The 56,614-nt window shown below is 58.3% G+C and carries 52 protein-coding genes, 1 other RNA gene and 1 riboswitch; of the genes, 34 read left to right on the forward strand and 19 right to left on the reverse strand.

Annotated elements, in window-relative coordinates; translation table 11 throughout:
- Positions 1-209: 209 nt before the first annotated feature.
- On the reverse strand, positions 210-1,670 hold the full coding sequence (pdxR, locus tag ACR0LI_RS19960) for a MocR-like pyridoxine biosynthesis transcription factor PdxR (RefSeq protein ID WP_171638305.1): 1,461 nt from the start codon (positions 1,668-1,670) through the stop codon (positions 210-212).
- 133 nt (positions 1,671-1,803) lie between these two features.
- Between pdxR and ACR0LI_RS19965 the strand changes: the two genes are divergently transcribed.
- Entirely contained in the window at positions 1,804-2,112 is a 309-nt protein-coding gene (locus tag ACR0LI_RS19965; protein WP_480719115.1) for an ArsR/SmtB family transcription factor, read from the forward strand.
- Positions 2,105-3,136: a permease gene (locus ACR0LI_RS19970; protein ID WP_480719116.1), complete on the forward strand. Its 1,032-nt coding sequence runs from the start codon at positions 2,105-2,107 to the stop codon at positions 3,134-3,136. Before ACR0LI_RS19965 ends, ACR0LI_RS19970 begins: the two co-directional genes overlap by 8 nt.
- A gap of 56 nt (positions 3,137-3,192) precedes the next feature.
- Here ACR0LI_RS19970 and ACR0LI_RS19975 read toward each other — a convergent pair whose 3' ends face one another.
- Together ACR0LI_RS19975 and ACR0LI_RS19980 are read right to left on the reverse strand one after the other, a co-directional pair.
- Positions 3,193-3,582, reverse strand: coding sequence for a hypothetical protein (locus ACR0LI_RS19975; protein WP_480719117.1), 390 nt, complete (start codon positions 3,580-3,582; stop codon positions 3,193-3,195).
- Between the two features lie 51 nt (positions 3,583-3,633).
- Positions 3,634-4,395, reverse strand: a complete 762-nt coding sequence (locus tag ACR0LI_RS19980; RefSeq protein ID WP_171638297.1) for a DUF1013 domain-containing protein — start codon at positions 4,393-4,395, stop codon at positions 3,634-3,636.
- 130 nt (positions 4,396-4,525) lie between these two features.
- Between ACR0LI_RS19980 and ACR0LI_RS19985 the strand changes: the two genes are divergently transcribed.
- Positions 4,526-5,167 carry a ribonuclease T2 family protein gene (locus ACR0LI_RS19985; RefSeq protein WP_209835526.1) on the forward strand — a complete coding sequence of 214 codons (642 nt, stop codon included), beginning with the start codon at positions 4,526-4,528 and terminating at the stop codon, positions 5,165-5,167.
- Here the strand turns inward: ACR0LI_RS19985 and ACR0LI_RS19990 are convergent.
- The 5 genes from ACR0LI_RS19990 to ACR0LI_RS20010 form a co-directional block, all read right to left on the reverse strand.
- Positions 5,164-5,652: a hypothetical protein gene (locus ACR0LI_RS19990; protein ID WP_171638293.1), complete on the reverse strand. Its 489-nt coding sequence runs from the start codon at positions 5,650-5,652 to the stop codon at positions 5,164-5,166. The two genes, ACR0LI_RS19985 and ACR0LI_RS19990, sit on opposite strands and share 4 nt — an antisense overlap.
- A gap of 86 nt (positions 5,653-5,738) precedes the next feature.
- Positions 5,739-6,125, reverse strand: coding sequence for a hypothetical protein (locus tag ACR0LI_RS19995; RefSeq protein ID WP_171725102.1), 387 nt, complete (start codon positions 6,123-6,125; stop codon positions 5,739-5,741).
- 114 nt (positions 6,126-6,239) lie between these two features.
- Positions 6,240-6,833 (reverse strand): recombination mediator RecR, encoded by a 594-nt coding sequence (gene recR / locus ACR0LI_RS20000; RefSeq protein ID WP_480486540.1) that lies wholly within the window; start codon positions 6,831-6,833, stop codon positions 6,240-6,242.
- Positions 6,834-6,894: 61 nt separating this feature from the next.
- On the reverse strand, positions 6,895-7,248 hold the full coding sequence (locus tag ACR0LI_RS20005) for a YbaB/EbfC family nucleoid-associated protein (RefSeq protein WP_480719118.1): 354 nt from the start codon (positions 7,246-7,248) through the stop codon (positions 6,895-6,897).
- Between the two features lie 400 nt (positions 7,249-7,648).
- Positions 7,649-9,445 carry a DNA polymerase III subunit gamma/tau gene (locus ACR0LI_RS20010; RefSeq protein WP_256420307.1) on the reverse strand — a complete coding sequence of 599 codons (1,797 nt, stop codon included), beginning with the start codon at positions 9,443-9,445 and terminating at the stop codon, positions 7,649-7,651.
- 138 nt (positions 9,446-9,583) lie between these two features.
- Here ACR0LI_RS20010 and ACR0LI_RS20015 point away from each other — a divergent pair, with 138 nt between their 5' ends.
- Positions 9,584-10,096 carry a protein-tyrosine phosphatase family protein gene (locus tag ACR0LI_RS20015; protein WP_171638284.1) on the forward strand — a complete coding sequence of 171 codons (513 nt, stop codon included), beginning with the start codon at positions 9,584-9,586 and terminating at the stop codon, positions 10,094-10,096.
- On the opposite strand, the gene ACR0LI_RS20020 is transcribed toward ACR0LI_RS20015, so the two are convergent.
- Positions 10,088-10,495 carry a hypothetical protein gene (locus ACR0LI_RS20020; protein ID WP_210093882.1) on the reverse strand — a complete coding sequence of 136 codons (408 nt, stop codon included), beginning with the start codon at positions 10,493-10,495 and terminating at the stop codon, positions 10,088-10,090. The two genes, ACR0LI_RS20015 and ACR0LI_RS20020, sit on opposite strands and share 9 nt — an antisense overlap.
- 91 nt (positions 10,496-10,586) lie before the next feature.
- A riboswitch (cobalamin riboswitch) is annotated at positions 10,587-10,807 on the reverse strand.
- Positions 10,808-10,964: 157 nt separating this feature from the next.
- On the opposite strand from ACR0LI_RS20020, the gene ACR0LI_RS20025 reads away from it, so the two are divergent.
- Positions 10,965-11,798 (forward strand): alpha/beta hydrolase family protein, encoded by an 834-nt coding sequence (locus ACR0LI_RS20025; RefSeq protein ID WP_480719119.1) that lies wholly within the window; start codon positions 10,965-10,967, stop codon positions 11,796-11,798.
- A 39-nt stretch (positions 11,799-11,837) separates the two neighbouring features.
- Here ACR0LI_RS20025 and rsgA read toward each other — a convergent pair whose 3' ends face one another.
- The 3 genes from rsgA to ACR0LI_RS20040 form a co-directional block, all read right to left on the reverse strand.
- Positions 11,838-12,914: a ribosome small subunit-dependent GTPase A gene (gene rsgA, locus ACR0LI_RS20030; RefSeq protein ID WP_480719120.1), complete on the reverse strand. Its 1,077-nt coding sequence runs from the start codon at positions 12,912-12,914 to the stop codon at positions 11,838-11,840.
- Between the two features lie 107 nt (positions 12,915-13,021).
- Positions 13,022-13,120: signal recognition particle sRNA small type (gene ffs / locus ACR0LI_RS20035), an RNA gene on the reverse strand.
- Between the two features lie 39 nt (positions 13,121-13,159).
- Positions 13,160-15,028, reverse strand: a complete 1,869-nt coding sequence (locus ACR0LI_RS20040) for a bifunctional 2',3'-cyclic-nucleotide 2'-phosphodiesterase/3'-nucleotidase (protein ID WP_480719121.1) — start codon at positions 15,026-15,028, stop codon at positions 13,160-13,162.
- A gap of 182 nt (positions 15,029-15,210) precedes the next feature.
- Here ACR0LI_RS20040 and nudC point away from each other — a divergent pair, with 182 nt between their 5' ends.
- The 3 genes from nudC to ACR0LI_RS20055 are packed head-to-tail and all read left to right on the forward strand — an operon-like array spanning position 15,211 to position 17,291.
- A complete protein-coding gene (gene nudC, locus ACR0LI_RS20045) occupies positions 15,211-16,194 on the forward strand; it encodes an NAD(+) diphosphatase (protein WP_480719122.1) in 984 nt (327 codons plus the stop codon).
- A 37-nt stretch (positions 16,195-16,231) separates the two neighbouring features.
- Positions 16,232-16,699 carry an SRPBCC family protein gene (locus tag ACR0LI_RS20050; protein ID WP_171638278.1) on the forward strand — a complete coding sequence of 156 codons (468 nt, stop codon included), beginning with the start codon at positions 16,232-16,234 and terminating at the stop codon, positions 16,697-16,699.
- Positions 16,700-16,748: 49 nt separating this feature from the next.
- Positions 16,749-17,291, forward strand: coding sequence for a chloramphenicol phosphotransferase CPT family protein (locus tag ACR0LI_RS20055; RefSeq protein ID WP_480719123.1), 543 nt, complete (start codon positions 16,749-16,751; stop codon positions 17,289-17,291).
- 4 nt (positions 17,292-17,295) lie between these two features.
- Here ACR0LI_RS20055 and ACR0LI_RS20060 read toward each other — a convergent pair whose 3' ends face one another.
- On the reverse strand, positions 17,296-18,129 hold the full coding sequence (locus tag ACR0LI_RS20060; protein WP_171638275.1) for a prephenate dehydratase: 834 nt from the start codon (positions 18,127-18,129) through the stop codon (positions 17,296-17,298).
- A gap of 120 nt (positions 18,130-18,249) precedes the next feature.
- On the opposite strand from ACR0LI_RS20060, the gene ACR0LI_RS20065 reads away from it, so the two are divergent.
- The 5 genes from ACR0LI_RS20065 to ACR0LI_RS20085 all read left to right on the forward strand — a co-directional run bounded on the left by ACR0LI_RS20065 (position 18,250) and on the right by ACR0LI_RS20085 (position 24,614).
- The gene (locus tag ACR0LI_RS20065) at positions 18,250-18,762 is read left to right on the forward strand and encodes a c-type cytochrome (RefSeq protein WP_152459925.1); all 513 of its coding nucleotides are present in this window, start codon (positions 18,250-18,252) and stop codon (positions 18,760-18,762) included.
- 170 nt (positions 18,763-18,932) lie between these two features.
- Positions 18,933-20,837 (forward strand): extracellular solute-binding protein, encoded by a 1,905-nt coding sequence (locus ACR0LI_RS20070; protein ID WP_171725108.1) that lies wholly within the window; start codon positions 18,933-18,935, stop codon positions 20,835-20,837.
- A 1-nt stretch (position 20,838) separates the two neighbouring features.
- On the forward strand, positions 20,839-21,933 hold the full coding sequence (locus tag ACR0LI_RS20075) for a microcin C ABC transporter permease YejB (protein WP_152459198.1): 1,095 nt from the start codon (positions 20,839-20,841) through the stop codon (positions 21,931-21,933).
- A complete protein-coding gene (locus ACR0LI_RS20080) occupies positions 21,934-23,040 on the forward strand; it encodes an ABC transporter permease (protein ID WP_171725110.1) in 1,107 nt (368 codons plus the stop codon).
- Positions 23,037-24,614 (forward strand): ABC transporter ATP-binding protein, encoded by a 1,578-nt coding sequence (locus ACR0LI_RS20085; protein WP_480719124.1) that lies wholly within the window; start codon positions 23,037-23,039, stop codon positions 24,612-24,614. Before ACR0LI_RS20080 ends, ACR0LI_RS20085 begins: the two co-directional genes overlap by 4 nt.
- 24 nt (positions 24,615-24,638) lie before the next feature.
- On the opposite strand, the gene ACR0LI_RS20090 is transcribed toward ACR0LI_RS20085, so the two are convergent.
- Complete coding sequence (locus ACR0LI_RS20090; protein ID WP_480719125.1) at positions 24,639-26,567, reverse strand: elongation factor G; 1,929 nt, start codon at positions 26,565-26,567, stop codon at positions 24,639-24,641.
- A 212-nt stretch (positions 26,568-26,779) separates the two neighbouring features.
- Positions 26,780-28,135 (reverse strand): oxygen-independent coproporphyrinogen III oxidase, encoded by a 1,356-nt coding sequence (gene hemN / locus ACR0LI_RS20095; RefSeq protein ID WP_480492558.1) that lies wholly within the window; start codon positions 28,133-28,135, stop codon positions 26,780-26,782.
- Positions 28,136-28,196: 61 nt separating this feature from the next.
- Between hemN and fnrL the strand changes: the two genes are divergently transcribed.
- Entirely contained in the window at positions 28,197-28,940 is a 744-nt protein-coding gene (gene fnrL / locus ACR0LI_RS20100; protein ID WP_171638263.1) for a transcriptional regulator FnrL, read from the forward strand.
- A 70-nt stretch (positions 28,941-29,010) separates the two neighbouring features.
- Positions 29,011-29,265 (forward strand): GlsB/YeaQ/YmgE family stress response membrane protein, encoded by a 255-nt coding sequence (locus ACR0LI_RS20105; protein WP_480719126.1) that lies wholly within the window; start codon positions 29,011-29,013, stop codon positions 29,263-29,265.
- Positions 29,266-29,317: 52 nt separating this feature from the next.
- Here ACR0LI_RS20105 and ACR0LI_RS20110 read toward each other — a convergent pair whose 3' ends face one another.
- The gene (locus ACR0LI_RS20110) at positions 29,318-30,157 is read right to left on the reverse strand and encodes a universal stress protein (RefSeq protein WP_171638259.1); all 840 of its coding nucleotides are present in this window, start codon (positions 30,155-30,157) and stop codon (positions 29,318-29,320) included.
- Between the two features lie 200 nt (positions 30,158-30,357).
- Between ACR0LI_RS20110 and ccoN the strand changes: the two genes are divergently transcribed.
- The 10 genes from ccoN (at position 30,358) to nusG (ending at position 39,448) form a co-directional block, all read left to right on the forward strand.
- Positions 30,358-31,965 carry a cytochrome-c oxidase, cbb3-type subunit I gene (ccoN, locus tag ACR0LI_RS20115; protein ID WP_171638257.1) on the forward strand — a complete coding sequence of 536 codons (1,608 nt, stop codon included), beginning with the start codon at positions 30,358-30,360 and terminating at the stop codon, positions 31,963-31,965.
- Positions 31,966-31,979: 14 nt separating this feature from the next.
- Positions 31,980-32,708, forward strand: a complete 729-nt coding sequence (ccoO, locus tag ACR0LI_RS20120) for a cytochrome-c oxidase, cbb3-type subunit II (RefSeq protein ID WP_152459189.1) — start codon at positions 31,980-31,982, stop codon at positions 32,706-32,708.
- A 12-nt stretch (positions 32,709-32,720) separates the two neighbouring features.
- Complete coding sequence (locus ACR0LI_RS20125) at positions 32,721-32,906, forward strand: CcoQ/FixQ family Cbb3-type cytochrome c oxidase assembly chaperone (RefSeq protein ID WP_050605006.1); 186 nt, start codon at positions 32,721-32,723, stop codon at positions 32,904-32,906.
- The gene (gene ccoP, locus ACR0LI_RS20130) at positions 32,903-33,766 is read left to right on the forward strand and encodes a cytochrome-c oxidase, cbb3-type subunit III (RefSeq protein ID WP_171638254.1); all 864 of its coding nucleotides are present in this window, start codon (positions 32,903-32,905) and stop codon (positions 33,764-33,766) included. Before ACR0LI_RS20125 ends, ccoP begins: the two co-directional genes overlap by 4 nt.
- Before the next feature lie 419 nt (positions 33,767-34,185).
- Positions 34,186-35,613 carry a cytochrome c oxidase accessory protein CcoG gene (gene ccoG, locus ACR0LI_RS20135; RefSeq protein ID WP_171638252.1) on the forward strand — a complete coding sequence of 476 codons (1,428 nt, stop codon included), beginning with the start codon at positions 34,186-34,188 and terminating at the stop codon, positions 35,611-35,613.
- Positions 35,614-35,615: 2 nt separating this feature from the next.
- Positions 35,616-36,074, forward strand: a complete 459-nt coding sequence (locus tag ACR0LI_RS20140) for a FixH family protein (protein ID WP_171638250.1) — start codon at positions 35,616-35,618, stop codon at positions 36,072-36,074.
- A gap of 2 nt (positions 36,075-36,076) precedes the next feature.
- Positions 36,077-38,254, forward strand: a complete 2,178-nt coding sequence (locus ACR0LI_RS20145; RefSeq protein ID WP_480492559.1) for a heavy metal translocating P-type ATPase — start codon at positions 36,077-36,079, stop codon at positions 38,252-38,254.
- 5 nt (positions 38,255-38,259) lie between these two features.
- Positions 38,260-38,418 (forward strand): cbb3-type cytochrome oxidase assembly protein CcoS, encoded by a 159-nt coding sequence (gene ccoS, locus ACR0LI_RS20150; RefSeq protein WP_152459183.1) that lies wholly within the window; start codon positions 38,260-38,262, stop codon positions 38,416-38,418.
- Positions 38,419-38,517: 99 nt separating this feature from the next.
- Positions 38,518-38,715, forward strand: a complete 198-nt coding sequence (gene secE / locus ACR0LI_RS20155; protein WP_050605011.1) for a preprotein translocase subunit SecE — start codon at positions 38,518-38,520, stop codon at positions 38,713-38,715.
- Positions 38,716-38,914: 199 nt separating this feature from the next.
- A complete protein-coding gene (gene nusG, locus ACR0LI_RS20160; RefSeq protein WP_152459924.1) occupies positions 38,915-39,448 on the forward strand; it encodes a transcription termination/antitermination protein NusG in 534 nt (177 codons plus the stop codon).
- Positions 39,449-39,534: 86 nt separating this feature from the next.
- Here the strand turns inward: nusG and ACR0LI_RS20165 are convergent, their stop codons facing one another.
- Positions 39,535-40,764 (reverse strand): peptidoglycan-binding domain-containing protein, encoded by a 1,230-nt coding sequence (locus ACR0LI_RS20165; protein WP_171638246.1) that lies wholly within the window; start codon positions 40,762-40,764, stop codon positions 39,535-39,537.
- Between the two features lie 382 nt (positions 40,765-41,146).
- Between ACR0LI_RS20165 and rplK the strand changes: the two genes are divergently transcribed.
- The 9 genes from rplK to ACR0LI_RS20210 all read left to right on the forward strand — a co-directional run bounded on the left by rplK (position 41,147) and on the right by ACR0LI_RS20210 (position 54,788).
- A complete protein-coding gene (rplK, locus tag ACR0LI_RS20170) occupies positions 41,147-41,596 on the forward strand; it encodes a 50S ribosomal protein L11 (protein ID WP_037314971.1) in 450 nt (149 codons plus the stop codon).
- 1 nt (position 41,597) lies between these two features.
- Entirely contained in the window at positions 41,598-42,296 is a 699-nt protein-coding gene (rplA, locus tag ACR0LI_RS20175; RefSeq protein ID WP_171638244.1) for a 50S ribosomal protein L1, read from the forward strand.
- Positions 42,297-42,424: 128 nt separating this feature from the next.
- Positions 42,425-43,183: a nuclear transport factor 2 family protein gene (locus ACR0LI_RS20180; RefSeq protein WP_480492560.1), complete on the forward strand. Its 759-nt coding sequence runs from the start codon at positions 42,425-42,427 to the stop codon at positions 43,181-43,183.
- 321 nt (positions 43,184-43,504) lie between these two features.
- Entirely contained in the window at positions 43,505-44,023 is a 519-nt protein-coding gene (rplJ, locus tag ACR0LI_RS20185) for a 50S ribosomal protein L10 (RefSeq protein ID WP_171638240.1), read from the forward strand.
- Positions 44,024-44,102: 79 nt separating this feature from the next.
- Positions 44,103-44,480 (forward strand): 50S ribosomal protein L7/L12, encoded by a 378-nt coding sequence (rplL, locus tag ACR0LI_RS20190; protein WP_152459178.1) that lies wholly within the window; start codon positions 44,103-44,105, stop codon positions 44,478-44,480.
- Positions 44,481-44,730: 250 nt separating this feature from the next.
- The gene (rpoB, locus tag ACR0LI_RS20195) at positions 44,731-48,867 is read left to right on the forward strand and encodes a DNA-directed RNA polymerase subunit beta (RefSeq protein ID WP_480719127.1); all 4,137 of its coding nucleotides are present in this window, start codon (positions 44,731-44,733) and stop codon (positions 48,865-48,867) included.
- A gap of 50 nt (positions 48,868-48,917) precedes the next feature.
- A complete protein-coding gene (gene rpoC / locus ACR0LI_RS20200; RefSeq protein WP_171638236.1) occupies positions 48,918-53,159 on the forward strand; it encodes a DNA-directed RNA polymerase subunit beta' in 4,242 nt (1,413 codons plus the stop codon).
- A 219-nt stretch (positions 53,160-53,378) separates the two neighbouring features.
- Complete coding sequence (locus tag ACR0LI_RS20205) at positions 53,379-53,828, forward strand: hypothetical protein (protein ID WP_171725117.1); 450 nt, start codon at positions 53,379-53,381, stop codon at positions 53,826-53,828.
- 90 nt (positions 53,829-53,918) lie between these two features.
- The gene (locus ACR0LI_RS20210; RefSeq protein ID WP_171725118.1) at positions 53,919-54,788 is read left to right on the forward strand and encodes a DMT family transporter; all 870 of its coding nucleotides are present in this window, start codon (positions 53,919-53,921) and stop codon (positions 54,786-54,788) included.
- Here the strand turns inward: ACR0LI_RS20210 and ACR0LI_RS20215 are convergent.
- Both ACR0LI_RS20215 and ACR0LI_RS20220 read right to left on the reverse strand, forming a co-directional pair.
- On the reverse strand, positions 54,773-55,579 hold the full coding sequence (locus ACR0LI_RS20215) for a glycosyltransferase (RefSeq protein WP_171725122.1): 807 nt from the start codon (positions 55,577-55,579) through the stop codon (positions 54,773-54,775). The genes ACR0LI_RS20210 and ACR0LI_RS20215 overlap by 16 nt on opposite strands.
- A 4-nt stretch (positions 55,580-55,583) precedes the next feature.
- Positions 55,584-56,390: a putative rhamnosyl transferase gene (locus ACR0LI_RS20220; RefSeq protein ID WP_171725119.1), complete on the reverse strand. Its 807-nt coding sequence runs from the start codon at positions 56,388-56,390 to the stop codon at positions 55,584-55,586.
- Positions 56,391-56,614: the final 224 nt, after the last annotated feature.

The raw sequence follows: 56,614 nt of genomic DNA on the forward strand, positions 1-56,614 counted from the left end.
CGCAGATCCAATGATCCCGAACGCATGCTCAATCCCGTGCATCTGCAAAACCTTAACAAAGGCCTCTTCCGTCGTCATTTTCATAAGGGTGCTCTCCAACCAAGAGTGAGTGAAACCGGGCACTGCACCCGGCGTTTGATATGGTTTTGGCGCAAGGGTGCGACCTGCGTTAGGGCCAAAACGAAAGCCGGATTAGGTCCAGATAAGGCTCAAACGGCCCGAATTGCGTCTGCGATCAGTTTCACGCCGGTCGCGATGCGGTTAGTTGGAATTGAGGAATAGCCCAGGCGATAGAAATTCTGTGGTCTGTCCGGCCCCGAGAAGAACGGTGCGCCGGGTTCGATGTGAACACCCTGGTTTTGCAGTCTTAATGCCAGTTGAGTTGTGTCGACATGCTCAGGGGCTGACATCCACAGTGAAGAGCCGCCAATCACACCCCGTCCAGCCACGGTCAGCCCACTTTCCGCGATGGCTTTGTCCATCGCGTCGCGCCGCTCTTGCAAGGCCTTTGACATACGCCGAATTTGCGCGTCGTAGTGGCCCAGCGACAGGAAATACGCCGCCGTGCGCTGAATGTGGCCTGGTGGGTGACGCAGAACCAATGAACGCAGTGCGCGTGCCTCGCGGATAAAGGGCTCTGAGCCGACCATGTATCCAAGTCGCAATCCTGGAAACAGCGACTTGGAAAAACTGCCGACGTAGATCACGCGCCCATCCCGATCCATGGATTTCAGCGCCGGCGAAGGGGCGCCTCGGAAGGCCATTTCAAACTCATAGTCATCCTCGACGACCATCGCGTCGAGTTCGCGTGCTCGGTCCAGCAACTGGTTGCGGCGGTCGATCGGCATAGTCGCGGTTGTCGGGCTTTGATGGCTGGGGGTGGTAAAGATGACGTCTGCTTCGTCGGGAATCGCCTCGGGCGGCAGACCGTCCCGGTCCACACTCAAGGGCGTGACCGCACAGTCCCAATGGTTCAGAAGGCTTCGCAGCGCATAGTAACATGGGTCTTCTATGACGGCCGTGCGATTGTGGGTCAGCAAGATACGCGATGCCAGCCAGAGCGCGTTCTGCGCGCCAAGAGTGATCAGGATCTCTTCGGGGCGGGCCGCGATGCCTCGGCGTGGTAGAGTGTGACGGGCAATAAACTCGATCAACAACGGATCATCCTGATCCACGTAATCGCCGGTCAGCGAATCGAAGTCCTTATGTCCCAACGCGCGGACGGCGCATAACCTCCAGTTGGCGTGGTCAAACAAGGTTCGGTCAGCCTGCCCGTAGATGAACGGATAACGGTATTCTCGCCAGTCGCTGGGTTTTGGCAGCACGTCGCTGTCCAGAAAGCGACGCGCCAGTGCCTTGTCCCAGTCAACGGATTCTGTGCCGCGCTGGACAGGCGAATACTTGGGGGGGACAGGTGCGTTTTGCGAAACGTAATACCCGGACCGTCCCTTGGCGGTCAGGTAGTCATTGGCCAACAGTTCGGTGTAGGCCAATGTCACCGTTATTCGGCTGACCCCCAGATGCGCGGCCAGTTTGCGTGACGAAGGGAGTTTTTCTCCGACGTGAAAGCGACCGGACAAGATGCCTTCGGCAATCATCTGCTGGATCTGGGCCTGCAATGTGCCCTGACCATTGAGCTCAAGAAAGAATGTATCGACCGAAATCCCCATGCCTGCTTATAGGGTGGACTTAAGGCCGGGGCAATCTGGACTTACATCGCAGTCACGAAATTTTGTCGGCGGGGTTGACCGGAGAGTTCCTTCGGACTAAATAACTAGAAAACTAGTTTAATGGTGATAGTGGATGTGGGAAGCTGCTGCTGCCGGATTTTCTGCCATGGGCTCTGAAGCTCGGCTGAAAGTCCTCAAGACGCTGGTCCGGGCTGGCAAAGCCGGATTGACCGTTGGCGAGATACAGGACCGGACCGGGATTGCCCCGTCGACCCTGGCCCATCACCTGCGGTTTCTCGCGGCCGGTGGAGTGGTCGAACAGGAAAAGGTCTGTCGAACCACGATCAACCGCGCCAATTACGACGAATTGAGAAATCTGGCGCAATTCATTCTCAGCGAGTGCTGCGCTGACGAAGTTGGAAAGGCTGCGAACGATGGCTGAATTGACACAGAACCCGCGCATGACTGCCAAAATGGCGCTGGACCTGATCAAGACACCCTGGACGCTGATCGTCGTCATTCTGGCGGCGGTGGCAATCCTGGATCCCGGAAACTTGCCCGAGGTGGTGACATTTGCAGCCAAGGCTCTGGCGCATACAGGGCAATATATTCTGTTTGCAGTGCTTCTGCTGTCTTACCTCAAGGCGACCGGCGCCGAGGTGATGGTGGCGCGTGCCTTTGAGGGGCGCGAGACCCGGATGATCTTTCTGGCTGCCTTGTTCGGTGGTCTTGCCCCCTTCTGTTCTTGCGAGGTTATTCCCTTCATTGCGGGTCTTCTGGCCCTTGGTGCGCCGTTGTCCGCGGTCATGGCGTTCTGGCTCAGCTCACCCTTGATCGATCCGCCTACGCTTTTGATTACCGCCGGTGCGCTGGGATGGCCCTTTGCCATCGGCAAGGCTGTTGCGGCGGTTGCGCTTGGCCTGTTCGGCGGGTTCGCGGTTCGGTTGCTTATGCGCAATGGCGCGTTTGCCCAGCCTTTGCGCGAATACAAGCCCTCCGGGTGCTGCGGATGTGGTCCGAAAACGGATACCAAGCCGGTCTGGACATTCTGGCAGGAGCCCGAGCGTCGCGCCCGGTTCCGTTCGGAATTCGTGCACAACGGTCTGTTCCTGTTGAAATGGCTTGCGCTGGCTTATGTCCTCGAGGCGCTTTTGGTCAATTATATCCCCGCCTACCTGATCGCCGGCGTGGTTGGCGGAGAAGGCGTGCTGCCGATCGTCGTTGCTGCGCTGGTGGGTATGCCGGCATACCTGAACTCGTACGTGGCGCCGCCTTTGCTGGCAGGGTTGATGGAGCAAGGTATGACAGCGGGTGCGGCCATGTCGTTCATGGTTGCCGGTGCTGTCAGTTCCATCCCGGCGATGGCTGCGGTCTGGTCATTGGTCAAACCACGTGTCTTTGCAACCTATCTGACCCTGGGGGTCGGTGGCGCAATCGTGGCTGGTATCATCTTTCAATTGGTATGAACGCAAAAACCGCCCGGTGTCACATCGGGCGGCTTCTATCCGTTCGGTGCCGTCGATCAACTACCGTCGCACAGACGTGGCAGTTTGAGCCGGTACCGGGCTTCTTCGCTTTCGAGGTAAACGCGTTTTTCGATACAGGCCGTCGTGCCCACTGTCTGCGAAATCTGCGCATCTGTAGACGTAATCGATGTGGCGGACCCATCCGGCAAGCGGACAGATGCCACGACGCCGTTCTTCAGATCTCCGTTCACCGGAGTTGCAGACAGAACCGGGACGGTCAGAAACGCCTCATGCTCGTGTTCGCCTTCATCCCCCAGCAGAAACAATGTCGTGACGATGGCAATCATGACAACGCCGCCGGCCAGACCAAGCCCCCACGTTTTCAGAAAGGCATAAATCGTGACGGCGCGATGCGGGCCAAATACCGCAGATAGAACGTTCAGCATGGCAAGTCCGTGAAAAAAGCCCCAGCCGTCATGGCCGAGGCTGTTTGCGCGTTACGGGCGAAGATCGTCTTCGTCTTCGTCATCCGCCCCACCCTTGGGCAGGTTGAAAAAGCTGTCTGCGTCGATGATCGGCTCGTCGTCTTTCTCTTCCGACGGTTCGTCGGACAGCGAGAAGGTTTCCAGACCTTCAATTGCGGTCGGGATTTTCGGCGCTGCGTCCATTTCCAGCGACTGCTCGGTCGAGACCAGCTTGCGACGTTCGTCATCGCTCATCACGCCGCCTTCAGCCGCTTTCTTGGCCGCCGCTTTCTGCACGGCGGTGTCCAGTTCGGACTGTTTGCACAGACCCAGAGCAACCGGATCAATCGGCTGCATGTTGGCGATGTTCCAGTGCGTGCGTTCGCGGATCGACTGGATGGTGGGTTTGGTGGTGCCCACCAACTTAGCAATCTGGCCGTCGCTGAGTTCCGGGTGGAACTTGACCAGCCACAGGATCGAGTTCGGACGGTCCTGACGTTTCGAAAGCGGCGTGTAGCGCGGACCACGGCGCTTTTCCTCGCCGGCGGCCGATGGGTTGAACTTGAGCTTCAGCTTGTGAAGCGGGTTGTTCTGTGCCGCGTCGATTTCTTCCTGGGTCAGCTGGTTGTTGGCGATCGGGTCAAAGCCCTTGACGCCGGCGGCGACGTCGCCATCAGCGATACCCTGCACTTCCAACTCGTGCATTCCTACGAAATCCGCGATCTGCTTGAAGCTGATCGTGGTGTTGTCCACCAGCCATACGGCGGTTGCCTTGGCCATAAGCGGTTTTGCCATCAGCCCGTCTCCTATACATACATCTGTCCCGTCGCCGGAATTCGGCGGCCCCTTGGTTTTGGGGCAGGTTTCCGTTGTCGGGGAACTTGGCCCGTATATAGTCGCGCAAAGGCAAGAAGGGAAGAGGCGAATGCGCCAAGGGATTACGGGGCTGGTTTTGTGGGTCTTGAGCGCGGTCGCTGCGCCGGCCGAGGGCGAAAAGGCGGGCGAGTTCGATTACTACGTGCTGTCGCTCAGTTGGTCGCCCAACTGGTGCGCCCGCGAAGGTGACGCGCGCGGCTCGGATCAATGTGACGATCGGCATGATCACGGCTGGATACTGCACGGGCTATGGCCACAGTTCCATCAGGGCTGGCCGTCCTACTGCCGTACCCCGGAAGGCCCACCTTCGCGACGCACGACGCGGGAAATGGAGGACATACAAGGCAGTTCCGGTCTTGCTTGGCATCAATGGAAGAAACACGGCACATGCTCGGGATTGTCGGCATCCGACTACTTTGCCTTGTCCCGGCGGGCTTACGAAGCCGTCAAGCGCCCTGAGGTGTTCCGCAAGCTGGATTCATCCGTCAAACTGCCGGCTTCGGTGGTCGAGGAGGCATTCCTGAAGGCCAACCCTGAGTTGGAGCGCGACATGATCACGATCACCTGCAAACAGGGCTATATCGAAGAAGTCCGCCTGTGTCTGTCCCGCGATCTTGATTCCGTACCCTGTGGCCGCGACGTGATCCGCGACTGCACGGCCAAGGACGCGCTGTTCGATCCGATTCGTTAAAGCTTTTTGTTCTGGCAATCCCGCGCATAGTCCAGCGCCTTGGCGGTGCCTTTCAGATCGATGGCCATCACCACCTCACCTGCCGGGTTATAGACGGTCATCGTTTTGTTCTGAGCGATGGCGTTCACAAAGCTCCGGTCAGTGAAAAACACGGTTGCGCCCGGCACGTCGCGTTCGTTGAACCCGATGGCCGTCGCATCATAGCTTTTGCCGTCCAGATCAAAGCGGATCGGATAACTCTCACCCTGTTTAATGTCGCCCCATGCCTTGTTGTACACGGCGAAATACCCACGATTGCCCAAGGCATCATAGCCCAGCCGCACCACCGAGAGATCCTGATACACCGTCTGGATCAGGCACCCGTTGCCAAGCGCGGGGTCCATCATGATGTTCCAGCCGTCGACAAAGCCCTTGTCGATGAGGTCTTGGGCTAGGGCGGAGGTGGCTGTCAAAGCGGCGAAGGCGAGGGCGAGAAGGCGGGTCATAGCATATCCACAAATCAGACAATCTATTCATGTCATTGTAAATTGTTGTAGAAGTTAGACAATCCATTAATTTCCCGCGCGCCGTGTCAGGTCTCCTCGCCGTTGGAACAGATCTCAAGTCTCAGGTTAACAATTGCCTGGTTTGGAACGTCTTCTGAATTCAGCGATCCTCCGACAGCAAACCATTCGGAGTATTCAGGGTTAATGCAATCAACGTATAGAACGCCGAAAAAATCGCCATACTTACCTTCACCGCGAACATAGACGTGCCTGTGTGTTTGTTCATCATACCTTTTGTCTTCTGGAATGGCGCTCCACCATTGTTTGTATGGCGGCGGTAAATCGTGCGTGTCTTCGAATAAGTAGAGAGTTTCAGCGGCAATAGGCGAGGCGAAAGCACCAACAATTGCAAAAAAAACGCTAAGTGTTTCATCGTGTTTGATAATCCGTGGAATTAACAGAAAGAAACTCATCCAATAACTGTACAGCTGTCAAGCTAGTTACCGCGATACTTGAGCGTGTATCGTGCGTTGCGCTGGCGCCGCCTAGCGCAAAGGCCTCGCGAAAAAAGAACCGGTAAGTTAGAGCTACAGTTCCTTCCGCGCCCGCAGCGCGGCCGTGATCGTCCCGTCGTCCAGATAATCCAGTTCGCCGCCAATCGGCACACCCTGCGCCAGCGAAGTCAGGCGGACCTGTCCCTCAAGCTGATCGGCGATGTAGTGGGCGGTGGTCTGGCCATCGACGGTGGCGTTCAGCGCCAGGATGACTTCGGAAATTCCTTCGGCCACAACCCGGTCCTTGAGGCGGGGAATGCGCAGCTCGTCGGGGCCGACACCGTCCAGCGCCGACAGCGTGCCGCCCAGAACGTGATAGCGCCCTTTGAACACTCCGGCACGCTCCATCGCCCAGAGGTCGGCGACGTCTTCGACCACGCACAGCTCGCCGGTCGCTCGGGCCTCGCTATTGCAGATGTCGCAGATATCGGTGGTGCCGACATTGCCGCAGTTCAGGCATTCGCGGGCGGTGGCGGCCACTTGTTGCATCGCGTCCGAGAGGGGCGTCAGCAGCAGGGCGCGTTTGCGGATCAGGTGCAGAACCGCGCGGCGGGCCGAGCGCGGGCCCAGGCCCGGCAGTTTGGCCATCAGGTCGATCAGGTTGTCGATGTCGCTGTTCGAACTCATGGCCAATCCTGCATTGCGCCGGAGGGAGCCTCCGGCGGGAGTATTTGGGAAAAGATAAAGCTCAGAACGGCAGCTTGATGTCTTTGGGCAGGCCCATGCTTTCGGTCAGCTTGGCCATTTCAGCCTTCGAACGTTCGGTTGCCTTGGTCTGCGCATCCTTGATGGCGGCCAGGATCAGGTCTTCGACCACTTCCTTGTCATCGCCGTTGAAGATGGAAGGGTCGATATCCAGACCTTTGAGTTCACCCTTGGCCGTCGCCGTTGCCTTGACCAGGCCTGCACCGGATTCGCCGACAACCATCATGTTGTTCAGCTCTTCCTGCATTTCGGTCATCTTGGTTTGCAGGTCCTGCGCGGATTTCATCATCTTGGCCATGTCGCCCAGACCGCCAAGCCCGCCGAGTCCTTTCAGCATAGTATTCTCCTGTGTCTCCGTTTGCGCTCTAGATACGGGCAGCAGCGACATGGCACAAGGGTTCTCCCGCCGGTCGGAGGCTCATCCGTTCCGGTCGGCATGTTGATCAGCGCAGGCGTCAGCAGGAACGTGCTAACCATCTGCGACACCATATTTGCCAGCAGGCCCGACAAGCGCAGATCGTCCTTGGCGCGCATATGGTCTGCTGCCGAGACTGATTGCACGGAACACAGGAAATCTGGGCGGGGTTCGAATGGCTACGCAGCATTCGGATCAGAATGGTCACGGGCCGCCTTCCGCTGGCCGGTGTCGCAACAAACGATCTGAGACATGCGGGCGGATGTGTTCGATCGAAACCTCGGTCAGCTTCGTTTGAAACGGGGGGTGACGGGCGGCGGGGTCAGTCTTCCTCGAACGGGTCCCACTCGTCTTCCACCTCGGGAAGCGCTTCGGTCTCGACCTTGGCGGCGCGTTGCTCCGGCGTTTCGATCCTAGTGATTTTCGCCTTTGGGAATTGCGCCAATACCGCCTGCACCAACGGGTGTTGTTCGGCTTCGGATTTCAGTGCGAGCTCGGCCGCATCCCTGACTTCTGCAATCGTGGGGGCTTCTCCGTCCGAGACGATCGAGACAGCCCACCGATTTCCTGTCCAGCGTTGCAAGGCAGTGCCCAGTCGTGGCGCCAGATCCGCCGGTGCCTGGGTGGCGGGTGTGAATTCGATTCGTCCGGGTTGATAGGAGACGAGGCGCACGCCGTTTTCCACCTCGACCAGCAACTTTACGTCGCGATTGGTCCGGATCAGTTCCACCACGTGGTCGAAGGTCGGGTAATGGGCAAGGGCCGTCTGGGCATCCTGCGCCAGGGCTGCAACCGGTGCGCCACCGGAACCGCGAGGGGACGGCGCGTAGGCAGGTGGATGGGTCGCGCCAGCCGGCGCCGGACCGGCGCCCGGTCGGGATATCGAAACGCCGCCATTGGGCCCGCCCGGCGGCGGTGGCGGGGTATCTTGCAACCGTTTGATCAGCTCTTCGGGGCTGGGCAAATCCGCCACATGGGTCAGGCGAATAACGGCCATTTCAGCGGCCATCATGGCGTTGGGCGCAGCCGAGACTTCCTCGAGCGCCTTCAGCAGCATTTGCCACATCCGGGTTAGAACCCGCATCGGCAGAGCCTCGGCCATGTGTTGGCCCCGGGTCCGTTCGTCCGGAGAAACCGTCGGATCCTGCGCCGCGTCAGGCGTGATCTTCACGACGGACACCCAATGCGTGATCTCGGCCAGATCGCGCAGCACCGCCAGCGGGTCTGCGCCTTCGGCGTATTGGCCGCTCAACTCGGTAAGTGCTCCGGCGGCATCGCCGCGCAGGATCATATCCATAAGGTCCAGAACCCGGCCACGGTCTGCCAGTCCAAGCATTGCACGGACCTGATCGGCGGTCGTCTCGCCAGCCCCATGCGAAATCGCCTGATCCAGCAACGAGGTCGCATCCCGGGCCGATCCTTCCGCTGCTCGGGTGATCAGCGCCAGCGCGTCTTCGGCGATCTGGGCGTTTTCCGCTTCGGCGATCTTGCGCAGCAGGCCAATCATGTCTTCGGGTTCGATCCGGCGCAGGTCGAAACGCTGGCAGCGGGACAGCACAGTGACAGGGACTTTGCGGATTTCAGTGGTTGCGAAGATGAACTTCACATGCGCGGGCGGTTCTTCCAACGTCTTGAGCAGCGCGTTGAACGCACTGGTCGAGAGCATATGAACCTCGTCGATGATATAAATCTTGTAACGCGCGCTGGCGGCGCGATAGCGGACACTGTCAATGATCTCGCGGATGTCGTTGACGCCCGTACGGCTGGCGGCGTCCATCTCCATCACGTCGACATGGCGGCCTTCCATGATGGCGACACAATGTTCACACTGACCGCAGGGTTCGGTCGTGGGGCCACCGGTTCCGTCGGGTCCGATGCAGTTCATCCCCTTGGCGATGATCCTTGCGGTCGTGGTTTTGCCGGTGCCGCGAATACCGGTCATGATGAAGGCCTGCGCGATCCGGTCGGCCGCGAACGCGTTTTTCAGGGTGCGCACCATGGCATCCTGACCCACCAGATCGGCAAAGGTTTCCGGGCGATATTTGCGGGCGAGAACCTGATAGGCGGGGCTGGAGCTGTCTGTCATGTCTTCTCGTTGGGATTCGGTGCTTGGGCACAGCGTAGTGGCCACCGTTGCCCGCGTCCACAGCGGGGCGCGATGATTTTTGATTTAGAAACGAGTCGCTTTCGCACTAAACTGCATCAGCGGATTTAATGGCTCATTTTTGTATAGAGTTCTTTGGGGAGGACAGGATTCATGTCGCAGTTGGTGATCTACGCCCTGCAAGTCGGTGGCGGAACGCTGGCGCTGACCTCGATGCCCGGACGCGGCGGAGATTACTCCAGCGATCTGGATATGATCGCAGCCTGGCAGCCGGGGCTTGTTGTTTCGATGACGACGGATGTCGAAATGCTTCAGGACGGGGCGCAGGAATTTGGAAGCGATATTCAAAGCCGCGCCAGCCGATGGGTTCACCTGCCGATCGAAGATTTCGGAGCGCCGACAAAAGCGATTGATGACGCGTGGCCGTCCGTCAGCGCCGCGGCCCGGCACGCGCTGTCCGGCGGAGGTCGCGTATTGGTACACTGCCGCGGGGGCTGTGGCAGGTCAGGTATGATTGTCCTGCGGCTGATGGTCGAATGCGGCGAAGGCGCGGACACGGCGCTGCAACGATTGCGGGCGGTGCGCCCTTGCGCCGTCGAAACGGATGCGCAACTGGCCTGGGCCTCTCGGCGTGCCCAGGCACAGGTCAGTCTGGACTCAGATTGAAATCTGCGCGGGCGCGCAAGCAGGTTTTCGAGGCCGGATCGTAGAAACTTCGATCATCGCGCAGGGTGGGGTTTTCACGACGCCGGATGGCATCGCACTGAACGTGTTTCCGAAGATCAGGTCGGCATAGCCGTTCAGCGGCTCAATCGCGGTTTCGGGCTGCGTCCCGCAAAAGACACGAATGCGGTCTGATTGCGCGCGGAAAATTGCATGACATCCTTCGCTGCAATGTGACAGCGCGCTGCTGCCCTCAATCTCGAAATCGTCACTTGTGGCCGAGGTCGCCTGGGCCATGGCTTCGGATATCGAGCGCGCCAGCCGCGCCAAAGCGGGACAGGTTTTGCCCGTCCGCTGACATACTGTTGCACTGAATTCATGTGTCTTTGTCTTCCAGATCATCCTGCGCCCTCCGCGCTTGGTGGACAGGATATTTGGGACAGGTGGGACAGCGTGATGCCGTCAGGACCTGCCCGGACACCCCGCCCGAGTTTCGGTTTCGTTTCCGATGGCAGGTCTCCTGACTTGCGGGTCATCGCTTTGCCGACCTTCCCAGCCTTTGGGCCAGTGGTGTTTCGGCATCGCTTACCGCTTACAGTTGCGGGGGCAGTCGCGGATTTGGTTGTTGCCTGCATGACCAGACATTACCGCACCGTGTTCCCTTTTCATTCCGACCCCTTGTGGAGGCCGGAAACCATCACACAACCGCTAGCGTTTGAGCACGCATCGAGTCAAGCCGATCTTTTGACCGGACGCTTGGTCATGCTGGATACGGTGTTGGTTCATGCATAGTGTCGAGGGCGTTGAGGTTCGGAAACCGGATTTACCAAGCGCAAAGCCAGAGATCATGTTGGACACAGAGCAAACGGTAATGACCGAAGAATTTCGCTTTCCGTCCGGGCAGAAAACACTGTCTGCCCGGTTGTACAGCCCGCTGTCTTCGCCCGAAATCGTCGTCGTGCTGAACAGTGCAACGGGTGTGCCGCGCGATTATTACCGTCATTTCGCACGATGGCTTGCTGCCGAGCAGGGTATGGCCTGCCTGACCTATGACTATCGCGATTACGGGCATTCCTTGACCGGCCGCCTGAAAGATTCGCGTGCGACCATGGCGGATTGGGCCTTGATCGACATGCCCGCGGCACGGGCAGAAATGCGCAGACGGTTTCCCGATTCGCAGCATTGGACCATCGGCCATTCGATCGGCGCGATGTTGGGGCCTGTGCAGCCGGATATCGATCTGATTGATCGCATGATCTGTGTGTGTTCGGGGCTGGTAACCCTAAGCGACCATCCATGGCCCTATCGTGGTTTGGCAGGATTGTTCTGGTATGGTCATGCCCCGCTTTTGGCCCGAGCCCTTGGCTACCTTCCCGGAAAGGCGATCGGGTTCGGCTCGGATCTGCCGGCATCGGTCTATTGGCAGTGGCGCAAATGGTGTACGGCGCCTTTGAACTATGTGCCTGAAATCGGGCATGAGTTACCTGCGGCGCAGTGGAAGGATTCTGGAACGCCCGTGGATTTGTTCACCTTCGAGGACGACCAGATGGTGCCGCCGGAAGCGGTTTGGCGGCTTGCGGATCTTTACGGCCCCGATGCCAACCGCCACCTGCTGAGCCCTGCCGATTTCAGGTTGCCTGAGGTTGGTCATATCGGAGCATTTGCCCGGCGCAATGCAGCGGTTTGGCCGCGACTGATCGCTTGATCAGACGCGGCGCAGGACGGGCCGGGCACCGTCCAACGATCACCGGTTGCGAAGTTTCTTTTCCTTCATGACGCCACGGACCATCTTGCCGAACGCTTTGTCCCGCGCCCGGGACTGCGCGACGGTTTCAGAATTGCGCTGATCTTCGCGCCGAAGCTTGCGCCACCGGTCCAATCGAGCCGGATCAAGCGTGCCGTGGCTTATTGCCTTTTGCACGGCACATCCGGGCTCGGAGCTGTGCTGGCAATCCGAAAAACGGCAGTCCCGGCTCAACTCGGCAAGGTCCGAGAAAACGTCGTCGATCCCGTCCCGAGCGTCCAGCAGGCGCAACGCGCGCATTCCGGGTGTATCGATCAACCAGCCACCGTTGCGCATCCGGTGCAATGCGCGTGCGGTCGTCGTGTGCCGGCCCCGCGCGTCATCCTCGCGAATGTCCGAGGTGGCGAGATCCTGATCGGTCATGGTATTGGCAAGTGTCGTCTTGCCAACGCCCGACGATCCAACCAGCGCTCCGGTCTGGCTTTTGGGGCACCACGACAGAACCTTTTCAACCTCTGCCGGGTCCAGCGCGTTGATCGCCAGAACCGTCAGGAACGGATCCAGAGATTGCACCTGCCCCGAGAAACTGTCGGGGTCCGCCGATTTGTCGGCCTTCGTCATAACAACGACCGGGTAACACCCGGCCTGATGCGCGAGCGCCAGATATCGTTCCAGCCGGGGCAGTTTGAAATCGGCATTGCACGAGCTGACGATGAACAGCACATCGACATTGGCTGCGATCAGTTGCGTCGCGGCGCCTGTACCCGCGGCGCGTCGGTGCAGCAGGCTGCGCCGGTCGAGCAAATGGCGCACGCGTTTGTCGTCATCGGCGAGAACCCAATCGCCAACAGCATAGCTGCCGGTCGTTTGATCGGGGGTCAGTAACGGGACTTCGCCGTCAGGGTTAAGCCCTATCAGGCGGTCCCGATGAACGGAAGTGATGCGAAAAGGCGTGCAGGAAGGATAAGCCGCGTGTTGCGCGGCAAAGTGAGAGGACCATCCCAGGTCCGAAAGTGCAAGAAACATTGGTTTGCCTGTCGTCAGAAACAGCACTCCCGACGGATGGCGATCGCTCATCCCCGGGTCATGTGTTCAGGCAGTCAGTCGATACCGTGAGGTCAGAACCGTGCTGCCCGAAGGATCTTTGCTACAATCATAAAGCCCTCCTGCGGCCAAGGTTCGTAAAGTGAGAGGTTGGACATCGACCCAAGCGGGGCTCGTTGTGGCTGCTTCCTTCCGGACCTGACCAGGTTGGCGAGGCGCTCGCCCGCGCCAACCTCTCGACTCTGGATATAGGGAAGGCTTCGGCAAAAGACAACCCGTCAGAGCGTCAGCCGAATGCGTGCAAAACCGTTTTCGTCAGGTTCCAGTATCCTGGGGGCAAACCTGTTCAATTCGTCGATATGCTTCAACGCACCGGGACCGGTCCGAAGAATGGTCGTCACCCCCGATTTCGGCATCAGAGAGAACGGATAAGGTTGCCGGGCCAATGGGTCGGGTGGCAGGCGGTGCGTCATGTAGTCCCGCAAAATGTCCCGGATATCCAGCGGGGGTAGATCGATGGCCGGGGCCGACGACACATGCGGGAAATGTCCGCCCCCGCTTGCGCGATAATTATCGAGCGCGACGACAAATGCCTGATCGGGTTGCACGGCTTGGCCTGCGCAAGTCAGATGATGCACCCGCCTGTGGCCGGGATGGATCATTTGCCCCCCGACATCGTAACGCGCCGGTTGCGACGGGTCGATCTGATAGGACAGGCCAAAGATGACATCGAAATTGTACCCCGCCCGATCCCGGTCGAATAGCTCTGCCTCGGCGTCGGGGAATTGTTGGTTGAATGCGCTGGCTGACATCTCCAACCACTCCAGCAGCTGCGCGCCCGTGATCTGAACCGCGCGCAATTCGTTTGGAAAGACATGCAGGTCCGCCACGTGACGCAGACAGATTTCACCAGGCGGCACGTCCGTATAGTGCCTGGGGCCAGAGCGTCCGCCGCATTTGGCCGGCGACGCGGCTGACAACAGCGGCAGCTCTGCAAGCGTGGTGCAGTGTAAAAAAGGGCGCAACGCGGCTGCCTGTGCGGCGGACACAAGCGTCAATCCACGATCCGGCGCACAGAAACTGAAATAGCTGTGCAATGTGTCCGAGACGCGCGCAACGGGCGCGGCCATGTCCAGACGGGTCTGCTGATGTGCGGGTTCAACCAGATGCGCGATTTCCAAATCTTCGCCAATCGCGGTGCCGCCCACCGAAACCGGGCGCAATTCGGCGTGGCTGTCGACAACACGCAGCCCCGACTGGGGCTCTAGGGTGACGGCCAGATCGATTACTCCAAGATATGCGCCTGCCGAACCGGGCATGACAACCGGCGTTCCATGCACCAGCCCTTTCACGTAATCCACATTCGGGGTTTGCGCGCCGGTGCGTGCGGGAAGGGTCAGGTGCGTGTGCCCGGCGACGACAGCGTCGATGCCCTCGATCGCGGCCAGGGGAATAACGGCATTTTCAATGTCGGTCGCTGCGTCCGGGTGTCCAAGCCCGGAATGGGCGAGCGCCACGATCAGATCGCACCCCTTTTCGCGCAAGATACGCGTCAGGGACCGTGCCGCGACAACGATGTCGTCCGCCTCTACGGTTTCGTTCAGATTGTGTTCTTCCCAACGTGTTGTCTGCGGTGGCAGAACCGAAAACACGCCGACGCGAATGGGCACATCCTTGTTTCCCACCCTAACGACACGGTCAAGGATTGCAAAACGCTGCCAAGATTGGTGTTCTCCGGACCGATGAAGATTGCCGCACAGAACCGGGCACGGGGCTTGTGCAAGGGTCTTGTCCAATGTCGGCAGCCCGAACCCGAAATCATGGTTGCCCAGACCAATCGCATCATAGTCCAGCGCCTTGAATGCCTGCATCATCGGGTGGGGATTGTCGTTCCGAACGGCCCATTCGCCCATCGGCGTTCCCTGAAGCGAATCCCCGTTGTCGAACATCAGCACCAGCGCGTCTGTGGCCTCGTGTCGGGCCTTGCGGATCAGGCTGGCGGTGCGTGTCAGCCCAAGCGTCGGGTCCGGTGTGTCCGCGTAATAGTCAAAACCAGTCAGATGCATATGCACGTCGGAGGTGGCAAGAATACGAATACGCCCACGGTCTTTTGTGGGTTGCACCTGCGTCGATGGGGTTTGCTTCACTTTTGTTGTTCTGCTTTTGAGTGTGGTAATGGGCTAAAATCATCAAAACGCAGTCTAGATGATTTTTCCGGGGCCGCCATGCGGCTTTTCGGTGGCGTGTCCCTGCGTTTTGCGCCTTGAATTGCCATTGCAACAGGGCCTGAGACATGGCAGCCCTGTGCGCAAGACCAGAAGGAATTCCAATGAAAAACGCAGAGCAGGTGACTTTCGGCGGCTCGGGCCTGAATCGGGCAGCGCATCTTCGTGGGGATTCAGAGAAGCTGTCCGAGATGGCGGGCGACCCTGCTGCGCGATGCATATTGTTGTGGCGAGGCAAGCTTCTGGTCGTGGGCGCGGCGCTGGATCAGCTTGCCCTGACGCAGATGACCCACCCGCTGGTATGCGATGGCCCCGGCGGCGTGATCGAAGCACCGGTTTTTTTGGGCCTGAGCGCAGAGGGCGCACCCCTGTTTGCCGCAGATATCTCGGCCTGGGGGGCAGAGGGATTGGATCTGACCGGCCTGGGAAAGTTCGTGGACAGATCCGAACAGCAGCATCCGGACTTGCCTGAAGGGCATGTTTTTGCCGAGCTCCGCCGGATCATGGCGCGATTGTCGCCTCGTGATGCCGAGTTGGCCGCATCGGCCAAGGCGGTTGTCGGTTGGCACGAAACACATCGCTTCTGTGCTCGCTGCGGCGCAGCCAGCGATATGTCGCAAGCGGGATGGCAGCGCAGTTGCCCGTCATGCGGCGGGCAACATTTTCCGCGCACGGATCCGGTTGTGATCATGCTGATTACGCATGGGGACAGCGTGCTTATGGGGCGGTCTCCGGGTTGGCCCGAGGGAATGTTTTCCTTGCTGGCGGGATTTGTCGAACCCGGCGAAACGCTCGAAGCGGCGGTGCGCCGCGAAGTGATGGAAGAGGCAGGCGTACCGGTTGGTGCGGTGTCGTACCTGTCCAGCCAGCCCTGGCCGTTCCCGGCATCCCTGATGTTCGGATGCGCCGGCGAGGCCCTGTCGCGTGACATCGTTATCGATCCGGTCGAGATCGAAGAGGCGATGTGGGTCAGCAAATCCGAAATGATGCAGGCATTTGCCGGCGAACATCCCCGGTTGTTGCCGGCTCGCAAGGGGGCTATCGCTCATTTTCTGCTTCAGAACTGGCTTGCGGATACGCTGGACTGAAGAAAAACTGGTGAAGCCATAAACAGCAAAGGTCATTATGCAGTTTTCAGCGCGCGAAGATATCGAAGCCCCGATCAATTCGGTGTTCGACATGGTGTCGGATTTCGAAAGGTTCGAACGTATGGCGATGCGTCGTGGCATCGACGTGCGGCGTCTGGACACTGATGCGATGGTGGTTGCCGGCACTGAATGGAAAACCGAATTCAAGTTGCGTGGAAAGCCGCGCCAGATGTCGGTGGTGATGACGGATTTCGACAAGCCGTCGCAAATGCGGTTCGAGGCGGCCAGCAAAGGGATGACCGGCCTGACGACAGTAGATTTTCTGGCCTTGTCTCCGCGCCGGACACGCCTGAGCATCGAGATGTCCTTGGCCGCAAAGTCCTTGCCCGCGCGGTTGCTGTTGCAGTCCATGAAGCTTGGACAGTCAAAGTTCCGCAAGCAATTCCAGGTGCGGTTCAGCGAGTTTGCGCGTGAACTGGAACAGCGTCACCTGCACGGGGCGTGAACGGCGTCCGCTGGGCTGATCGGGTCAAGGATTGGAAAAGAAACCTCGGATGTCGCACATTATTTTTCTGCATGGCGCATCAAGCAGTGGAAAATCGACAATCGCGCAGGCTTTGCAGCAGAAGATAGAGAAGCCGTTCTGGCATATCTCGATCGACCACCTTCGCGATTCTGGTGTTCTGCCGCTGGATCGCTATCGCCGTGGCGAGTTCGATTGGTCCGACGACCGATCGGCTGTCTTTGATGGGTTTCATCAGTCGCTAGCTGCCTACGCGGCCTCGGGCAACAATTTGATTTTGGCACATATTCTGGATACGCCGGGGTGGGACAAAGATTTGCGCGACCTCTTGCGCCCGTTTGATGTTCTGTTCGTAGCTGTCCATTGCCCGGTTCCCGAGTTGAACGCGCGCGAACGATTACGCGGCGACCGTCCGGTGGGAAGCGCCCAGCGGGACCAAACCATGATCCATGCTGGTAGAGTTTACGATATCGAGATTGATTCTATGGACGGCATTGAAGCCAACGTGCAGACAATTCTTCAGGCATGGCGCAGTGACCTGCGCCAATCGGAATTCAGCCAGTCTTTCGCGTGACCTGTCAGCCGCGAGGATGGGCCGCAGGGTAGACGCCAAGAACCTCGACATTGGTCGTGAAGTGTTCCAGTTCGTCCATTGCCAGCTGCACGTTGCGGTCTTCGGGATGTCCAACAATATCCGCATAAAACTGCGTTGCCGTGAAGGACCCGTCGACCATATAGCTTTCCAGCTTGGTCATGTTGATCCCGTTGGTGGCAAAGCCACCCATGGCCTTGTACAGCGCGGCCGGGATGTTGCGGACCTGAAACACGAAACTGGTGATCATCCCATGATCGCCCCGGCGGGACAAATCCGTTTCGCGTGACATGACAAGAAAGCGGGTCGTGTTGTCGTCATTGTCCTCGATATGGCGGGCCAGCACGTTCAGGTCGTAGATTTCAGCCGCAAGCTCGCTTGCCAGAGCGGCGGAATGCAAGTCCCCGATTTCGGCCACTTCGCGCGCGGCGCGGGCATTGTCGGGACTGACACGGCCACGAATACCGTGTTCTTTCAGAAATTCTGAACATTGCGGCAGCAGCACCAGATGCGAATGCGCTTCGGTGATGTCTTCCAGTTTTGCGCCGGGTACACCAAGAAGATTGATGTGAACACGCACGAACGCTTCATCGATGATGTGAAGCCCGCTATGGGGCAACAGCCGGTGAATATCGGCAACCCGACCGTAGGTCGTATTTTCGACCGGCAGCATCGCCAGATCGGCCGCGCCCGAGCGAACTGATTCGATCACATCCTCGAATGTGCGGCAGGGCAAGGCCTCCATTTCGGGTCGTGCGTTGCGGCAGGCCTCGTGACTGTAGGCGCCGGGTTCGCCCTGAAAAGCAATGCGATTGGTCATTTGGTCGATTCCATGCAACAAGTTCGCGATTTGGTCGTTTCGTCGCGGTGTCTATACCTTGCCTCTCGCAAGTGGAAGCCTTAGACACCTGCGCAGACAGCTGAAATGGACACGCGATCAATGTTCGACACGATGACAGTTACGAAGGCCGCCGCAGGCCTGTTCGGCACTTTCCTGGTGCTGCTTCTGGCCAAATGGGGGGCTGACATCCTCTATTCTTCCGGTGGCCATGGCTCGGCTGAGGCCGCCTACATTATCGAAACCGAAAGCTCGGGCGAAAGCGCGGACGGCGAAGAAGTGGTCTTTGAAGATCTGCTGGCCGCCGCTGACGTTGAGAAGGGCGCGAAAGTATTCCGCAAGTGCACCGCGTGCCACAAGCTGGAAGACGGGGCTAATGGAACCGGCCCTTACCTGTATGGCGTAGTTGATCGCCCGGTTGCCTCGGCAAAAGGTTTCACCGGTTACTCAGCCAGTATGCAGGCCCATGGCGGCAACTGGACGCCCGAAGCGTTGGATGCCTTCCTGGAACGCCCAAGCGCCTATATCTCGGGAACATCGATGAGTTTTGCTGGCTTGAAAAAACCTCAGGACCGCGCGGACTTGATTGCTTATCTGCAGACAATTGGCAACTGATTGCCTGAGAGACCATTGAAGTTCAGAGCCGCTGCCCCGCGCAGCGGCTTTTTTTGTCTGAAGGGAACTTCACAAAGCGCTCACGCATTCTAAACTTGAAACTGTCAGCGTTGGCACTTTAGCTAGCGTATGCGACATAAAAGATTACAATAACCCAGAGGATGAGCCCCATGATATCCCTAATGCCTGCTGCATGTGATCTTAAGGTCAGGCCATTGGCTGGCATATTCGGGCTTTGTGCTGTTCTGCTCTCACCGCAAGCTGCTTTGGCATTGGATGAGGGGGTTACCCGCAGTCATGGATATTCGTATTTCGGCAATCTGGATTACCCTGCTGACTATCCGCATCTGAATTACGTGAATCCAGATGCGCCTAAAGGTGGTGAGTTGTCCTTGGCGGCTTCTGGGACGTTCGATTCCTTGAATCCCTATTCCCGCAAGGGGCGCGCAGGCGCCTTGACGACGCTGCAATATGACCGCCTGTTCGAAAGCTCTGATGACGGTGTCGGGCAGTATTACGGCGTGCTGGCGGAAAGTCTGGAATATGATGAAGGGCGCAACTACGTCATTTTCCATTTGCGACCCGAAGCAACCTTTTGGGATGGCACGCCGGTGACGGCCGAAGATGTTGTCTACAGCCATCGCCTGTTCATCGAACAGGGCCTGCCTTCCTACGCCCAAGCCGTGGGCCGCATGGTGACGGGGGCCGAAGCGCTGGATGATCACACGGTCAAATTCACGTTCAATCCGGAAGTCACCCGCCGCAGTTTGATCGAGACCGTCGGGTCGACCCCCGTCTTTTCGAAAGCATGGTTCGAGGCGGACGAGTCCCGGCGTCTGGATGAGCCGCGTCTGGAAGTGGCGGTCGGCTCGGGTCCCTATAAACTCGACAGCTATGACATCAATCGCCGTATCGTTTACAAGCGACGTGACGACTATTGGGGTAAGGATCTGCCATTCAATGTCGGTCGCAACAATTTCGATACCATTCGCGTTGAGTATTTCGCCGATCAGACAGCGGCGTTCGAGGGGTTCAAGGCCGGTGAATACACGTTGCGGATTGAAAGCGATCCCAAGCTTTGGGCGACGGCGTATGATTTTCCGAAGCTGAACGAAGGTGTGATCGTGCGGGACGAGATACCGGATGGCAGCCCGCCAACACCGTCCGGCTTCGTCTTCAATCTCGGAAAACCGCAGTTTTCCGACAAGAACGTACGCAAGGCCCTTGCCTTGGCCTTCAATTTCGAATGGGCAAATGAATCCCTGCTGTTTGGTCTGAATTCACCGCGCAATTCCTTTACACAAGGCACCCCGCTGGAAGCGCAAGGCCTGCCCGAGGGCGATGAACTGGCGTTTCTTCAAGCGCTGGGTGAGGTTGTGCCCGAGGACCTTCTTTCAGAACCTGCCGTGACGGTTCACGAGTCAAACCCCGCGCGCCTGAACGATCGCAGAAATCTGCGAAAAGCCGCGAAACTGCTGGACGAGGCCGGGTGGCCGGTCGGCGATGGTAATGTGCGGCGTAACGCGGAAGGGCAGACACTGAAGGTTAATATCCCCTATCCTTCAAACCTGCCGACTTCGACGGCCACGATGATTGAAACCTATGTCCAGAACCTGCAAGCCATTGGCGTGGATGCGTCGGCGGAAAAGGTTGACCCGGCGCAATACACGCTGCGCAGCCGCGAGCGGGACTATGACATGGTCTATTCCACTCGTTACGGGTCTTTTTTGTCGACCGGTGGCGGGTTGAGCCAGATGTACGGGTCGGAAGAGGCCGCATTCAGTCTTTTCAACCCGGCCGGATTGGCAAGCCCATTGGTTGACGCAATCATCGAAGCATCCTTTGATACTGACAATCAGGCGGATCAGGACATGGCGTTGAAGGCGTTGGATCGCGCTTTGCGGTACGAGTTCTTCGTGATCCCCGTAGGATACATCGCTGACCACTGGGTGGCATATTACGATATGTATGAATACCCGGAAAACCTGCCGCCTTATTCGCTGGGCTATTTGGATCTGTGGTGGATCAATCCGGAAAAAGAGGCTGCACTGAAAGCGAAAGGCGCGCTGCGATAACATGGGCGCCTATATTCTAAGACGTTTGTTGCTGATCATCCCGACCCTTCTGGGCATCATGATCGTCAACTTCACGCTGGTACAATTCGTGCCTGGCGGGCCGGTTGAACAGATCATTGCCCAGATCGAAGGTCAGGGGGATGTTTTCGCCGGTTTTGCGGGTGCGGGCGATGCCGGCGCGGGGTCAGAGCCGGCGGGCGGCGTTTTCGACGACAAATATGTCGGCGCACGGGGCCTGCCGCCCGAGTTCATTGCTGAACTTGAAAAGGAATTCGGCTTCGACAAACCGCCCCTGGAACGTTTTCTGATCATGATGGGCAATTATCTGACGCTGGACTTCGGCGAGAGCTATTTCCGCTCGATCAGCGTGATTGATCTGGTGCTCGAGAAAATGCCGGTCTCGATCTCGCTGGGCCTGTGGTCAACGCTTATCGCCTATCTGGTTTCGATCCCTCTGGGCATTCGCAAGGCGATCAGGGACGGTTCGCAGTTCGACACGTGGACCAGCGCAGCGATCATCGTGGCCTATGCGATCCCTGGCTTCTTGTTTGCCATTCTGCTGCTGGTGCTTTTTGCCGGTGGATCCTATTGGCAGATCTTCCCGCTTCGGGGGCTGACATCTGACAACTGGGACAGCCTGAGTCTTTTTGGCAAAATCGCAGATTATTTCTGGCATATTGCGTTGCCGACCATCGCGCTGACGATCTCGGCCTTTGCGACATTGACGCTGCTGACCAAGAACTCGTTTCTCGATGAAATCAAAAAGCAATATGTCATGACCGCCCGCGCCAAAGGCCTGAGCGAACGCAAAGTGCTGTATGGCCATGTGTTCCGCAACGCGATGCTGATCGTCATAGCCGGATTTCCGGCCGTGTTCATCGGCGTGTTCTTCGGAGGTTCGATCATCATCGAAACGATCTTCTCACTTGATGGTCTGGGACGTCTGGGTTTTGAAGCCGCCGTGGCGCGGGATTACCCGGTGATTTTCGGCACGCTGTTCATCTTTGGCCTGATGGGGCTGGTGGTCGGCATCATCAGCGATCTGATGTATGTGCTGGTCGACCCGCGCATCGATTTTGAAAAGCGGGAGGGGTAAATGGCATTGTCCCCCCTGAACCAGCGCCGCTGGAGCAACTTTCGCCGCAACAAGCGCGCCTTCTGGTCGTTGATCATCTTCGCCGTGTTGTTCGGCCTGTCGCTGTTTGCCGAGTTCATCGCCAATGACAAACCGATTCTGGTGAAATACCGGGGCGAGTTCTACATGCCGGTCTTCAACTTCTACGCGGAAACCGATTTTGGCGGAGACTTCCAGACAGAGGCGATCTATCGCGACCCCGAGGTTCAGTGTCTGATAGACAGCGGCGGCCTGGAAGACTGTTTTGACGATCCCGAAGGCATTATCGAACAGATCGACGCCGGTACGTTCCAGGCGGAGGGGTTCGAGCGTGGCTGGTCGCTTTGGCCGCTGATCCCTTATTCCTACAACACGTCTGTGGACCGCCCCGGGGCTGCACCCTTGCCGCCCAACGGCCAGAACCTGCTGGGCACCGATGACACCAAGCGCGATGTGCTGGCACGGGTGATTTACGGCTTCCGCCTGTCGATCCTGTTCACGCTGCTGGTGACGGGTGCTGCCAGCCTGATCGGTATTTTCGCCGGTGCCGTACAGGGTTTCTTCGGCGGTTGGCTGGATCTGATCTTTCAGCGGATCATCGAGATCTGGTCCGCAACCCCGTCGCTTTATGTCATCATCATCATGTTCGCGGTGTTGGGGCGAAGTTTCTGGCTGCTGGTCGCGTTGATGATCCTGTTCAGCTGGACCGGGCTGGTTGGCGTGGTGCGCGCAGAATTCCTGCGGGCGCGAAACCTTGAATATGTGCGCGCTGCACGGGCATTGGGTGTGGGCAACATGACGATCATGTTCCGCCACATGCTGCCCAACGCAATGGTGGCCACGCTGACCTTCATGCCCTTCATCGTCACGGGCACCATAGGCGGGCTGGCTTCGCTGGATTATCTGGGTTTTGGTCTGCCGTCTTCGGCCCCCTCGCTGGGGGAGCTCACCTTGCAGGCAAAACAGAACCTTCAGGCCCCATGGCTGGCTTTCACGGCCTTTTTCACCTTTGCTATCATGCTGTCCCTGCTGGTCTTCATCTTTGAAGGCGTACGGGATGCGTTCGATCCCAGAAAGACCTTCTCATGAGCCTGCTGGATGTAAACAACCTGAAAGTCTCGTTCCGGCAGGACGGTCGGATCAGTGCTGTGGTTCGGGGCGTGTCATTCCATGTCGATCGCGGGGAAACCGTGGCGCTGGTGGGCGAATCCGGGTCGGGCAAATCTGTCACCGCGCTCAGCACCGTATCGTTGCTGGGCGACAGCGCGATCGTCGAAGGGTCCGTCACCTATGACGGGCAGGAGATGATCGGCGCCTCGGAGCAACGCCTGATGGATGTGCGCGGCAATGACATCAGCTTTATTTTCCAGGAGCCGATGACATCGCTGAACCCGCTGCACACGATCCAGAAGCAGATGGCGGAATCGCTGGCCCTGCATCAGGGGGTCACGGGCGATGTCGCGCGCGAACGAATTCTTGAACTGTTGAACAAGGTCGGTATCCGCGACCCCGAAGACCGGCTGGACAGCTATCCGCACCAGTTGTCTGGCGGACAGCGGCAGCGCGTGATGATCGCCATGGCGCTGGCGAACAAGCCGGACATCCTGATCGCCGATGAACCGACGACGGCGTTGGATGTAACCATTCAGGCACAGATCCTCGAGTTGCTGGCCAGTTTGCAGAAATCCGAAAACATGGGGATGCTGTTCATCACCCACGATCTGGGCATTGTGCGGCGCATCGCCGACCGGGTTTGCGTGATGAAGGATGGTGAGATCGTCGAGACCGGCGCGACCGCCGAGATCTTCGACAACCCGCAGCACCCCTATACCCGCAAGCTCCTGGCCGCGGAACCTTCGGGTCAGCCAGACGCCGTTGCAACAGATGCCGAGGAAGTCGCGCGTACGGATCATCTGAAAGTCTGGTTCCCGATCCAGCGCGGGTTTCTGAAACGCACGGTCGGCTATGTGAAGGCGGTGAATGACGCCACGCTGAGTGTACGCGCGGGTGAGACCTTGGGGATCGTGGGCGAAAGCGGGTCGGGCAAGACCACGCTGGCGCTTGCGATCATGCGCCTCATCGCGTCCGAAGGCGGCATCACCTTCCGCGATCAGGATGTGCGAAGATGGTCTACCCGCGAATTGCGCCGGCTGCGCAAGGATATGCAGATCGTGTTTCAGGACCCGTTCGGCAGCCTCAGCCCACGCATGACCTGTCAGCAGATCATCGCGGAAGGTCTGGCCATTCACAACATTGATCCTCATCGCGCGCCGCGCGAGCTGGTCGCTGAGGTGATGACCGAGGTGGGCCTGGATCCTGCGGCCATGGACCGATATCCGCACGAGTTTTCGGGCGGTCAGCGTCAGCGCATAGCCATTGCGCGCGCGATGGTCTTGCGGCCCAAGCTGCTGGTTCTGGACGAACCGACCAGCGCGCTGGACATGACGGTTCAGGTTCAGATCGTCGATCTGCTGCGCGATCTGCAAAAGAAATACGGGCTGGCGTATCTGTTCATCAGCCATGACCTGAAAGTTGTGCGGGCGATGTCGCACAAGGTGATCGTCATGCGAAACGGAGATGTGGTTGAAATGGGCACGGCCGAGGATTTGTTCGAAAATGCCCAGACCGACTATACCCGCGAACTGATTGCTGCGGCGGGCTGAGATCAGCCCGCCATCGTCAGGCCATCAGGCGCTGGCTTTTTCTTTGGCCGCCGTTTTCGGCACCGGCCCGCGCAGTTCTTCATAGTGATCAAAGCTCAGCTTGACCCACCCGGTTCCGCGCGTGGCACTGGCAAGAGTGCGATGCAACTCATCTTCGGCAACGGAGGGAATCAGAGCGTTGAAAATCTCCCAGCCTGATGCGTTCGGGTTGCCCTCAAATCCCAGAACCTGCCCTTGCAGAGAGCTGATCGTCGGCACGAGGTCGCCGACAAAATCAGAAGGCAGGTGGATTTCAGCGTTCAGGATCGGCTGCAAAACAACGGGCTTGGCCTGAGGCAGCGCTTCGCGCACGGCGTTCTTGCCCGCGGTACGGAAGGCATAATCCGAACTGTCTACGTTGTGATGCTTGCCGTCATGCAGCGTGACCTTCACATCCACCACCGGAAAACCCTCGGGGCCTTGCTCCAGCGCGTCTCTGGCGCCCTGTTCCACGGATGGAATGTAATTCTTGGGCACCGCGCCGCCCTTGACCACCTCTTCGAACTGGAACCCAGATCCGCGCGGCAGCGGCGCGACCGAGATCACGACATCCGCGAACTGCCCAGCCCCGCCGGATTGTTTGCGGTGTCTGTGGCGGTGTTCGACAGGTGTTCGGATGGTTTCGCGATAGGCGGTTTCGACTTGGTCGGCTTCAATCTCGATCCCGAAATCCTCAGCCAGCTTGGCGGTCACGCGTCGCATGTGCTGCGGACCTTGAGACCCAAGAACGGCGTGGCCGGTAAGCTCATCCTGTTGCAGGTCAAGGCCGGGGTCGATTTCGGCCAGACGGCTCAGGGCGTTTGACAGGCGCACATCGTCCCGCTCATGCGCGGGCGAGACAATCTGACGATGCGCCACCGGATGCGAGGCCGCCCATTCCGGCAGTTCCGTCGCCGAATTGCTGTCGTAGATGTAGCCGGGTTCGAGGTGATCGGATTTCACCGCCAGACCAATCTGCCCGGCCTCCAGCGTGGCGATCTGGGTTTTGGCATCCAGCGTTGTCAGATTGCCGACGGTCTCACCGCCCAAGGCTTCATGGGCTTGCACGCCGTCCCCCAGGCCGCGCAGAACCACGATTTTTCCGATGTGTTTTTTGACATCCGCGAAACCGGCAATGGCGCGGGCGCTGTCAGCGGCCTCGTCGCGCCCGGCGGCGATGTCAAATTCGGGGGCTTCGTGCCGCAGCGCCTTCATCAGACGCGTCAGCCCGTTGCCGTGACTTGCGGCACCCAGGCAGGCGGGAATCAACTGATGGTTCTGCAAAACCTGTGCCGCCAGATCATAGACCTCGCCACTTGGCGGCTGTTTGTCTTCTATCAGCTGTTCCAACAGGTTGTCATCAAAATCGGACAGGGTTTCGAGCAGCTCGGTTCGCGCTTCCTGCTCGCGGTCTTCGACGGATTGAGGCAGTTCGATCAGGGCCGAGGGCTGACCCTCCTGATATTTCCAGGCCCGTTCCGAGATCAGATCAACCGCCCCGATGATCGTATCCCCTTCGCGGATCGGTACCTGACGCAGGGCAATGTGGTGGGTGCAGTATGTTTGCAGAGCAGCGATGATATCGCGGACGCGGCCATTGGGGTTGTCCATCCGGTTGATGAACAGAAAACAGGGGATGCCGGCCTCTTCGACCAACCGCAGGTAGGGCGCGCACAGAACGGCGGCATTCGGGTCGGGGGGCACCACGACCACGGCGGCGTCCGAAATCGCCATTGCGGGGCCGACATAGGCCAGCGCATCGCCGCCCCCATCGACGTCGATCGCGCACCAGGGCTCGTCCAGGTAAGAAAAACCGTGCAAATGCACGGTTCCGGAAACATCGAATGTGGTGGGGCGCCCGTCGAGGCGGCTGATGGCCTCGACAAGCGTAGATTTGCCCGATTGGCTGGGCCCGAGGACGGTGAAAACGCGCATGAGTGTTGTCCCTCTTTCAGGTTGCAGATTGGCTACACGAAAGGGACCGACCGACGCGTTGGCGCCGACAAGGGTTGTCTGTATTTTGCCCGCCTCAGACCGCAGAGCGAGATGCCGCCCTACAGCATGAGTGTGGGAAAAACCGCAGGCGTGCGTCAAGCCCCTGATGTTTTTTGCGCGTCACGGGCCGAATGTTGCCCGCCGAAAAAGGGTCAGATGGCCGAGCTGTGCCCGGCTTTGCTGAGGTCATAGGCGTCAAAGCTGCGGGCGATCATCCGGGTCAGCGCGCGCGCTTCGGGCGGTATGAAAAGCCCGGCTTCAGTGATTTGCAGCATCCCGTCGAAAGATGCATTGGCTGCGTGATACATCTCGTCGAGGCCAGAGGCCGAAATATCGTGATCCCGAAGGATTTCTGCCGATTCGATCTTGAAATCGCACATCAATGCTTCGATCAGGCGGGCACGCAGAATGTCCTGACCTTTGAAAAGGTGCCCTCGGGATGTCGAAAACTGCCCATCGCGAATGGCTTTGGTATGGGCAGAGGTGGCCGGAGCGTTCTGCGCGTAACCTTGCGGGAAGCGCGAGATCGAGCTGGCCCCTACACCAATCAGAACATCGGCCTGATCGTCGGTGTAACCCTGGAAGTTCCGCTTGAGGCGGCCCGCGCGCAACGCGTGGGTCAGCCCGTCATCCTGAGTGGCGAAATGGTCGATGCCGATTTCGGCATAATTGTCCCAAAGGAACAAACGCCGGGCTGTGTCGAACAGTTCAAGGCGTTGTTCGGGCGTTGGCAGTGCGTCCGACGGAATCAGCTGCTGCCGCTTGGCCATCCAGGGTACGTGAGCATAACCATAAAGTGCCACGCGATCCGGGCTGAGCGACAGGAGTTTCTGTACGCTTTCCGTCATGCGCGCCTTGGTCTGATGTGGCAGGCCGTAAAGAATATCCGCATTCAGGCTGGTGATGCCACGTTCACGGATCATGTCGATAGCGTCGCGCGTGGTGTCATAGCTTTGAATACGGCCTATGGTTTTCTGGATTTCGTCATCGAAATCCTGCACCCCAATCGAGGCGCGGTTCATGCCCGCGTCAGCCAGCGCATCCAGACGCGCCTCGTCAATCTCGTTCGGATCGATCTCGACCGAGAATTCGGCATCCGGCCCCATGGGGACGATACCCAGGATGTGTTGTGCCAATTCGCGCATCAATTGGGCGTTCAGCAACGTTGGTGTGCCGCCGCCCCAGTGCAGACGCGACAGGACCACACCCTCAGGCAGACGTGCCGCCAGAAGGTCCAGTTCGGCCTTCAGAACATCGACATAGGCGATTACCGGGTTGTCGGTTTGTGTGCCTTGTGTCCGGCAGGCGCAGAACCAGCATAACCTGCGGCAGAATGGGACATGAATGTACAGCGAAATTGCACTGCCGGGTTTGATCCCGGAAATCCAGTCGCCAAACATATCTGCTCCCACGTCGTTGTTGAAGTGGGGGGCGGTGGGGTAGCTTGTGTAACGCGGTACTTTCGCGTCAAAAAGTCCAAGCTTTGCCAATTGTGGTTTCACTATCATGGCGATACCCTTATGCGACAGGCGACACAGGTGCTTTGATGGAGATCAAGTGGGAACGCGCATGACAGTAAAAGCACAATTTGACCATTCAAATTGCGGAGATTGCCCGATTCGTCATCGCGCCGTCTGTGCCCGTTGTGATGCCGATGAGCTGGAAGAGCTTGAAAGCATTAAATATTACCGCAGTTTTGAGGCGGGTCAGACGATTATCTGGTCTGGGGATCAGATGAGTTTTGTCGGCTCGGTTGTGGCCGGAATCGCGTCGTTGACCCAGACGATGGAAGATGGCCGCACCCAAATGGTTGGTCTTCTGCTGCCAAGCGACTTTGTTGGCCGCCCGGGTCGCGATACTGCGCCTTATGATGTTCAGGCCACGACGGATGTCGTGATGTGCTGTTTCCGCAAGAAACCGTTCGAAGAGTTGATGGACCACACCCCGCATATCGCCCATCGTCTTTTGCAGATGACTTTGGACGAGCTTGATGCCGCCCGCGAGTGGATGCTGGTTCTGGGGCGCAAAACGGCGCGTGAGAAGATTGCCAGTTTGTTGTCAATTATCGCCCGCCGGGACGGTTCAATCAGTCAAAAAGCTGTATCAGGACCCATTGTGTTCGACCTGCCCCTGACCCGAGAAGCAATGGCGGATTACCTGGGTTTGACATTGGAAACGGTCAGTCGCCAGATATCAGCTTTGAAAAAAGACGGGGTGATCACGCTTGAAGGAAAGCGGCACGTGACCATCCCCGATTTGGGCCGCCTGATGGAAGAGGCGGGTGACGATTCGGATGGCGGCTTTCCGGTCTGACGTAATAGGCTTTTGACCACTGACAGCCGCCGCAGTCTTTTTCGCGGGATATCTAATTCAGGAGCTCGGCATGGAATTTACCAGTTTGTTGGCAATGCTTTTGGTCGGCGCAATCGCCGGTTGGCTTTCCGGAAAGATCATGGCGGGCAGGGGTTTTGGCCTTTTCGGAAACATAGTTGTCGGAATCGTAGGCGCGTTTCTGGCGGGGTTGATATTTCCGGCGCTTGGATTTGCCGTTGGCGGCGGCCTGTTGTCGTCTATCCTATTCGCAACAGCAGGTGCCGTGATCCTGTTGTTCCTGATAGGCCTGATCCGCAGAGGATGACAAAAGAGAGGATGACAAAAGCCGCCAAGTCGGGCGGCTTTTGATGGGCGTATCAATGGGCCAGGAATACCGGTACGCCAGACTGCTCCAGCATGTTGCGTGTTGCGCCGCCCAGAATGGCCTCGCGAAAACGGGAATGACCGTAAGCGCCCATGACGATCAGATCCGATTCTGTATCGGATGCGTGACGGTTGAGAATATCCGACACGCGCGTCATGCTTTTGCTTAGCACATCAATCTCACATTTGACCCCGTGACGGGATAGCATCTGTGACAGCATTCCGCCCGGATCAGACCGGTCCGGACCATGGCGAGGCGGATCGATGACCACGATTCGGACCAGCTCGGCCTGTTTCAGGAAGGGCAGGGCGTGACGAATGGCGCACATGGCCTCTACGCTTTCGTTCCAACCTATCATGATATTGCGCGGCACCGTCAGGGGCTCGACGTCGTCCGGTACGACCAGAACCGGGCAATGCCCTTCGAACATGGCGGCTTCGATGATGGGCTCGGCCTCGGCACCGCGGTCTTTTCCATAAGGGTGCGGCAGGACCACCAGATCGGAAAACCGTGCCCTATGCGCGACATGGCGTCCGATATCGGCAATCTGCGCGACACCATGCTCGGCGGACCAGCGAACGCCGGACTTGCCAAGGTAGTCATTGGCAAAGTTTAACAGCTCCTGGGCCTCGGCGTTGGCCCGGCTCAGTGTTTCCTGAACGATCAGCGCATTGGCACCCGCATAGTAGTAACCTGTCTGACTGCGATCGACGCCAAGGCACAGGGCTTCGGCATGTGCATCCTGCGATTCCGCCAGGGCCACCATCTGCGCCAGAGCGGCGGGTGCTGTCTGCGTTTCGGTCATGACAGTGAGTAGAGATTTGTAAGTCATTGCGACCTCATGATTCGGGCATTTGGTCTCATGTGACCAGTTGGCCTGTTTCCTTTACAATGCGTGTCACAGAAAACGCAGAACTGTCTTGATACAGATCAAAGCAGTAACAGCCGCCGTGCTTCAGAACGGCAGCCAGTCAAATGGGTTTCGCGCGTATAAGAATCAAAAACGCGCGGGGCATGGCAAAGGGACGCAATATGTCGAATTACATCAAGCTGATCGTGCTTGGTCTGATCGCGCTGTTTGCAGCGATCGGAACCAATTATGCACGCGATTTGGCGTATCAGGTACATGCACTGCTGGTGATGCTTATCGCCGGTGGCCTGTTTATCTGGACGCTTCGAAACACTGACGAGCCAGATATTCTAGTCGACCGCTCGGGCGAATACATGGATGACGTGATCCGCTATGGCGTGATCGCAACCGCCTTCTGGGGCGTGATCGGGTTTCTGGCCGGGACCTTCATCGCATTTCAGCTGGCTTTTCCGGTGCTGAACTTTGAATGGGCACAGGGGTATCTGAATTTCGGTCGTTTGCGTCCGCTGCATACGTCGGCAGTGATTTTTGCCTTTGGCGGCAACGCATTGATCGCAACGTCGTTCTACGTCGTTCAGCGTACCAGCGCGGCGCGGCTTTGGGGCGGCAATCTGGCCTGGTTCGTTTTCTGGGGCTATCAGCTGTTCATCGTGCTGGCGGCGACGGGTTATGTTCTGGGCGGAACGCAGTCCAAGGAATATGCCGAACCTGAATGGTATGTCGATCTGTGGCTGACCATTGTCTGGGTCGCCTATCTGGCTGTCTACTTGGGTACGATCATAAAGCGGAAAGAACCCCACATATATGTGGCCAACTGGTTCTATCTGGCCTTTATCGTCACCGTCGCCATGCTGCATCTGGTCAACAACATGACCGTTCCTGTCAGCATCTGGGGTTCGAAATCGGTCATCGTCTGGTCGGGCGTGCAGGATGCCATGATCCAGTGGTGGTATGGCCACAACGCGGTGGGCTTTTTCCTGACTGCCGGCTTCCTGGGCATGATGTACTACTTCATTCCGAAGCAGGCCGAGCGTCCGGTGTTCTCGTACAAGCTGTCGATCATCCACTTCTGGGCGCTGATCTTCCTGTACATCTGGGCCGGCCCGCACCACCTGCATTATACTGCGCTACCTGACTGGGCCTCGACGCTGGGCATGGTGTTCTCGGTGATCCTGTGGATGCCGTCCTGGGGTGGTATGATTAACGGTCTGATGACCCTGTCGGGCGCGTGGGACAAGCTGCGCACCGACCCTGTGATCCGGATGATGGTGATCTCGGTCGGCTTCTACGGCATGTCCACCTTCGAAGGCCCGATGATGTCGATTCGCGCGGTGAACTCGCTGAGCCACTACACCGACTGGACAATTGGTCACGTGCACTCGGGCGCGTTGGGCTGGAACGGCATGATCACCTTTGGTGCGCTGTACTTCCTGGTGCCTGTCCTGTGGAAGCGTGAGCGTCTGTACTCGCTGCAAATGGTCAGCTGGCACTTCTGGCTCGCCACCATCGGTATCGTGCTTTACGCCGCGTCGATGTGGGTCACCGGTATCATGGAAGGCCTGATGTGGCGCGAAGTGGATGCCAACGGCTTCCTGGTGAACTCGTTCGCCGACACCGTGGCTGCCAAGTTCCCGATGTATGTGGTGCGTGCTCTGGGTGGCGTGATGTTCGTCGCCGGTTCGCTGATCATGTGCTACAACCTGTGGATGACTGTGCGGAAAGCGCCGGCCAAAGAGGCCAGCCTGACCGTCGCGGTCCCGGCTGAATAAGGAGGGCCGGAGCAATGGCAATTCTCGACAAACACAAGATCCTCGAGACCAACGCGACCCTCCTGCTGATCTTCAGCTTTCTGGTCGTGACCATCGGTGGCATCGTACAGATCACCCCGCTGTTCTATCTTGAGAACACAATCGAAAAGGTGGAGGGCATGCGCCCTTACACCCCCCTCGAGATGGCGGGTCGCGAGATCTACATCCGCGAAGGCTGCTATGTCTGCCACAGCCAGATGATCCGTCCGATGCGGGATGAGGTCGAACGCTATGGCCACTACTCGCTGGCAGCGGAATCGATGTACGATCACCCGTTCCAGTGGGGGTCCAAACGGACCGGACCGGATCTGGCGCGTGTCGGTGGCCGCTATTCCGATCAATGGCATGTCGACCACCTGCGGGATCCGCAATCCGTTGTACCTGAATCGGTGATGCCGAAATACGGCTTCCTCGAACATCGCAAAATTGACGGCAAGTACATCGGTGATGTGATGGCCGCCAATGCTCTGGTCGGGACGCCTTATTCCGAAGAGATGCTGGAAAACGCACAAGCCGACTTCCTCGCTCAGGCTGACCCGGACAGCGACTATGACGGGCTGCTGGAGCGCTATGGTGACAAGGTCAACGTGCGCAACTTCGACGGCCAGCCCGAGTTGACCGAAGCTGATGCGTTGGTTGCCTATCTTCAGATGCTGGGCACGTTGGTCGATTTCTCGACCTTCACCCCGGACGCAAGCCGCTAAAGGAGGATCGTGATGGAAGAATACACAATTCTCAGGCAGTTCGCGGATAGCTGGATGCTGCTGCTGTTGTTCGCCTTCTTCGTTGGTATCGTCATCTGGGTGTTCCGCCCCGGTGCCAGCAAGGAATACAAGGACACCGCCAACATCCCCTTCCGGCATCAAGACAAACCCGCCACATCCAAGGAGGCGCGGCAATGAGCAAGACACCTGAAAAACAGCCGGGTGATCCGAACACAACCGGGCACAGCTGGGACGGGATCGAAGAGTTCGACAACCCGATGCCGCGCTGGTGGCTGTGGACCTTCTACGCCACTATCTTCTGGGGCGTGATCTACACGATCATGTATCCAGCATGGCCCCTGGTCCAGTCGGCCACCGCCGGCGTCATGGGCTGGTCTTCACGGGCTTTGGTCCAGCAGGAGATGGTCGCATTCGAAGAGGCAAATGCACCCTGGAACGCCAAACTGGTGGAAACACCGCTGGAAGACATCGCGCAGGACGCTGAGCTTCAGCAATATGCCGTGAACTCTGGCGGTGCCGTGTTCCGTACATGGTGTGCGCAGTGCCACGGTTCCGGTGCGCAGGGCGCGCCGGGTTTCCCGAACCTGCTGGATGACGCCTGGCTGTGGGGTGGTACGATGGAAGATATCGTCTACACCGTCAGCTATGGTATCCGGAACGAAGAAAGTGACGATGCGCGCTATTCCGAGATGCCTGCCTTCGGTGAAATCCTGGAGCATGACGAAATCACGCAGGTCGTTCAGTATGTCATGTCGCTGAGCAATGCTCAGACCGATGACGCGGCGGCACAGGCGGGCAAGGTTGTCTTCGAAGACAACTGCGTGTCCTGCCATGGTGAAGATGGCAAAGGTGACATCTTCCAGGGGGCGCCGAACCTGACCGACGCGATCTGGCTTTATGGCGGTAGCGAAGAAGCTCTGACCGAAACAGTGACCTACAGCCGCTTTGGCGTCATGCCGAACTGGGATACCCGCCTGACCGAGGCGCAGATCCGTGCGGTATCCGCCTATGTCCACCAGTTGGGTGGTGGCCAGTAAGACCTAGAGGGCACCTTCGGGCGGCTGGCCGCCCGAAGGCTGTAGCACCGGCTGTTCCATCTGTTCGCGCGTTTCCTGAACAGCCGGTGCTTTTTTACACTGAATTCCTTTTGTTTTGCCATTCTGTTCTTCGCAACGACGGCTTATCACCCGCGTTCGGGCAGGGCTGACCCGGGGCTGCGACAATTGGTCGGTACTTGGAAAACTGCGTGTACCACGTGCAGCTGGTATCGCGCCACAAGCAGATTTTCCGCCAAAATAGGCTCAAAATCGGGTAAAATACCTGATTTCCAGCCTCGGTAAGAAGGGCGGATCTTCAAAAGATGTTTGCTCGATGCGCTTTTTGACCCATGTCAAAGTTCGCCTAGGCATGATCTGGAACAAGACGTCTTCAGAAGACCCATTTGTGGAGCCAGCCAGTGAGCGATTCCGATCCCGCCCCCAGCCTTTACGCCGCGCGTGAGCCGATTTTTCCAAGACGTGTTTCGGGGCCGTTTCGAAACCTGAAATGGATCATCCTCATCGTGACGCTGGGCATTTACTATGTGACGCCCTGGATCAGATGGGATCGCGGCCCCAGCCTGCCTGATCAGGCTGTCCTGCTGGATCTTGCAAATCGACGTTTTTATTTCTTCTGGATCGAGATCTGGCCGCACGAATTCTACTTTGTCGCTGGTCTGCTGATCATGGCAGGTTTGGGTCTGTTCCTGTTTACGTCGGCTCTGGGTCGCGTTTGGTGCGGATATGCATGCCCGCAAACCGTCTGGACGGACCTGTTCATTCTGGTCGAGCGGTGGATTGAAGGCGACAGAAACGCCCGCCTGCGCCTGCACCGTCAGGAAAAGCTTGATTTCCGAAAGGCTCGCTTGCGGGTCACCAAATGGGCGGTCTGGTTTCTGATCGGTTTGGCGACAGGTGGTGCCTGGGTGTTCTATTTCGCGGATGCACCCACGCTGGCCCGTGATCTTGTGACGGGCAACGCGCATCCCGTTGCCTATACGACGATGTTGATCCTGACGGGTACAACCTTCTTCTTCGGCGGGTTCGCCCGCGAGCAGATCTGTATCTATGCCTGCCCTTGGCCGCGCATTCAGGCGGCGATGATGGATGAGGACACGCTGGTTGTCGGCTATCGTGAATGGCGGGGTGAACCGCGCGGCAAAGGCAAGCGGACGGCCGATTCTGAGTTGGGGGATTGCATCGACTGTATGGCCTGCGTGAATGTCTGCCCTGTCGGGATCGATATTCGGGATGGCCAGCAGCTGGAATGTATCACCTGTGCCCTTTGTATCGACGCGTGTGATGACATGATGGCCAAGATCGGAAAGCCACGAGGGCTGATCGACTACATGGCGCTGAGCGATGAAGCCCATGAGCGATCCGGCGAGCCCGCCAAGAATGTCTGGAAGCACATTCTGAGGCCGCGTACGATTTTGTACACCGCATTGTGGGCGCTGGTCGGGTTCGGGCTGCTGTTTGCGCTCTTCATCCGTTCTGACATTGATCTGACTGTTGCACCGGTTCGCAACCCCACTTTCGTCACCCTGTCGGACGGTACAATCCGCAACACCTATGACGTTCGTCTGCGCAACAAGCACGGTGAGGACCGTCTTTTCAAACTGTCATTGGCGGGCGATCCGGCGATGCGACTGGAAATCGAGGGAACCAATATCGATACTGTGAATGTCACGGCGGATACGGCACAATTGACCCGTGTATATATCGTGGCCTCCCGCAATAGCGATCCGGCCGCAGCAGATGCGACACCAGTACGGATCTGGGTCGAAGACCTCAGCAGCGGCGAACGCGCCTACAAGGACACCACGTTCAACGGACGAGGGAACTGATCATGGCCGAACGTAAATTCACCGGAAAGCACGCCCTTGCCGTGTTTGTCGGCGCTTTTGGCGTGATCATCGCGGTGAACCTCGTGCTGGCGTACAATGCGGTGAAAACCTTTCCCGGGCTGGAGGTCAAGAACTCCTACGTCGCCAGCCAGGAGTTCAACGAGCGCCTGAAAGAGCAGCAGGCGCTGGGCTGGACAGTTCGGGCGGAAACCAAAGGCGGCCTTCTGATCCTGCACATCACCGACGAAAGCGGTGCGCCGGTTGAGGTGAGCGAATTGCAGGCCGTGGTCGGTCGGGCAACCCATGTGCGCGACGACTTCGTGCCGGATTTTACGTTCGACGGTACAGCCTATGCCACGCCTGCTACACTGGGCAAGGGCAACTGGAACATCCGGTTGGTGGCGCGTGACGGAAACGGCGCCGAATTCTCGCAGCGCGTCCCGCTTTACGTAAAGGGGTAAGCATGACGGCTCAGCTTTCATCCGGCACAGCAGCCTGCCCGGGCTGCCTTGCGGCCCCGGCAGAACCGGCCCGGCCCATACCGGAGGATGTGCAGATCGCTTTGTCGCTGCCGGGCATTCATTGCTCGGCCTGTATCGCGACGGTCGAGCGTGAACTGAACGCGCATCCCGGTGTCGAAGACGCCCGGGTGAACCTGACGCTCAAACGCGCGATGATCAAAGCCACGCCGGAAACGCGTGCAAGCGATCTGATCCCGGTGCTTGAACAGGCAGGTTTCGAAGCACATGAGCTTGATCCGGGGGCTTTGTCCGCAACCCAGACGGACAAGGCCGGGCGTGATCTTCTGATGCGGCTGGCCGTGGCCGGGTTTGCATCCATGAACGTGATGTTGCTGTCGGTGTCGGTCTGGTCAGGTGCGACGGATGCAACGCGGGACATGTTCCACTGGATTTCAGCGGCCATCGCGCTGCCGGCCATTGCGTTCTCGGCCCAGCCGTTCTTTGCCAATGCCTGGAGCGCCCTGCGCGTGCGACGGCTGAATATGGATGTGCCGATTGTACTGGCGATCCTGTTGGCGCTGGTCACGTCGCTGTGGGAAACCGCGTTGAGCGGCGAGCATGCCTATTTCGACGCAGCCCTGACATTGACCTTCTTTCTGCTGGCCGGACGGTATCTGGATTACCGCACCCGTGCCGCGGCGCGATCTGCGGCCGAAGAATTGACCGCGTTGGAAGTTCCCCGCGCCATTCGTGTCGCCGATGGGATTGAAGATGAAGTTCCCGTTGCCGAGTTGTGCGTCGGAGATCTGATCCTTGTCCGACCGGGTGGGCGCATGCCCGTGGACGGCCAGATCGTGTCGGGTCAGTCCGAACTGGATCGATCCCTTCTGACAGGCGAGACGGTGCCAGTCTTTGCCGAGGCCGGGCAGGCTGTGAGCGCGGGTGAAGTCAACCTGACGGGTCCGTTGACAATCCGGGCAACGGCGGTCGGGGAAGACACGTCGCTCCATCGTATGGCTGATCTGGTCGCCATCGCCGAGTCTGGCCGGTCCCGGTACACCTCGTTGGCCGATAAGGCTGCCAAGCTGTATGCGCCCGGCGTTCACATTCTGTCGGCGCTCAGCTTTGTTGGGTGGTACATCTATTCCGGTGATTTGCGCACGGCGCTGAACATCGCGGCGGCTGTTCTGATTATTACCTGCCCCTGTGCGTTGGGTCTGGCCGTGCCAGCGGTAACCACGGCCGCGTCGGGCCGGTTGTTCCGCAAGGGAATGCTGATCAAGCACGCCACGGCACTGGAACGGCTGTCCGAAGCTGACACAGTTGTATTCGACAAGACGGGAACGCTGACATCCGGCGCACCGGAACTGGTCAATCTGGCAGACCATGCACGGGCCAAGGTCGAGGTCGCTCTGGCGCTGGCCGAGGCTTCTGCACATCCCTTGTCCGTATCATTGGCAAAAGCGGCGCGTGCGGCAGGCATCAAACCAGCAAATGTGCGGGGAGTAGCCGAGGTTCCCGGCTATGGCACCGAGGGCGAATTCCGTGGTCAGCGTGTTCGTCTGGGGCGGGCCGCCTGGGTCGGCGCGGATCAGGGCACAGACACTTCGGCCTGGCTGGCAATCGGCGAGGACGCACCCGTGGCCTTCCGATTCTCGGACGCGTTGCGCCCGGGCGCCGCTGAGGCGGTGGATGCCCTGCGTGCTTCGGGCAAGCGTGTGCTTCTGATTTCAGGGGATTCGCAGGGGGCGGTGCGCGCCTTGGCGGAAAAACTGGGAATTGCGGATTGGATCGCCGAGGCTTTGCCGCAGGACAAGGCAAGACGCATTCAGGATCTCAGCGATGAAGGCCACAAAGTTCTGATGGTTGGCGACGGGCTGAACGATACCGCCGCTTTGGCGGCGGCGCATGTGTCGATCTCTCCGGCCTCTGCGCTGGATGCGGCGCGGGTCGCGTCAGATATCGTGCTGTTGGGCAATGATCTTTCGCCCATTGCGGATGCGTGTGACACGGCCGTCAAAGCCACCAGACGCATTCGCGAAAACTTCCAGATCGCAACCGTTTACAATGTGATCGCCGTTCCTCTGGCCGTGATCGGACTGGCGACACCGCTGATCGCGGCCTTGGCGATGTCGACCTCGTCCATTACCGTGTCCCTGAACGCCCTGCGGTTGAGGTAATCTGAATGGAAGTGCTTGCTTATCTGATCCCGATTTCCCTGTTCCTGGGGGGCGTTGGTCTGGCCGCCTTCGTATATACCGTTCGTACGAACCAGTACGAAGACCCCGAAGGTGACGCGCGCCGGATCCTGAGCGACGAATGGGATGACAAACCCAAACCCTGAACGAATGCCCCATAGAGGCAGAGTTGAACCAACTGCCCTTGAAATTGCCGCAATGCCCGGCTATGTCCGGCCCATCCGCTAGCAGAGAGAACACGCCAAATGGCCACCACCAATCCGATCCAGTTCATTCAGCAAGTCCGTGCCGAAGTCTCCAAGGTCGTCTGGCCGACCCGGCGCGAGGTGCTGTTGACCACGGTAATGGTCTTCATCATGGCGGCGCTGACGGCTGTATTTTTCGCTTTGGTCGATTTGGGTATCCGGGGTGGTCTTCAACTGATCCTGGGTGCTTTCAGCTAGACGGGATCAGCGCGCTGAAACGTCTCTGCCCCCTTGCGCTGCGGGCAATGTCAGAGTAGGTGACGCGGTACTATTCGGAATGGGCGTGTGGCGATTCGGGCTGCGCGCCGCTTTTTATTCCGGATGGCGTGGCAAGATTTTAATGACGGGTGTGTCCGGTACGCTTGATACCCCGAAGACAAACAAGGACGACAGGTTCATGGCGAAACGGTGGTACTCGGTCAGCGTTCTTTCGAATTTCGAAAAGAAGATCGCAGAACAGATCCGCACGTCGGTGGCTGAACAGGGCCTTGAGGACGATATCGACGAAGTTCTGGTGCCCACCGAAGAGGTGATCGAAGTGCGCCGGGGCAAGAAGGTCACGACCGAACGCCGATTCATGCCTGGTTACGTTCTGGTGCATATGGAAATGTCGGATCAGGGGTACCACCTGATCAACTCGATCAACCGCGTCACCGGTTTCCTGGGCCCGCAAGGCCGCCCGATGCCGATGCGCGACGCCGAAGTGAACCAGATCCTGAACCGTGTTCAGGAAGGTGAAGAAGCACCCAAGCTGATGATCAGCTTCGAGGTCGGTGAGAAGGTCAAAGTCAACGATGGCCCGTTCGAAGATTTCGACGGCATGGTCGAAGGTGTGGACGACGAAAACCAGAAGCTGAAGGTTTCGGTTTCGATCTTCGGCCGGGAAACTCCGGTCGAGCTGGATTTCACGCAGGTCACCAAGCAGAGCTGAGGAAACACTCCTCGAGAATTGAAACGCCGCGATGCCAAGGGCAACGCGGCGTTTTTTGTTTGGGTATTCGCTGAAAACGTGTCGACCTATTGCGCCTGCACCATGGCCGCGCGCAAAAGTTGCGGGCGGTCGGTCTGCGAGGGCAGGAACACAGCCTGCGATCCGGCGTCCAGGGCCGACAGGCTCGCGTCATACCACTGCATCGCAAGATCGCGACGTTTCTGTACACCGAAGCCTTCGCGCAGATGGTGGCCAATCAGTTCGCCATAGGCGGGCTCACCCATTGCGACCAACATCAGGGCAGACCCAAGCGCGGCATCCATGTTGTCCTGACGATAGCCAATCGCAAGGCAAACCTTACTTGTCGCGGCAAGATCTTGGGGGCTGAGGCCCGAGTCCAGCGCCAGCTTGCGCATCTGGGTTTCAGCCTCGGTTTTCGAATTGATAGACAGAGCATCAACCTGAGGCGCCACCATTTCACCATACGAGTCGCATTGAGCACTCACCTGCTCCGGCGTCAGCCCCTGGATATCCTGAATCAGATCTTCACCGCGCGCCATCGCGTAGCTGCGGGCAAGACAGAACTGTTCGCTGAGCGCAAAGTCGGGATCGGACATGTTCGCCAGGGTCGTATAGCCGCCATTGGTAGATGTTTGCAGCATGACCCCGCTACAGCGATTGGCCAGCGACGGGCCTCCGGTGCCGCCGGAAAACAGGCTCGGCAGGCTGGCAGACGTTGTTTCGGTTGTCTCCGGCTCAGGTTCTTGCGGTGTCGCAACCGGAACAGGTTGTGCCGGGGCGGCTTGTGCCGGCGCCTGAGGGGCAGTAGCCAAAGCAGATCCAGTTTGCACCTGACGGCGATACGCCATCAGAAGCGGTTGGCCCGCAAGTTGAGTCGTCGCTTGTCCACCGCTTGTGGCCCAATAGTAGGCTTGCATCAGAAAATCATACTGATACGGCTGAAAATCATAGCCATTTATAGGATAACCCATCGAGGCCTGATAGCGTTCGATTGCGGACCGGGTGCCACGACCGACCTGACCATCGACCCTTCCTGCATTGTACCCGAAGTAATTGAGCGCGGTCTGGGTTTGCGCGCCTTGCGTGGTCGACGGAATGCCTGACCGATAGGTGCGGTTCGATGTAGTTGTTCTCTGAGATTTCTTCTTTTGTTGGTCCTTGCCGATTGCGTAACCAACGATCCCGCCGACGACCGCACCACCAAGAAACTCTCCAGCGTCGGCCCGCGCCGTTTGAGGGATGGCAGCAGCAAGAGAAAAGGCGATGCCAAGAGTTAAAGCTAAACGAAGTATCATAATTAACCTCCACCAATAATCACAATTTTTAAGGAGTATAGCACGGTCATCTGCGTTGTGGCGAAGCAAGCGCCAATGTCGCGTTCAATTGGCTGAAAACTGGCGGTTTTACATGTCTTTGCAGATTGTTAGAGGAATTTGGAACCGCGCGGACATTCGCGTGTAATCACGCAGGCAGCAAGAATCCTCTCAGGGTTTGATTCGGTACAACCCGAATGGTGCGCCAACCACTTGTCATCTCTCCTGATCCCATGTAAACGCCGCCTCTATCGTCTTCGGGCGAGATTCTCTCGTGGGAGGTTGCCGGGGTCGCGATCCCGGACCGGACCACGCAACATAATCTGGGTGGGACGCGTTTCACCCAAGTTGAAAGGAAAACCAAATGGCCAAGAAGCTTGCTGGTACAATGAAACTGCAGGTTCCTGCAGGTCAGGCGAACCCGTCGCCGCCAGTTGGTCCGGCGCTGGGTCAGCGCGGCATCAACATCATGGAATTCTGCAAGGCGTTCAACGCCAAGACCGCAGACATGGAGCAGGGCGCACCTTGCCCAACCGTGATCACCTATTATCAGGACAAGTCCTTCACCATGGACATCAAGACGCCGCCCGCGTCTTACTACCTGAAAAAAGCAGCTGGTCTGAAGCCGGTCGGCAAGCGTAACCGCCCCCGTGGCGCGGAAAACCCCGGTCGTGAGACCGTGGCCACCGTGACCTCGAAGCAGGTTCGTGAAATCGCAGAAGCCAAAATGAAAGATCTGAACGCCAACGACGTCGAAGGCGCAATGCAGATCATCCTGGGCTCGGCCCGCTCTATGGGCATCGAGGTGAAGTAAGATGGCAAAACTCGGTAAACGTACCCGCGCTGCGCGCGAAGCTGTCGCCGGCAAGGAAAACCTGTCGGTTGAAGAAGCAGTTGCCCTGGTCAAAGCCAATGCAACCTCGAAATTCGACGAGACCATTGAAATCGCACTGAACCTGGGCGTTGACACCCGCCACGCAGACCAGATGGTTCGCGGCGTTGTCGGTCTGCCGAACGGCACCGGTAAAGCGATGCGCGTTGCTGTTTTCGCTCGCGGCCCCAAGGCCGACGAAGCGAAAGAAGCAGGTGCGGACATCGTTGGCGCAGAAGACCTGATGGAAACCATTCAGGGCGGAACCATCGAATTCGATCGCTGCATCGCAACCCCGGACATGATGCCGATCGTCGGTCGTCTGGGTAAAGTTCTGGGCCCCCGCAACCTGATGCCGAACCCCAAGGTTGGCACCGTGACCATGGACGTGAAAGCGGCCGTGGAAGCAGCCAAGGGCGGTGAAGTTCAGTTCAAGGCGGAAAAAGGCGGCGTTGTGCATGCCGGTGTTGGCAAAGCGTCGTTCGACGAAGCCAAACTGGCTGAAAACGTCCGCGCGTTTGTCTCGGCTGTTGCCAAGGCGAAACCGTCGGGCGCCAAAGGCACCTATATGAAGAAAATCGCGCTGAGCTCGACCATGGGCCCCGGTGTGACCGTTGATGTAGCAGAGGCCTCGGGCGAGTAAGCCAGACAAATCTGCTGTAAAGTATTGATCCCGGGTGGTGCAAACTGCCCGGGATTTTCATTTTGCCGGGTTCGGTGCGAAGATAAATCGCATGCATTTCAGTTCTGGCAATCGAACGGACCATGGCTATGGAAACTAAGCGCGAACTCCTCCAAAGATTTCTTAAGGGATTGGAAACCGGTGACGCCATGGCGGCAGCGGTTGTGAATGAAGAGAAGTACATCCAGCACAACCCTCAAACTCACGAAGGCAGCGAAGGTATTGCCGACCTGTTCGCAAGGCTGTCCAAAACCTCGCCCAAGGTTACATTCAAAAGGGTTTTCGAGGATGGCGACTTTGCCTTTGCGCATATCGAGTACGATTTCAGTAGCCTGCGCGCCGCGTTTGAGGTGTTTCGGTTCGAAGATGGCAAAGCCGTAGAGCATTGGGACAACATTCAGCCCTTGCGCGGTCCAAACCTTTCTGGGCGTGTAATGCTGGATGGTCACACCGAAGTAACGGACCTGGAGAAGACGGAAGAAAACCGAGCCGCTAGCAGCATGTTTGTCACAGACGTTCTGATAAAGCGCAGGTTTGACAGATTGGCGGACTTTGTTGCAGAGGATCTAAAACAGCACAATCCGGACATGGCCGACGGAATCGTAGCGCTCAAGAACGTGTTGGAAGGAACAAGCGAAAGCGGGACAAAATTTGTCTACAAGCATTTGCATCGGGTTTTGGCAGAGGGAAATTTCGTCCTTTGCGTGTGCGAAGGGGAAAGAAATGGGGTGCATTCCAGCTTTTATGATTTGTATCGCTGGGACGCTGATCGGATCGTCGAACATTGGAACACCATCGAAGCGGTTCCGCCGCGCAAGGAATGGAAAAACGACAACGGGAAGTTCTGACACATACCCTTGGAACTTGGGTGTTGTATGATCTGAATTGGGTGTAATTTACCCCTTGGAAACCTCCTCTATCTGCCCTAAGAAGACCTGCGGAACAAAGCGTGCGATTCGTCGTGCGCTTTGTTTCGTTTCGTCCAAGACGGTGGGTGGGTCCATTCGGCCCCTTAATTCCCTGCCTGAGACGGGTAAGACCAAAGAATTCTGGGGGTCCCACCCTCGGGCGCATTTTGGCCAATCCCGTAACAAGGACCTGAACGCCGGAGCGAAAGCTGCGGCAAATATGAGCCGGGGTGAGATTTCGCCCCTAACTTGGAGAGAACTGTGGATAGAGCCCAGAAAGAGAAAGTGGTCGAGGAACTCGGCCAAATCTTCGAAAGCTCTGGCGTCGTAGTGGTTGCCCACTACGCCGGTCTGACAGTTGCCGAGATGCAGGACCTGCGCGCGCGTGCACGCGAAGCGGGCGGTTCCGTGCGTGTTGCCAAAAACAGGCTCGCCAAAATCGCCCTTGAGGGTAAGCCGTGTGAAAGCATGGCCGACCTGCTGACAGGGATGACCGTTCTGACCTATTCCGAGGACCCTGTGGCAGCAGCCAAAGTGGCCGAGGACTTCGCCAAGGAGAACAAGAAGTTCGAAATCCTTGGCGGTGCAATGGGCGAGAACGCTCTGGACCGCAAAGGCGTCGAAGCTGTTTCGAAAATGCCATCTCGCGAGGAGCTTATTGCTTCGATCGTGGGCTGCATTGGCGCACCTGCTTCGAACATCGCCGGCGCGATTGGCGCACCTGCAAGCAATATCGCAAGCATCCTTTCCACCATCGAAGAGAAGGCGGAAGCTGCGTAAGCGGTTGGCACTGAATGATCTGCGTGGGGCATTTGCCCTGACGTTGGAACACACACTGTAAACGGAAAGAGCTGATAAAATGGCTGATCTGAAAGCACTCGCAGAAAGCATCGTGGGTCTGACCCTGCTGGAAGCACAAGAACTGAAAACCATCCTCAAAGACGAATACGGCATCGAGCCCGCAGCTGGCGGCGCCGTAATGGTCGCAGGTGCAGCTGGCGACGCCGGCGGTGCAGCTGAGGAAGAAAAAACCGAATTCGACGTCGTTCTGAAGAACGCCGGCGCATCGAAAATCAACGTCATCAAAGAAGTTCGCGGCATCACCGGCCTGGGCCTGAAAGAAGCCAAAGAACTGGTCGAAGCCGGCGGCAAGATCAAAGAAGGCGTGGACAAAGCAGAAGCAGAAGACGTCAAAGCCAAGCTGGAAGCAGCTGGCGCCGAAGTCGAGCTGGCCTAAGCTTGGTCTCAGGTGCATCGCTGATGTGCCGAAAAATTTGGCTGGGTCCGGAGAAATCCGGGTCCAGCCGAACCTGTCTTAGAAAGGGCCTCAAGACGCGAGGCGTTTTCTAAGACACGGTTTTCGGATCGGGAGGCCGCCTTCGGGACGGTGGCCATGAATTGATCCGGACGTGTTGTCTCGATTGTGCAAGATGCCGGGGCCCGACGGTGTCTTTGCCCGCTGAGAACATCGAAAGGTGACATCTGACATGGCTCAAACGTTCCTTGGCCAGAAACGTCTTCGTAAATATTACGGCAAAATCCGCGAAGTGCTGGAAATGCCGAACCTCATTGAGGTCCAGAAATCTTCTTATGATCTTTTCCTGCGCTCCGGCGATGCAGAGCAGCCCACTGACGGCGAAGGCATCAAAGGCGTGTTCCAGTCGGTTTTCCCGATCAAGGATTTCAACGAAACCTCCGTTCTGGAATTCGTGAAATACGATCTGGAAAAACCCAAATACGACGTCGAAGAGTGCATGCAGCGCGACATGACCTACAGCGCACCGCTGAAGGTTACCTTGCGTCTGATCGTGTTCGATGTCGATGAGGACACCGGCGCAAAATCGGTAAAGGACATCAAGGAGCAGGATGTCTTCATGGGCGATATGCCTTTGATGACGCCGAACGGCACTTTTGTCGTGAACGGGACCGAGCGTGTGATCGTATCGCAGATGCACCGTTCGCCCGGCGTGTTCTTTGACCACGACAAAGGCAAGACTCATTCCTCGGGCAAGCTGCTGTTTGCCTGCCGCATCATCCCGTATCGCGGCAGCTGGCTGGACTTCGAGTTTGACGCCAAGGACATCGTGTTCGCCCGGATCGACCGTCGCCGCAAACTGCCTGTGACAACCCTTCTTTATGCATTGGGTCTGGATCAGGAAGCGATCATGGACGCGTATTACAACACCGTGTCCTACAAGCTGGACAAGAATAAGGGTTGGGTGACACCGTTCTTCCCCGAGCGCGTGCGCGGCACCCGCCCGACCTATGATCTGGTTGACGCCAAGTCCGGTGAAGTGATTGCCGAAGCGGGCAAGAAAGTTACCCCACGCGCGGTCAAGAAGCTGATCGACGAAGGCACCGTCACTGATCTGCTGGTTCCGTTTGATCACATCGTCGGCAAGTTTGTCGCCAAGGACATCATCAACGAAGAAACCGGCGCGATCTATGTCGAAGCCGGTGATGAGCTGACCCTGGAATACGACAAGGATGGCGACCTGATCGGCGGTACCGTCAAGGAACTGATTGACGCGGGTATCACCGACATCCCGGTACTGGACATCGACAACGTCAATGTCGGCCCCTACATGCGCAACACCATGGCTCAGGACAAGAACCTGAACCGTGAAAGCGCGCTGATGGACATCTACCGCGTTATGCGTCCGGGTGAGCCGCCCACCGTCGAGGCTGCGTCGGCTCTGTTCGACACGTTGTTCTTCGACAGCGAGCGGTATGATCTGTCCGCTGTTGGCCGCGTGAAGATGAATATGCGTCTGGCACTGGATGCGCCTGACACCCTGCGTACCCTGCGCCGCGAAGACATCGTGGCCTGCATCAAGGCGCTGGTGGAGCTGCGCGACGGCAAAGGCGATGTGGACGATATCGACCACCTCGGCAACCGTCGTGTGCGTTCGGTCGGCGAACTGATGGAAAACCAGTACCGCGTCGGCCTGCTGCGCATGGAGCGCGCAATCAAAGAGCGTATGTCGTCAGTCGAGATCGACACCGTCATGCCACAGGACCTGATCAACGCGAAACCGGCGGCGGCCGCGGTTCGTGAATTCTTCGGCAGCTCGCAGCTGTCGCAGTTCATGGACCAGACCAACCCGCTGTCCGAGGTTACCCACAAACGCCGTCTTTCGGCGCTTGGCCCCGGTGGTCTGACTCGTGAACGTGCGGGCTTTGAGGTGCGCGACGTTCACCCAACCCACTATGGCCGGATGTGCCCGATCGAAACGCCCGAAGGTCCGAACATCGGTCTGATCAACTCGCTGGCCACCTTCGCCCGCGTGAACAAGTACGGCTTCATCGAAACCCCTTATCGCGTCGTACAAGACGGGCAGGTGACCGACGAGGTCCACTACATGTCCGCGACCGAGGAAATGCGTCACACCGTGGCACAGGCCAACGCGACGTTGGATACGGATGGCAAGTTCATCAACGATCTGGTTTCGACCCGTCAGGCGGGTGACTACACGCTTGCCCCGCGCGAGAATGTGGACCTGATCGACGTGTCGCCGAAACAGCTGGTCTCGGTTGCTGCATCGCTGATCCCGTTCCTCGAAAACGACGACGCCAACCGCGCTCTGATGGGTTCGAACATGCAACGTCAGGCGGTTCCGCTGCTGCGGGCCGAGGCACCGCTGGTCGGTACCGGCATCGAGGAAAAGGTTGCGATCGACTCGGGTGCTGCGATCCAGGCGAAACGCGCCGGTATCATCGACCAGGTCGATGCCCAGCGTATCGTTATCCGCGCCACTGAAGATCTGGAACTGGGCGACGCTGGCGTTGACATCTATCGTCTGCGCAAGTTCCAGCGTTCGAACCAGAACACCTGCATCAACCAGCGTCCGCTGATCAAGGTGGGTGACACCGTCCAGAAGGGCGAAGTCATTGCCGATGGTCCGTCGACCGATATGGGTGAACTGGCCCTGGGTAAGAACGTGGTCGTCGCGTTCATGCCGTGGAACGGTTACAACTACGAAGACTCGATCCTGATCTCGGAGCGTATCGCGCGTGACGACGTCTTTACCTCGGTTCATATCGAGGAATTTGAAGTCGCCGCCCGTGACACCAAGCTGGGTCCGGAAGAAATCACTCGCGACATCCCGAATGTCGGTGAAGAAGCGCTGCGCAACCTCGACGAGGCGGGCATCGTTTACATCGGTGCGGATGTTGAACCGGGCGATATTCTGGTCGGCAAGATCACTCCGAAGGGCGAAAGCCCAATGACCCCGGAAGAAAAGCTGCTGCGCGCCATCTTTGGTGAAAAAGCATCTGACGTGCGCGACACCTCGCTGCGCGTGAAGCCGGGCGACTACGGTACGGTCGTTGAGGTTCGCGTCTTCAACCGTCACGGTGTCGAGAAAGACGAGCGTGCGCTGCAGATCGAGCGTGAGGAAGTCGAACGTCTGGCCCGTGACCGGGACGACGAGCTGGCGATCCTTGACCGCAACATCTATGCGCGTCTGCAAGGTCTGATCCTGGGTAAAACCGCTGTCAAAGGCCCGAAAGGCGTCAAGGCAGGGTCGGTGATCACCGAGGAGCTGCTGGAAACCCTGACCCGTGGTCAGTGGTGGCAGCTGGCGCTGGAAGACGAGCAGGATGCACAGATCGTCGAAGCTCTGAACGAGCAGTACGAAGTGCAAAAGCGCGCTCTGGATGCCCGTTTCGAGGACAAGGTCGAGAAAGTCCGTCGTGGCGACGATCTGCCGCCGGGTGTTATGAAGATGGTCAAAGTCTTCATTGCCGTGAAGCGCAAATTGCAGCCGGGCGACAAGATGGCTGGTCGTCACGGGAACAAGGGTGTGATTTCCAAGGTCGTTCCGATGGAAGACATGCCGTTCCTGGCCGATGGTACGCCGGTTGATTTCTGTCTGAACCCGCTGGGTGTGCCGTCGCGTATGAACGTTGGTCAGATCCTTGAAACCCACATGGGTTGGGCCGCACGCGGTCTGGGTCTGAACATCGATGAGGCGCTACAGGAATACCGCCGTTCGGGCGATCTGACGCCGGTACGTGACGCGATGAAACACGCCTATGGCGAGGATGTCTATGAAGAGGGCATCAGCGGCATGGACGAGGACCAGCTGATCGAAGCGGCCAGCAACGTCACTCGCGGTGTTCCGATCGCAACCCCGGTCTTTGACGGCGCCAAAGAGGCTGACGTCAACGACGCGCTGATGCGCGCGGGCTTCTCGGAAAGCGGTCAGTCGATCCTGTTCGACGGTCGTACCGGTGAGCAATTCGCGCGTCCGGTCACCGTGGGCATCAAGTACCTGCTGAAACTGCACCACCTTGTGGACGACAAGATCCACGCGCGTTCGACCGGGCCGTACAGCCTGGTGACCCAGCAGCCGCTGGGTGGTAAGGCGCAGTTCGGTGGTCAGCGCTTTGGTGAGATGGAGGTCTGGGCTCTGGAAGCTTACGGCGCCGCCTACACCCTGCAGGAAATGCTCACCGTGAAATCGGATGACGTCGCCGGCCGGACCAAGGTCTATGAGTCGATCGTCAAGGGCGAGGATAACTTTGAAGCGGGCGTGCCGGAATCGTTCAACGTTCTGGTGAAAGAAGTCCGTGGCCTCGGCCTGAATATGGAACTCCTGGATGCGGAGGTTGAGGAGTAAGGGCGCTGCCCTTTCTCCCGTCCCCCCTTCCGCAAGATTTGAGGTAACAAATGAACCAGGAAATCACCAACAACCCGTTCAACCCGCTGACGCCGCCGAAAGTATTCGACGAGATCAAGGTCTCACTGGCGTCGCCCGAGCGGATTCTGTCTTGGTCCTATGGCGAGATCAAGAAACCCGAAACCATCAACTACCGGACGTTCAAGCCTGAACGTGACGGCCTGTTCTGCGCGCGCATCTTTGGCCCGATCAAAGATTATGAATGTCTGTGCGGCAAATATAAGCGGATGAAGTATCGCGGCGTTGTCTGCGAGAAATGCGGTGTGGAAGTCACCCTGCAAAAAGTCCGCCGCGAGCGTATGGGTCATATCGAACTGGCCGCGCCCGTTGCGCATATCTGGTTCCTGAAATCGCTGCCGTCCCGCATTGGTCTGATGCTGGACATGACGCTGCGCGATCTGGAACGCGTTCTGTACTTTGAAAACTACGTCGTCATCGAGCCCGGTCTGACCGACCTGACCTACGGCCAGATGCTGACCGAAGAAGAGTACATGGACGCGCAGGATGCCTATGGCATGGACGCGTTCACCGCGAATATCGGTGCCGAAGCCATCCGTGAGATGCTGGCCCAGATCGATCTGGAAGCCGAAGCAGAGCAGCTGCGCGCTGATCTGGCCGAAGCAACCGGCGAGCTGAAGCCCAAGAAGATCATCAAGCGTCTGAAGGTTGTTGAATCCTTCCTCGAGTCGGGCAACCGTCCCGAATGGATGGTGATGACCGTGATCCCGGTCATTCCGCCGGAACTGCGTCCGCTGGTTCCGCTGGATGGTGGCCGTTTCGCGACCTCGGATCTGAACGATCTGTATCGCCGCGTGATCAACCGGAACAACCGTCTGAAGCGTCTGATCGAACTGCGCGCGCCTGACATCATCGTCCGCAACGAAAAGCGGATGCTGCAGGAATCCGTTGACGCTCTGTTCGACAACGGCCGTCGTGGCCGCGTGATCACCGGCGCCAACAAGCGCCCGCTGAAATCGCTGTCGGACATGCTGAAAGGCAAGCAGGGTCGCTTCCGTCAGAACCTTCTGGGTAAGCGCGTCGACTTCTCGGGCCGTTCGGTCATCGTGACCGGTCCGGAACTCAAGCTGCACCAGTGTGGTCTGCCCAAGAAGATGGCGCTGGAACTGTTCAAGCCGTTCATCTACTCGCGCCTTGAAGCCAAGGGTCTGTCTTCGACTGTGAAACAGGCGAAGAAACTGGTCGAGAAAGAGCGTCCCGAAGTGTGGGATATCCTCGACGAGGTGATCCGCGAACACCCTGTCATGCTAAACCGTGCGCCGACGCTGCACCGTCTGGGCATTCAGGCGTTCGAGCCGGTCCTGATCGAAGGTAAAGCCATCCAGCTGCACCCGCTGGTCTGTTCGGCCTTCAACGCCGACTTCGACGGCGACCAGATGGCCGTTCACGTCCCGCTGAGCCTTGAGGCGCAGCTGGAAGCCCGTGTTCTGATGATGTCGACGAACAACGTTCTGTCGCCTGCAAACGGCGCGCCGATCATCGTTCCGTCGCAGGATATGATCCTGGGTCTGTACTATGTGACCCTGGAACGCGAAGGCATGCCGGGTGAAGGCAAGGTCTTTGGTTCGATCGACGAAGTTCAGCACGCGCTGGACGCGGGTGAGGTGCATCTGCACTCGAAAATCACTGCCCGGATCACGCAGATCGACGAGGAAGGCAACGAAGTTCAGAAGCGCTATGAAACCACTCCGGGCCGTCTGCGTCTGGGTGCGTTGCTGCCGATGAACAACAAGGCGCCGTTCGAGCTGGTCAACCGCTTGCTGCGGAAGAAAGAAGTGCAGCAGGTGATCGACACTGTCTACCGTTACTGCGGTCAGAAGGAGTCGGTTATCTTCTGTGACCAGATCATGTCGATGGGCTTCAAAGAAGCGTTCAAGGCGGGCATCTCGTTCGGCAAGGATGACATGGTCATCCCAGGCGACAAGTGGAGCATCGTCGATGACACCCGCAGTCAGGTGAAAGACTTTGAACAGCAGTACATGGACGGCCTGATCACTCAGGGCGAAAAGTACAACAAGGTTGTTGATGCCTGGTCGAAGTGTAACGACCGCGTGACCGAGGCAATGATGAGCACGATCTCGGACGTTGCCAAGGCCGAAGACGGGTCGGACATGGAGCCGAACTCGGTCTACATGATGGCCCACTCGGGTGCGCGTGGCTCGGTTACTCAGATGAAACAGCTGGGCGGTATGCGTGGCCTGATGGCCAAACCGAACGGTGACATCATCGAGACGCCGATCATCTCGAACTTTAAAGAAGGTCTGACCGTTCTCGAGTACTTCAACTCGACCCACGGTGCCCGTAAGGGTCTGTCGGATACCGCTCTGAAGACGGCGAACTCGGGTTACCTGACCCGTCGTCTGGTGGATGTGGCGCAGGACTGCATCGTTCGTGAGATCGACTGCGGCACCGAGCGTGCGATCACCGCCGAAGCAGCCGTGAACGACGGTGAGGTTGTCGCCTCGCTGGCCGAACGTGTGCTAGGCCGTGTGGCGGCTGACGATGTTCTGCGTCCGGGCACCGATGAGGTGATCGTCGCAGCCGGTCAGCTGATCGACGAACGTATGGCCGACACGATCGACGAAGCCGGCGTTCAGTCGATGCGCATCCGCTCGCCTCTGACCTGTGAGTCCGAGGAAGGCGTCTGTGCAACCTGCTATGGTCGTGACCTTGCACGCGGTACGATGGTGAACACAGGTGAAGCTGTCGGCATCATCGCGGCGCAGTCGATCGGTGAACCCGGTACACAGCTGACCATGCGGACCTTCCACATCGGTGGTGTTGCGCAGGGTGGTCAGCAGTCGTTCCAGGAAGCCAGCCAGGAAGGTATCGTTTCCTTCGAGAACCCGCAGATTCTGGTCAACGCAGCCGGCGAAAGCCTGGTCATGGGCCGGAACATGAAGCTGGTGATCAAGGACGAACACGGCGAAGAGCGTGCCAGCCACAAGCTGGGCTACGGCTCCAAGCTGTTCGTCAAGGACGGCACTAAGGTGGCCCGTGGCGACAAGCTGTTTGAGTGGGATCCCTACACCCTGCCGATCATCGCCGAGAAAGCCGGTACTGCAAAATATGTCGATCTGGTTTCGGGCCTCGCTGTCCGCGACGAGACCGACGAAGCAACCGGCATGACCCAGAAGATCGTGATCGACTGGCGCGCCGCCCCCAAAGGCAGCGACCTCAAGCCCGAGATCATTCTGGTTGGCGAAGATGGCGAGCCGGTCCGCAACGATGCGGGCAACCCGGTTCACTATCCGATGTCGGTGGATGCGATCCTGTCGGTCGAAGACGGCCAGAAGGTCGAAGCCGGTGACGTCGTCGCGCGTATCCCGCGCGAAGGTGCCAAGACCAAGGACATCACAGGTGGTCTGCCGCGTGTGGCCGAACTGTTCGAAGCCCGCCGTCCGAAAGATCACGCGATCATCGCCGAGGCCGATGGTTACGTGCGCTTTGGCCGCGACTACAAGAACAAGCGCCGCATCAGCATCGAACCGGCTGACGAGTCCATGGAGACCATCGAGTACATGGTGCCCAAGGGCAAGCACATCCCGGTGGCCGAAGGGGACTTCATCCAGAAGGGTGAATACCTGATGGACGGTAACCCGGCTCCGCATGACATCCTGTCCATCATGGGTGTCGAAGCGCTGGCGGATTACATGATCGACGAGGTGCAGGACGTGTATCGTCTGCAGGGCGTGAAGATCAACGACAAGCACATCGAGGTAATCGTGCGCCAGATGCTGCAGAAGTGGGAGATCCTGGATTCGGGCGACACCACCCTGCTGAAGGGCGAACATGTCGACAAGCAGGAGTTCGACGCGGCCAACGAGAAGACCATCGCCCGCGGTGGTCGCCCTGCTCAGGGTGAGCCGATCCTGCTGGGGATCACCAAGGCCTCGTTGCAGACGCGCTCGTTCATCTCGGCGGCGTCGTTCCAGGAGACCACCCGCGTGCTGACCGAAGCTTCGGTTCAGGGCAAGAAGGACAAGCTGGTCGGCCTGAAAGAGAACGTCATCGTCGGTCGTCTGATCCCCGCCGGTACCGGAGGGGCAACGCAGGCTGTCCGCCACATCGCGCAGTCGCGTGACAATGTGGTGATCGAAGCCCGCCGGGAAGAGGCCGAGGCCGCCGCCGCCCTGGCCGCACCGATCATGGATGATGATATGGTCGGGGATGAGCTGGACGTTCTGGTCGAAACACCGGAAAGCCGCGAATAAACCGCGTCATTCAAAACCAAAAAAAGGCCCTGCGATTTCGTGGGGCCTTTTTTGTTGCCGCTCCAGGTGCGCAATTGTGAACCTTCGTGACAGAGCACAGCCTTTGACCCGATTGCATCAGGCTTGTGGTTCTGCAATCGGTGGTTTAGCGATATTCTGTGTTTTCGGATTATATTGAGCTGAACAATGGACACCAAAGGCAACTCTTTCGAGGACCGTGTGGCACGGATCAAGAAGCGTTCAGAAGAAAGCACACGCAAGTCGCCTCTGCCTCGAACCGAGAGTATCTGGCAACGTCTGGGTTATCCCGCTGCGTTTCTGGGGGCTTTTATACTGGGTGTTATTGCGGTCTTCCTGTCCCGCCTGATTCAATATCAATCGGTTGGCATTCCGGTGCCCGGCAAGGTGGGAACGCAGGATTTCGTCAGCCTCGGCCTCGCAGGCGGGGCCTGCATCATGGTTATGCTGTTTTTGAAAGGTAAACTGCGAGAGTTCGCCGGGGCGCTCACGGTTGGTGCGTTGGTGACGACCTTTTCCTTTCATAATTTCGTGTGGAAATATCCTGTGTTTTTCGAACTTGTATACGGGGAAGACTGGGTTGAGTTTGTAAAAGACACGACAGAGCCTTCCAGCCTGAACCTGTTCGGGACCATCCTCCCATTCGGTTGATGATCTCTGTACCCCGTGGTGCGTTATTGACATCCAACCCGACTCGGCGGCCAATGCGGGGCGATCAATAGCCCCGGAGCCCGAAGCAGCATGACTCCAAACACCAAAGGCGCTTTGCTGATGATGGGCAGCATGGCTGCCTTTACCTTGAACGATACGCTGGTGAAGGTTGCCTTGCAGGATCTGCCATTGTTTCAGTTGGTGGCCATGCGCGGGTTCCTGGCTGTATTTCTGATCTATGTACTTGCCCGGTCACTGGGCACGTTGCATCTGAATTTTTCGCGCCATGACAAGTGGCTGGTTGCACTGCGCTGCCTTGCAGAGCTGGCGGCGACATTCTTTTTCCTGACGGCGCTGAAGAACATGCCGCTTGCCAATGTTACGGCCATTCTTCAGGCATTGCCGCTTACGGTAACATTGGGTGCTGCTTTGGTTTTTTCCGAACAGGTTGGTTGGCGACGCGCTTTGGCAATCGCCGTGGGGTTCGTCGGAATGCTGCTGATCGTAAGACCCGGGCCAGAGGGGTTCAGCGTGTATTCCATCTATGCGCTGGTTGCAGTGGTTTCGATTACAGTTCGGGACCTCATCACGCGACGCATGTCAGCCGACGTGCCGTCAATGCTGGTTACCCTTGCCACCTCGGTTTCCATAGCGGGGGCCGCGGCAATAGCCTCGGTTTTCGAAGGATGGGTTGTGGTTTCGGCAACGGCGGGTTCCCTGGTCGCGGCGGCGGCCGTGTTTGTGCTGCTTGGCTATTTGTTCAGCGTCATGGTCATGCGTCAGGGAGATGTCGGATTCGTTGCACCATTCAGATATTCCAGTCTGATCTGGGCGCTCGGGTTGGGTTGGGTCGTGTTTGACGAATGGCCTGACAGCCTGACGATGCTGGGTGCTGTCCTGATCGTGGGTGCCGGTCTGTTCACCTTGTTCCGGGCACGTGCGCGTCAGGGCTTGGCGTGACTCCGTCTGACCATGTCCGGATCAATGGCGAAACGGGTTTGAAACTCGAGCTCCTGCTGCCGGGTAAGAGGGTTGAGCGCGACATCCATGTTTCTGGTTCGCGGTGAGTCATTGAACCGGTTCAATCCTCTTACCCACATCGGACTATCGGGTCGGGTCACAACGGGCATCGCGCGGTTGATCCTGTTATGGGCAAAATTCATGATCGACTTTCGCTGCCCGCCCCGCACGTACATTCCCAGACCGGCAGTGATCAACGGGCGATGCACGCGCGTGGCCTGTATCCCCTCGGAATTGGCGCGGGCCAGATAACCGCAGTTGAAGTCAACGGCGACCATCGCGTGCCTTTCGAACAAGCCGACACATTCCCTGACACAGCCCCGGAACCGCTCGACAAAATCCACGGCCACTGCATCATCATCGTCGTGGCGAAACTGAAGGCAGGGTTGGTCGGGATCGGTCCGTGCCGAATTCAGGACATCCTGCATGACTTTTCTGTGACGCCCCGGAGGTTTCGCGACTATGCGCGCCTGTTTCAGCCCACCGGTCAGATCGTTGAGGCGGTCAAATGCCAGCTTGGGCAGGCAGTGGCCGACCACGATCACCAACTGGAAATCTTCGTCGGACTGTTTTTTGAAACCGGGCAGGGCGACCGTCTCGAACAGGCGAAACCGTTCTTCCAACCTGTCGTGCTGGTACAGGAATTGCCGTCTATCTTCGACACACTCGTGCGTTGTCTGAAAGCCGCCAATTGCGGGATAGGAAAACCGGCAAAGACCGATGACCTGCATTTTCTCAGCGCGCCGCATATCTGGCCTCGAACGCGTCAGGGTCGATCGAGAACCGTACCCGCAAGTCTTCAGCCTGTTCAGGCGTGAAAGGCGACAACTCGCTGGTATCTTTGCGCGCGTGGTCCGAGTCGTTGAAATCGTGCAGCATCCTAACCCACATGGGCGTGTCCGGATAGCTGACCACGGGCATGAACCGGGCGAGCCTGTTGTGCAACCGGTCAAATATCGTCCGCGTGCTTCCGGCTTGAACATGCATGCCCAGGCCAACGCCCAGCAGCGATCGATAGACCCGAGCTGCCCGAATTCCGTGGGCTTCGCGCCGGGCGATGTACCCTTGATTGAAATCTATACCGACGGACTCGCTCTGCAGCATCAGCCCTGTGTTTTCGACAACAGCAGCGCGGAGGCGTTCTATGAAATCAACGGAAACGGCGTCATCGTCATCATGCCGAAACTGTAGGCACGGCTGATGCGGGTCCGCGCGGGCGGTGTTCAGCACCTCTCGTACAATCTGCTTATGATCCCCTGGTTTTTTTGCAATGATACGGATCTGTTTAATCCCGGCGGTCAGGTCGCGCAGCCGGTCCGCATGGATCTGAGGCAGGCACGTCCCGGTCAAAACAAACAACTCGAACGTCTCATCGGTCTGGATGCGAAAACCGGGCAGGGTGATCGCCTCGAAAAGACGAAAGCGTTCTTCCAGCCTGTCGGGGGCATACAGAAATTGCCGTTGCTCTTCGATCGTATCCCGGTTCAGCCGAAAACCGCCGGTTGCGGGATAGGAAAACCGGCAAAGGCCAATCACTTGCATCTGTAATCCATCAGCAGATATTCGACCCGACTATGCCCTTGCGGCGGTTCAGCCGCAACCGGGACAGCGGCGCGCAGGAATGGCAATCCTACAGGCTGCATTCAACGCGCGCGCCGGGGCGCCGGTATCGTGCTGTTGACACTTGGGCCGACTCCCCCTATACGCGCGTCATCTCGGTACCGGGGGCCGCCCCGTAGCCGATTCCAGTAATGAACTGGTCAAGG

The organism is Ruegeria sp. CL7 (assembly GCF_056536445.1).

Excerpts from the sequence above, each read along its gene's own strand:
- pdxR (WP_171638305.1), bottom strand. The coding sequence starts at position 1,670 with ATGGGGATTTCGGTCGATACATTCTTTCTTGAGCTCAATGGTCAGGGC.
- ACR0LI_RS19965 (WP_480719115.1), top strand. The coding sequence starts at position 1,804 with ATGTGGGAAGCTGCTGCTGCCGGATTTTCTGCCATGGGCTCTGAAGCT.
- ACR0LI_RS19970 (WP_480719116.1), top strand. The coding sequence starts at position 2,105 with ATGGCTGAATTGACACAGAACCCGCGCATGACTGCCAAAATGGCGCTG.
- ACR0LI_RS19975 (WP_480719117.1), bottom strand. The coding sequence starts at position 3,582 with ATGCTGAACGTTCTATCTGCGGTATTTGGCCCGCATCGCGCCGTCACG.
- ACR0LI_RS19980 (WP_171638297.1), bottom strand. The coding sequence starts at position 4,395 with ATGGCAAAACCGCTTATGGCCAAGGCAACCGCCGTATGGCTGGTGGAC.
- ACR0LI_RS19985 (WP_209835526.1), top strand. The coding sequence starts at position 4,526 with ATGCGCCAAGGGATTACGGGGCTGGTTTTGTGGGTCTTGAGCGCGGTC.
- ACR0LI_RS19990 (WP_171638293.1), bottom strand. The coding sequence starts at position 5,652 with ATGACCCGCCTTCTCGCCCTCGCCTTCGCCGCTTTGACAGCCACCTCC.
- ACR0LI_RS19995 (WP_171725102.1), bottom strand. The coding sequence starts at position 6,125 with ATGAGTTTCTTTCTGTTAATTCCACGGATTATCAAACACGATGAAACA.
- recR (WP_480486540.1), bottom strand. The coding sequence starts at position 6,833 with ATGAGTTCGAACAGCGACATCGACAACCTGATCGACCTGATGGCCAAA.
- ACR0LI_RS20005 (WP_480719118.1), bottom strand. The coding sequence starts at position 7,248 with ATGCTGAAAGGACTCGGCGGGCTTGGCGGTCTGGGCGACATGGCCAAG.
- ACR0LI_RS20015 (WP_171638284.1), top strand. The coding sequence starts at position 9,584 with ATGTCGCAGTTGGTGATCTACGCCCTGCAAGTCGGTGGCGGAACGCTG.
- ACR0LI_RS20020 (WP_210093882.1), bottom strand. The coding sequence starts at position 10,495 with ATGATCTGGAAGACAAAGACACATGAATTCAGTGCAACAGTATGTCAG.
- ACR0LI_RS20025 (WP_480719119.1), top strand. The coding sequence starts at position 10,965 with ATGACCGAAGAATTTCGCTTTCCGTCCGGGCAGAAAACACTGTCTGCC.
- rsgA (WP_480719120.1), bottom strand. The coding sequence starts at position 12,914 with ATGAGCGATCGCCATCCGTCGGGAGTGCTGTTTCTGACGACAGGCAAA.
- nudC (WP_480719122.1), top strand. The coding sequence starts at position 15,211 with ATGAAAAACGCAGAGCAGGTGACTTTCGGCGGCTCGGGCCTGAATCGG.
- ACR0LI_RS20050 (WP_171638278.1), top strand. The coding sequence starts at position 16,232 with ATGCAGTTTTCAGCGCGCGAAGATATCGAAGCCCCGATCAATTCGGTG.
- ACR0LI_RS20055 (WP_480719123.1), top strand. The coding sequence starts at position 16,749 with ATGTCGCACATTATTTTTCTGCATGGCGCATCAAGCAGTGGAAAATCG.
- ACR0LI_RS20060 (WP_171638275.1), bottom strand. The coding sequence starts at position 18,129 with ATGACCAATCGCATTGCTTTTCAGGGCGAACCCGGCGCCTACAGTCAC.
- ACR0LI_RS20065 (WP_152459925.1), top strand. The coding sequence starts at position 18,250 with ATGTTCGACACGATGACAGTTACGAAGGCCGCCGCAGGCCTGTTCGGC.
- ACR0LI_RS20070 (WP_171725108.1), top strand. The coding sequence starts at position 18,933 with ATGATATCCCTAATGCCTGCTGCATGTGATCTTAAGGTCAGGCCATTG.
- ACR0LI_RS20075 (WP_152459198.1), top strand. The coding sequence starts at position 20,839 with ATGGGCGCCTATATTCTAAGACGTTTGTTGCTGATCATCCCGACCCTT.
- ACR0LI_RS20080 (WP_171725110.1), top strand. The coding sequence starts at position 21,934 with ATGGCATTGTCCCCCCTGAACCAGCGCCGCTGGAGCAACTTTCGCCGC.
- ACR0LI_RS20085 (WP_480719124.1), top strand. The coding sequence starts at position 23,037 with ATGAGCCTGCTGGATGTAAACAACCTGAAAGTCTCGTTCCGGCAGGAC.
- ACR0LI_RS20090 (WP_480719125.1), bottom strand. The coding sequence starts at position 26,567 with ATGCGCGTTTTCACCGTCCTCGGGCCCAGCCAATCGGGCAAATCTACG.
- hemN (WP_480492558.1), bottom strand. The coding sequence starts at position 28,135 with ATGATAGTGAAACCACAATTGGCAAAGCTTGGACTTTTTGACGCGAAA.
- fnrL (WP_171638263.1), top strand. The coding sequence starts at position 28,197 with ATGACAGTAAAAGCACAATTTGACCATTCAAATTGCGGAGATTGCCCG.
- ACR0LI_RS20105 (WP_480719126.1), top strand. The coding sequence starts at position 29,011 with ATGGAATTTACCAGTTTGTTGGCAATGCTTTTGGTCGGCGCAATCGCC.
- ACR0LI_RS20110 (WP_171638259.1), bottom strand. The coding sequence starts at position 30,157 with ATGACTTACAAATCTCTACTCACTGTCATGACCGAAACGCAGACAGCA.
- ccoN (WP_171638257.1), top strand. The coding sequence starts at position 30,358 with ATGTCGAATTACATCAAGCTGATCGTGCTTGGTCTGATCGCGCTGTTT.
- ccoO (WP_152459189.1), top strand. The coding sequence starts at position 31,980 with ATGGCAATTCTCGACAAACACAAGATCCTCGAGACCAACGCGACCCTC.
- ACR0LI_RS20125 (WP_050605006.1), top strand. The coding sequence starts at position 32,721 with ATGGAAGAATACACAATTCTCAGGCAGTTCGCGGATAGCTGGATGCTG.
- ccoP (WP_171638254.1), top strand. The coding sequence starts at position 32,903 with ATGAGCAAGACACCTGAAAAACAGCCGGGTGATCCGAACACAACCGGG.
- ACR0LI_RS20140 (WP_171638250.1), top strand. The coding sequence starts at position 35,616 with ATGGCCGAACGTAAATTCACCGGAAAGCACGCCCTTGCCGTGTTTGTC.
- ACR0LI_RS20145 (WP_480492559.1), top strand. The coding sequence starts at position 36,077 with ATGACGGCTCAGCTTTCATCCGGCACAGCAGCCTGCCCGGGCTGCCTT.
- ccoS (WP_152459183.1), top strand. The coding sequence starts at position 38,260 with ATGGAAGTGCTTGCTTATCTGATCCCGATTTCCCTGTTCCTGGGGGGC.
- secE (WP_050605011.1), top strand. The coding sequence starts at position 38,518 with ATGGCCACCACCAATCCGATCCAGTTCATTCAGCAAGTCCGTGCCGAA.
- nusG (WP_152459924.1), top strand. The coding sequence starts at position 38,915 with ATGGCGAAACGGTGGTACTCGGTCAGCGTTCTTTCGAATTTCGAAAAG.
- ACR0LI_RS20165 (WP_171638246.1), bottom strand. The coding sequence starts at position 40,764 with ATGATACTTCGTTTAGCTTTAACTCTTGGCATCGCCTTTTCTCTTGCT.
- rplK (WP_037314971.1), top strand. The coding sequence starts at position 41,147 with ATGGCCAAGAAGCTTGCTGGTACAATGAAACTGCAGGTTCCTGCAGGT.
- rplA (WP_171638244.1), top strand. The coding sequence starts at position 41,598 with ATGGCAAAACTCGGTAAACGTACCCGCGCTGCGCGCGAAGCTGTCGCC.
- ACR0LI_RS20180 (WP_480492560.1), top strand. The coding sequence starts at position 42,425 with ATGGAAACTAAGCGCGAACTCCTCCAAAGATTTCTTAAGGGATTGGAA.
- rplL (WP_152459178.1), top strand. The coding sequence starts at position 44,103 with ATGGCTGATCTGAAAGCACTCGCAGAAAGCATCGTGGGTCTGACCCTG.
- rpoB (WP_480719127.1), top strand. The coding sequence starts at position 44,731 with ATGGCTCAAACGTTCCTTGGCCAGAAACGTCTTCGTAAATATTACGGC.
- rpoC (WP_171638236.1), top strand. The coding sequence starts at position 48,918 with ATGAACCAGGAAATCACCAACAACCCGTTCAACCCGCTGACGCCGCCG.
- ACR0LI_RS20210 (WP_171725118.1), top strand. The coding sequence starts at position 53,919 with ATGACTCCAAACACCAAAGGCGCTTTGCTGATGATGGGCAGCATGGCT.
- ACR0LI_RS20215 (WP_171725122.1), bottom strand. The coding sequence starts at position 55,579 with ATGCAGGTCATCGGTCTTTGCCGGTTTTCCTATCCCGCAATTGGCGGC.
- ACR0LI_RS20220 (WP_171725119.1), bottom strand. The coding sequence starts at position 56,390 with ATGCAAGTGATTGGCCTTTGCCGGTTTTCCTATCCCGCAACCGGCGGT.